At 73.0% G+C, this 55,644-nt stretch carries 53 protein-coding genes and 1 tRNA gene (1 of these 54 only partly in view); 33 read left to right on the plus strand and 21 right to left on the minus strand.

Features of this window, described 5'->3' with window-relative positions; translation table 11 throughout:
- Positions 1-444: 444 nt before the first annotated feature.
- Positions 445-1,047: a DUF4291 domain-containing protein gene (locus RBH18_RS00925; RefSeq protein WP_306203867.1), complete on the plus strand. Its 603-nt coding sequence runs from the start codon at positions 445-447 to the stop codon at positions 1,045-1,047.
- Here the strand turns inward: RBH18_RS00925 and RBH18_RS00930 are convergent.
- Positions 1,044-1,946 carry an HhH-GPD family protein gene (locus tag RBH18_RS00930; RefSeq protein WP_306203868.1) on the minus strand — a complete coding sequence of 301 codons (903 nt, stop codon included), beginning with the start codon at positions 1,944-1,946 and terminating at the stop codon, positions 1,044-1,046. The two genes, RBH18_RS00925 and RBH18_RS00930, sit on opposite strands and share 4 nt — an antisense overlap.
- A gap of 40 nt (positions 1,947-1,986) precedes the next feature.
- Here RBH18_RS00930 and RBH18_RS00935 point away from each other — a divergent pair, with 40 nt between their 5' ends.
- The 3 genes from RBH18_RS00935 to RBH18_RS00945 all read left to right on the plus strand — a co-directional run bounded on the left by RBH18_RS00935 (position 1,987) and on the right by RBH18_RS00945 (position 3,872).
- The gene (locus tag RBH18_RS00935; RefSeq protein WP_306203869.1) at positions 1,987-2,487 is read left to right on the plus strand and encodes a glycine cleavage system protein R; all 501 of its coding nucleotides are present in this window, start codon (positions 1,987-1,989) and stop codon (positions 2,485-2,487) included.
- Positions 2,484-2,996 carry a peptide deformylase gene (locus RBH18_RS00940; protein WP_306203870.1) on the plus strand — a complete coding sequence of 171 codons (513 nt, stop codon included), beginning with the start codon at positions 2,484-2,486 and terminating at the stop codon, positions 2,994-2,996. The genes RBH18_RS00935 and RBH18_RS00940 overlap by 4 nt, the downstream gene beginning before the upstream one ends.
- A 90-nt stretch (positions 2,997-3,086) precedes the next feature.
- Positions 3,087-3,872 (plus strand): adhesin, encoded by a 786-nt coding sequence (locus RBH18_RS00945; RefSeq protein WP_306203871.1) that lies wholly within the window; start codon positions 3,087-3,089, stop codon positions 3,870-3,872.
- A 431-nt stretch (positions 3,873-4,303) separates the two neighbouring features.
- Here the strand turns inward: RBH18_RS00945 and disA are convergent, their stop codons facing one another.
- The 4 genes from disA to RBH18_RS00965 form a co-directional block, all read right to left on the minus strand.
- Positions 4,304-5,494: a DNA integrity scanning diadenylate cyclase DisA gene (disA, locus tag RBH18_RS00950; RefSeq protein WP_372338820.1), complete on the minus strand. Its 1,191-nt coding sequence runs from the start codon at positions 5,492-5,494 to the stop codon at positions 4,304-4,306.
- 337 nt (positions 5,495-5,831) lie between these two features.
- On the minus strand, positions 5,832-7,241 hold the full coding sequence (radA, locus tag RBH18_RS00955) for a DNA repair protein RadA (protein WP_306203872.1): 1,410 nt from the start codon (positions 7,239-7,241) through the stop codon (positions 5,832-5,834).
- A 120-nt stretch (positions 7,242-7,361) separates the two neighbouring features.
- Positions 7,362-8,144: a hypothetical protein gene (locus RBH18_RS00960; protein ID WP_306203873.1), complete on the minus strand. Its 783-nt coding sequence runs from the start codon at positions 8,142-8,144 to the stop codon at positions 7,362-7,364.
- A gap of 84 nt (positions 8,145-8,228) precedes the next feature.
- Positions 8,229-9,107, minus strand: coding sequence for a UbiA family prenyltransferase (locus RBH18_RS00965; protein ID WP_372338821.1), 879 nt, complete (start codon positions 9,105-9,107; stop codon positions 8,229-8,231).
- Here RBH18_RS00965 and RBH18_RS00970 point away from each other — a divergent pair.
- Genes RBH18_RS00970 through RBH18_RS00985 form a run of 4 tightly spaced genes read left to right on the plus strand, consistent with a single transcriptional unit; the run spans position 9,058 to position 12,576 of the window.
- Entirely contained in the window at positions 9,058-9,831 is a 774-nt protein-coding gene (locus RBH18_RS00970) for a methyltransferase domain-containing protein (protein ID WP_306203875.1), read from the plus strand. The two genes, RBH18_RS00965 and RBH18_RS00970, sit on opposite strands and share 50 nt — an antisense overlap.
- Positions 9,828-10,985, plus strand: a complete 1,158-nt coding sequence (locus RBH18_RS00975) for an acyl-CoA dehydrogenase family protein (protein ID WP_306203876.1) — start codon at positions 9,828-9,830, stop codon at positions 10,983-10,985. Before RBH18_RS00970 ends, RBH18_RS00975 begins: the two co-directional genes overlap by 4 nt.
- A gap of 23 nt (positions 10,986-11,008) precedes the next feature.
- A complete protein-coding gene (locus tag RBH18_RS00980) occupies positions 11,009-12,076 on the plus strand; it encodes a type III polyketide synthase (RefSeq protein ID WP_306203877.1) in 1,068 nt (355 codons plus the stop codon).
- A gap of 5 nt (positions 12,077-12,081) precedes the next feature.
- Positions 12,082-12,576 carry a DUF6023 family protein gene (locus tag RBH18_RS00985; protein WP_306203878.1) on the plus strand — a complete coding sequence of 165 codons (495 nt, stop codon included), beginning with the start codon at positions 12,082-12,084 and terminating at the stop codon, positions 12,574-12,576.
- Positions 12,577-12,733: 157 nt separating this feature from the next.
- Here RBH18_RS00985 and RBH18_RS00990 read toward each other — a convergent pair whose 3' ends face one another.
- Positions 12,734-13,495: a hypothetical protein gene (locus RBH18_RS00990; RefSeq protein ID WP_306203879.1), complete on the minus strand. Its 762-nt coding sequence runs from the start codon at positions 13,493-13,495 to the stop codon at positions 12,734-12,736.
- Positions 13,496-13,830: 335 nt separating this feature from the next.
- On the opposite strand from RBH18_RS00990, the gene RBH18_RS00995 reads away from it, so the two are divergent.
- The 4 genes from RBH18_RS00995 to RBH18_RS01010 all read left to right on the plus strand — a co-directional run bounded on the left by RBH18_RS00995 (position 13,831) and on the right by RBH18_RS01010 (position 17,147).
- Positions 13,831-14,316 carry a CarD family transcriptional regulator gene (locus tag RBH18_RS00995; protein WP_041832964.1) on the plus strand — a complete coding sequence of 162 codons (486 nt, stop codon included), beginning with the start codon at positions 13,831-13,833 and terminating at the stop codon, positions 14,314-14,316.
- Positions 14,317-14,443: 127 nt separating this feature from the next.
- Entirely contained in the window at positions 14,444-15,157 is a 714-nt protein-coding gene (ispD, locus tag RBH18_RS01000) for a 2-C-methyl-D-erythritol 4-phosphate cytidylyltransferase (protein ID WP_306204030.1), read from the plus strand.
- A 149-nt stretch (positions 15,158-15,306) separates the two neighbouring features.
- Positions 15,307-15,777 (plus strand): 2-C-methyl-D-erythritol 2,4-cyclodiphosphate synthase, encoded by a 471-nt coding sequence (ispF, locus tag RBH18_RS01005; protein ID WP_306203882.1) that lies wholly within the window; start codon positions 15,307-15,309, stop codon positions 15,775-15,777.
- 206 nt (positions 15,778-15,983) lie between these two features.
- Entirely contained in the window at positions 15,984-17,147 is a 1,164-nt protein-coding gene (locus tag RBH18_RS01010; protein ID WP_306203883.1) for a tetratricopeptide repeat protein, read from the plus strand.
- Here the strand turns inward: RBH18_RS01010 and RBH18_RS01015 are convergent.
- Genes RBH18_RS01015 through RBH18_RS01025 form a run of 3 tightly spaced genes read right to left on the minus strand, consistent with a single transcriptional unit; the run spans position 17,131 to position 20,539 of the window.
- Positions 17,131-18,108, minus strand: coding sequence for an N-acetylglucosamine kinase (locus RBH18_RS01015; protein WP_306203884.1), 978 nt, complete (start codon positions 18,106-18,108; stop codon positions 17,131-17,133). The two genes, RBH18_RS01010 and RBH18_RS01015, sit on opposite strands and share 17 nt — an antisense overlap.
- The gene (locus RBH18_RS01020) at positions 18,105-19,370 is read right to left on the minus strand and encodes a 6-phospho-beta-glucosidase (protein WP_306203886.1); all 1,266 of its coding nucleotides are present in this window, start codon (positions 19,368-19,370) and stop codon (positions 18,105-18,107) included. Before RBH18_RS01020 ends, RBH18_RS01015 begins: the two co-directional genes overlap by 4 nt.
- Positions 19,367-20,539 carry an ROK family transcriptional regulator gene (locus RBH18_RS01025; protein WP_306203887.1) on the minus strand — a complete coding sequence of 391 codons (1,173 nt, stop codon included), beginning with the start codon at positions 20,537-20,539 and terminating at the stop codon, positions 19,367-19,369. The genes RBH18_RS01020 and RBH18_RS01025 overlap by 4 nt, the downstream gene beginning before the upstream one ends.
- Positions 20,540-20,774: 235 nt before the next feature.
- Between RBH18_RS01025 and RBH18_RS01030 the strand changes: the two genes are divergently transcribed.
- From RBH18_RS01030 to RBH18_RS01045, 4 genes are all read left to right on the plus strand, one after another.
- Positions 20,775-21,569 (plus strand): chitosanase, encoded by a 795-nt coding sequence (locus RBH18_RS01030; protein WP_306203889.1) that lies wholly within the window; start codon positions 20,775-20,777, stop codon positions 21,567-21,569.
- Positions 21,570-21,678: 109 nt separating this feature from the next.
- Positions 21,679-22,791, plus strand: a complete 1,113-nt coding sequence (locus RBH18_RS01035; protein WP_306203890.1) for an ROK family transcriptional regulator — start codon at positions 21,679-21,681, stop codon at positions 22,789-22,791.
- Positions 22,792-22,836: 45 nt separating this feature from the next.
- Entirely contained in the window at positions 22,837-23,124 is a 288-nt protein-coding gene (locus tag RBH18_RS01040) for a type II toxin-antitoxin system Phd/YefM family antitoxin (RefSeq protein ID WP_306203891.1), read from the plus strand.
- Positions 23,121-23,393, plus strand: coding sequence for a Txe/YoeB family addiction module toxin (locus tag RBH18_RS01045; RefSeq protein ID WP_306203892.1), 273 nt, complete (start codon positions 23,121-23,123; stop codon positions 23,391-23,393). Before RBH18_RS01040 ends, RBH18_RS01045 begins: the two co-directional genes overlap by 4 nt.
- A gap of 13 nt (positions 23,394-23,406) precedes the next feature.
- On the opposite strand, the gene RBH18_RS01050 is transcribed toward RBH18_RS01045, so the two are convergent.
- From RBH18_RS01050 to RBH18_RS01065, 4 genes are read right to left on the minus strand one after another with little or no spacing between them, the layout of a single operon-like run.
- Positions 23,407-24,531, minus strand: a complete 1,125-nt coding sequence (locus RBH18_RS01050) for an outer membrane protein assembly factor BamB family protein (RefSeq protein WP_306203893.1) — start codon at positions 24,529-24,531, stop codon at positions 23,407-23,409.
- Positions 24,532-24,546: 15 nt separating this feature from the next.
- Positions 24,547-25,005, minus strand: a complete 459-nt coding sequence (locus RBH18_RS01055; protein WP_306203895.1) for an SRPBCC family protein — start codon at positions 25,003-25,005, stop codon at positions 24,547-24,549.
- Positions 25,006-25,031: 26 nt separating this feature from the next.
- The gene (locus tag RBH18_RS01060) at positions 25,032-26,111 is read right to left on the minus strand and encodes a fumarylacetoacetate hydrolase family protein (protein WP_306203896.1); all 1,080 of its coding nucleotides are present in this window, start codon (positions 26,109-26,111) and stop codon (positions 25,032-25,034) included.
- Positions 26,108-26,953, minus strand: a complete 846-nt coding sequence (locus RBH18_RS01065; protein ID WP_306203897.1) for a hypothetical protein — start codon at positions 26,951-26,953, stop codon at positions 26,108-26,110. The genes RBH18_RS01060 and RBH18_RS01065 overlap by 4 nt, the downstream gene beginning before the upstream one ends.
- Before the next feature lie 72 nt (positions 26,954-27,025).
- Here RBH18_RS01065 and RBH18_RS01070 point away from each other — a divergent pair, with 72 nt between their 5' ends.
- On the plus strand, positions 27,026-28,189 hold the full coding sequence (locus RBH18_RS01070; protein WP_306203898.1) for a homogentisate 1,2-dioxygenase: 1,164 nt from the start codon (positions 27,026-27,028) through the stop codon (positions 28,187-28,189).
- Between the two features lie 157 nt (positions 28,190-28,346).
- On the opposite strand, the gene RBH18_RS01075 is transcribed toward RBH18_RS01070, so the two are convergent.
- The 3 genes from RBH18_RS01075 to RBH18_RS01085 form a co-directional block, all read right to left on the minus strand.
- The gene (locus RBH18_RS01075; protein WP_306203899.1) at positions 28,347-30,005 is read right to left on the minus strand and encodes a fumarate hydratase; all 1,659 of its coding nucleotides are present in this window, start codon (positions 30,003-30,005) and stop codon (positions 28,347-28,349) included.
- Positions 30,006-30,088: 83 nt separating this feature from the next.
- Positions 30,089-31,390, minus strand: a complete 1,302-nt coding sequence (locus RBH18_RS01080; protein ID WP_306203900.1) for a hypothetical protein — start codon at positions 31,388-31,390, stop codon at positions 30,089-30,091.
- 63 nt (positions 31,391-31,453) lie between these two features.
- Positions 31,454-31,939 (minus strand): Lrp/AsnC family transcriptional regulator, encoded by a 486-nt coding sequence (locus tag RBH18_RS01085; RefSeq protein WP_306203901.1) that lies wholly within the window; start codon positions 31,937-31,939, stop codon positions 31,454-31,456.
- An 88-nt stretch (positions 31,940-32,027) separates the two neighbouring features.
- Between RBH18_RS01085 and hppD the strand changes: the two genes are divergently transcribed.
- The 8 genes from hppD to RBH18_RS01125 all read left to right on the plus strand — a co-directional run bounded on the left by hppD (position 32,028) and on the right by RBH18_RS01125 (position 40,182).
- On the plus strand, positions 32,028-33,182 hold the full coding sequence (gene hppD, locus RBH18_RS01090; RefSeq protein ID WP_306203902.1) for a 4-hydroxyphenylpyruvate dioxygenase: 1,155 nt from the start codon (positions 32,028-32,030) through the stop codon (positions 33,180-33,182).
- Positions 33,183-33,312: 130 nt separating this feature from the next.
- A complete protein-coding gene (locus RBH18_RS01095) occupies positions 33,313-34,497 on the plus strand; it encodes an RDD family protein (RefSeq protein ID WP_306203903.1) in 1,185 nt (394 codons plus the stop codon).
- Entirely contained in the window at positions 34,494-35,570 is a 1,077-nt protein-coding gene (hisC, locus tag RBH18_RS01100) for a histidinol-phosphate transaminase (protein ID WP_306203904.1), read from the plus strand. The genes RBH18_RS01095 and hisC overlap by 4 nt, the downstream gene beginning before the upstream one ends.
- A gap of 71 nt (positions 35,571-35,641) precedes the next feature.
- Positions 35,642-36,106 carry a hypothetical protein gene (locus tag RBH18_RS01105; protein ID WP_306203905.1) on the plus strand — a complete coding sequence of 155 codons (465 nt, stop codon included), beginning with the start codon at positions 35,642-35,644 and terminating at the stop codon, positions 36,104-36,106.
- Positions 36,107-36,165: 59 nt separating this feature from the next.
- Entirely contained in the window at positions 36,166-36,894 is a 729-nt protein-coding gene (locus tag RBH18_RS01110; RefSeq protein ID WP_306203906.1) for a glycoside hydrolase family 16 protein, read from the plus strand.
- 151 nt (positions 36,895-37,045) lie between these two features.
- On the plus strand, positions 37,046-37,627 hold the full coding sequence (locus RBH18_RS01115; protein WP_306203907.1) for a DUF4956 domain-containing protein: 582 nt from the start codon (positions 37,046-37,048) through the stop codon (positions 37,625-37,627).
- The gene (locus tag RBH18_RS01120; RefSeq protein ID WP_306203908.1) at positions 37,624-38,418 is read left to right on the plus strand and encodes a polyphosphate polymerase domain-containing protein; all 795 of its coding nucleotides are present in this window, start codon (positions 37,624-37,626) and stop codon (positions 38,416-38,418) included. Before RBH18_RS01115 ends, RBH18_RS01120 begins: the two co-directional genes overlap by 4 nt.
- Before the next feature lie 3 nt (positions 38,419-38,421).
- Positions 38,422-40,182, plus strand: a complete 1,761-nt coding sequence (locus RBH18_RS01125) for a carbohydrate-binding domain-containing protein (RefSeq protein WP_306203909.1) — start codon at positions 38,422-38,424, stop codon at positions 40,180-40,182.
- Positions 40,183-40,352: 170 nt separating this feature from the next.
- On the opposite strand, the gene RBH18_RS01130 is transcribed toward RBH18_RS01125, so the two are convergent.
- Positions 40,353-40,868: a hypothetical protein gene (locus tag RBH18_RS01130; RefSeq protein ID WP_306203910.1), complete on the minus strand. Its 516-nt coding sequence runs from the start codon at positions 40,866-40,868 to the stop codon at positions 40,353-40,355.
- Between the two features lie 304 nt (positions 40,869-41,172).
- Here RBH18_RS01130 and RBH18_RS01135 point away from each other — a divergent pair, with 304 nt between their 5' ends.
- From RBH18_RS01135 to rlmB, 5 genes are all read left to right on the plus strand, one after another.
- Positions 41,173-44,112 (plus strand): AfsR/SARP family transcriptional regulator, encoded by a 2,940-nt coding sequence (locus tag RBH18_RS01135; RefSeq protein WP_306203911.1) that lies wholly within the window; start codon positions 41,173-41,175, stop codon positions 44,110-44,112.
- Between the two features lie 98 nt (positions 44,113-44,210).
- Positions 44,211-45,566, plus strand: a complete 1,356-nt coding sequence (locus RBH18_RS01140) for a class II fumarate hydratase (protein ID WP_372338832.1) — start codon at positions 44,211-44,213, stop codon at positions 45,564-45,566.
- 68 nt (positions 45,567-45,634) lie between these two features.
- Positions 45,635-47,278, plus strand: a complete 1,644-nt coding sequence (locus RBH18_RS01145) for a S8 family serine peptidase (protein WP_306203913.1) — start codon at positions 45,635-45,637, stop codon at positions 47,276-47,278.
- 91 nt (positions 47,279-47,369) lie between these two features.
- Positions 47,370-48,785, plus strand: a complete 1,416-nt coding sequence (gene cysS, locus RBH18_RS01150; RefSeq protein WP_306203914.1) for a cysteine--tRNA ligase — start codon at positions 47,370-47,372, stop codon at positions 48,783-48,785.
- Positions 48,785-49,906, plus strand: coding sequence for a 23S rRNA (guanosine(2251)-2'-O)-methyltransferase RlmB (gene rlmB / locus RBH18_RS01155; protein ID WP_306203915.1), 1,122 nt, complete (start codon positions 48,785-48,787; stop codon positions 49,904-49,906). Before cysS ends, rlmB begins: the two co-directional genes overlap by 1 nt.
- A gap of 354 nt (positions 49,907-50,260) precedes the next feature.
- On the opposite strand, the gene RBH18_RS01160 is transcribed toward rlmB, so the two are convergent.
- Positions 50,261-51,346: an ABC transporter ATP-binding protein gene (locus tag RBH18_RS01160; protein WP_306203916.1), complete on the minus strand. Its 1,086-nt coding sequence runs from the start codon at positions 51,344-51,346 to the stop codon at positions 50,261-50,263.
- 179 nt (positions 51,347-51,525) lie between these two features.
- On the opposite strand from RBH18_RS01160, the gene RBH18_RS01165 reads away from it, so the two are divergent.
- Together RBH18_RS01165 and RBH18_RS01170 are read left to right on the plus strand one after the other, a co-directional pair.
- Positions 51,526-51,602: transfer RNA gene (locus RBH18_RS01165), tRNA-Thr, on the plus strand.
- 27 nt (positions 51,603-51,629) lie between these two features.
- Positions 51,630-52,085, plus strand: coding sequence for a GNAT family N-acetyltransferase (locus tag RBH18_RS01170; RefSeq protein ID WP_306203917.1), 456 nt, complete (start codon positions 51,630-51,632; stop codon positions 52,083-52,085).
- On the opposite strand, the gene RBH18_RS01175 is transcribed toward RBH18_RS01170, so the two are convergent.
- Positions 52,075-52,551, minus strand: a complete 477-nt coding sequence (locus RBH18_RS01175; RefSeq protein WP_306203918.1) for an MSMEG_6728 family protein — start codon at positions 52,549-52,551, stop codon at positions 52,075-52,077. The genes RBH18_RS01170 and RBH18_RS01175 overlap by 11 nt on opposite strands.
- A 10-nt stretch (positions 52,552-52,561) precedes the next feature.
- Positions 52,562-52,843, minus strand: a complete 282-nt coding sequence (locus RBH18_RS01180) for a hypothetical protein (RefSeq protein ID WP_306203919.1) — start codon at positions 52,841-52,843, stop codon at positions 52,562-52,564.
- 64 nt (positions 52,844-52,907) lie between these two features.
- Between RBH18_RS01180 and RBH18_RS01185 the strand changes: the two genes are divergently transcribed.
- Positions 52,908-54,641: a potassium channel family protein gene (locus RBH18_RS01185; protein ID WP_306203920.1), complete on the plus strand. Its 1,734-nt coding sequence runs from the start codon at positions 52,908-52,910 to the stop codon at positions 54,639-54,641.
- Here RBH18_RS01185 and RBH18_RS01190 read toward each other — a convergent pair.
- Positions 54,638-55,644, minus strand: the 3' portion of a protein-coding gene (locus tag RBH18_RS01190; RefSeq protein WP_306203921.1) for a DUF4032 domain-containing protein. It continues 205 nt past the right edge of the window; 1,007 of the gene's 1,212 nt are visible here — the last part of the coding sequence; the start codon falls outside the window, past its right edge; it ends in the stop codon at positions 54,638-54,640. The two genes, RBH18_RS01185 and RBH18_RS01190, sit on opposite strands and share 4 nt — an antisense overlap.

Here is a 55,644-nt window from a genome sequence, read left to right on the forward strand (position 1 = left end):
TCCAAGCTCGTGTTCAAGGGCGCCGACCGGGGCTCCGTGGTCCCGGACGCCGTGCCCGCCGACCTCGGGGCGGCCGCCACCGAGGAGTGATCCTCCGGCTGACGGGCGCCGCCTGGCCCCGGCAGATGTGACCACGGAACGGCCCGGTGCCTCGCGCACCGGGCCGTTTCCGTGTGTGCGAGGTGGGCGGTTCGGGGATCGACGCCGGGGCGCGCTTTCGTCCGTTGCCGTCCAGCGCCCATCGCGCCATAACCCCGCTCTTGCCGCCGTTACCGCCGCGCAGCCACCCTGTGCCGCGCCTCCGCACCGCCACCGCGATCGACAGCCGGCCGCCGCGCTGCCGTCGGCCGCCACGCTGCCGGCTGCGTTGGTGGGGCGCGGCCCGAACGGCTCGACTTCGCCGGTTCTGCCGCGCGGCGCACGGCGAGGCGTGATCATCGCTCTGTGGAGCAGGTTCCCGTCCGGCAGGTGCGCGCCGTTTACACGCCCGAGACGATCACGGTCTATCAGGCGTACCCGGTGCCGATCGCGCTTGCCGCGGCGCGGGCGGGACGGTTTGTGCCGCCGTTCAAGCGGGACAGGATCAGCTGGCTGCGGCCGTCGTTCCGGTGGATGATGTACCGCTGCCGGTGGGCCTCCGCCGACGGGCAGGACCGGGTGCTGGCCGTGGAGATGAGCCGGGAGGGCTTCGAGTGGGCCCTCGGCCACTCCTGCCTCGCCCAGTACGACCACACCTTCCACGCCGACCGCGAGCAGTGGACGAACGCCCTCAAGGAGAGCCCGGTCCGGATCCAGTGGGAACCGGAGCGTTCGCTCGCGCTGACCCCGCTGCCGTACAGGGCGCTGCAGGTCGGCCTCGGCGTCGACGTGATCGACAGGTACGTGCAGGAGTGGACGGTCGGCATCACCGACGTCACGCACCTGGCCCGGCGCATCGGCGAGCAGGTCCGCCGCGGTGACGAGCACCGGGCGCAGGCGATGCTGCCGGACGAGATGCCGTACCCGCTGCCTCCCGCCCTGGCCAAGTCCCTGCACGTCACCGTCTAGAGCTGCTGCACGTCCCCCCGGGGCGCGTCGCCGGCCAGCACGAAGCGGTCGGCGTCGAGACCCAGCGCCTCGACCAGGCCGTCCTCGACGAGGCCCGCGAGCGCCCGGGCGCGCTGCACCTCGTCGTCCCAGACCACGTCCAGCCGCTGGCGGGGGACGGGACCGGTCGACATGCGCAGCACCTCGAGGAGCAGGCCGCGCACCTGGCGGTCCGTGCCCGCGTACCGCTGCGGTTTGCGGCTCGGCCCGGCGGGGACCACGGCGCCGGACTGGCGGAACAGGCAGACCTGCTCGAACGGGCACTCCGGGCAACGCGGCGCGCGGGCCGTGCAGACGATCGCCCCGAGCTCCATGAACGCGATGCTCGCCTTGGCGGCGCGCGCCGGCGCCTCGGGCAGCAGTGCCTCGGTGGCGGTGAGGTCGGCGGCCGTGGTGTTCGGGCCGGCGTCCGGCTTGCCCTCGACCGCGCGGCACACGACGCGGCGGACGTTGGTGTCCACGACGGGGTGACGCTGCCCGTACGCGAAGGTGGCCACCGCCCGCGCCGTGTAGGTGCCCACGCCCGGCAGCGCCAGCAGCTGCTCGAGGTCGTCGGGGACCTGGCCGCCGTGCCGCTCCACGATGGCGACCGCGCACGCGTGCAGGCGCATGGCCCGGCGCGGGTAGCCCAGGCGCCCCCACATGCGGATCGCCTCGGACGGGGGATCCTGGGCCAGGTCGGCGGGGGTGGGCCAGCGGGTCATCCACGAACGCCAGGCGGGTTCCACGCGGACGACCGGCGTCTGCTGGAGCATCACCTCGCTCACCAGGACCGCCCAGGCGCTGGTCCCGGGCACCCGCCAGGGGAGATCGCGGGCGTTCTCCTCGTACCACCGGATGGCCGCGTCGGCGAGAGTCATGTCGGCGAGAGTCATAGGGCGCCAAGCCTAAGATATGCCGATGACCGAGCTCGCCGTCACCGTCATCGGCCCGGATCGGACCGGCATCGTCGCGGAGGTCTCGGCGGCCCTGGCGGGGGTGGGCGCCAACCTGTCCGACTCCACGATGACGCGGCTGCGCGGGCACTTCACGATGACGCTGATCTGCACGGGGGCGGATGCCGCCGCGGCGTCGGCGGCGCTCTCCCCGCTCGCAGGAGTGCTGGCCACGGTGCGGGCGGTCGAGCCGTCGCCGGCGGCTTCGGGCGGGGAGCCGTACCTCCTGAGTGTGCACGGCGCCGACCGCCTGGGCATCGTCGCGGCGGTCACCCGGGAGGTCGCCACCGCCGGCGGGAACATCACCGACCTGACGACCCGGCTCACCGGGCCGCTCTACGTGCTGGTCGCGGAGGTCGACCTGCCGCCGGGCGCCGCCGAGGACCTGTCCGTACGCCTGGAGCACGCCGCCGGCGACCTCGGCGTCGAGGTGACCCTGCGCCGGGCCGAGCCGGACGTCCTGTGACCACCGGCTTCGTGCTGCCGGTGGTGACGGCGCCCGCCGGTGTCCTCAGCCGTCCCGGCGCCCCGGTGGACCCCGCCGACCCGGCGATCGTGCAGCTCGCCGCCGACCTCGTCGCCACGATGCGGGTGTCACCCGGCTGTGTCGGGCTGGCCGCGCCGCAGGTCGGCGTGAGCGCGCAGGTGTTCTGCGTGGACGTCACCGGTCATCCCAAGACGGCGACGTCGCACGGCACCCTCGTGCTGTGCAACGCCCGGCTGGTCGAGGCGAGCCGGTGGCGGCCCGGGCGGGAGGGCTGCATGTCCGTTCCTGATCTCACCGGCGACGTCAAGCGCGCGGGCCGCGTCGTGGTCGAGGCGGAGCTTCCGGGTACGGGGGAAGTGGTGCGGATGACCACCGACGCCTTCGAGGCGCGGGCGCTCCAACACGAGATCGACCACTGCGCCGGGAAACTTTTTCTGGACCGGGTCGCCGGGGCGCACGCCGTCCACCAGCGCAAAACTTACCTTTGAAGATCAGTTCGCGAGCCCCTGGCCCGTAACCGGCGCGTCGTTGCGTCGTTGGTGGCGCCACGGGGATACGGTGCTCCCATCATGCGTACGATGGTTGGTCCCCTTCCCTCCGCCGTGTACTGGCGGCGCCGCGCGGTCGTGCTGGGCGCAGTCCTGCTCGGCGTCATCGTGCTGTTCGTCTCCTGTGGCGGCAACGGCGACGATGACAAGCGGGGCTCCGGCGCGTCGTCGCAGGCCCCGGTCGCCCCCTCGACGAGCGCGTCACCCGAGGACGAGCCGTCCTTCGGCGACCCGCCGCCCGGCGCGGGCAACCCGTCGCTCCCGGCGCCCGAGGACCTCCAGTCCGGCGGCGCCACGGCCGGCGGTGCCGACCCGTCCGGGGGCCCGGGCACGGTTCCGGGCGCCAGCACGGGCACCAACGGCGGCACGGGCACGGGCACCGGCACGGGTTCGGACACGAACGTCAACGTTCCGGTCGGCAGCATCTGCACCAACGCCGAGATGTCGGTGACCCCGGTCCCGGCCACGACCTCGCTGCGCAGCGGCTCCCCGGTCGACATCCAGATCAAGATAAAGAACGTCTCGACCCGGCAGTGCAGCCGCGACATCGGCGCCGACCTGCAGGAGCTCTACATCGAGTCGGGCGCCGAGAAGATCTGGTCCTCGGACACGTGCGGCACGAACAGCGGCACCGACCTGTTCACCTTCGTGGCCGGCGGCGAGAAGCAGTTCCAGGTGCGCTGGAACGGCAACGAGGCCACCAAGTGCGACAGCGGCCAGGCTGCGGGCCCGGCCCCGGGCGCGGGGCAGTACCAGGTGCGCGCCCGCCTCGGCGACAAGGTGAGTGACCCGGTCGCCCTGACGATCACCGGCTGACCTCCGCCGCTCCACCAGCATCGGCCGGCCGCCCTCTCCACGTGGGCGCCGGCCGTTTCGCTGCGCCACGCAAGGCCGGCGCCCCGGTCGGCCCGTCGCCGCGGGGTCGTCGGTGGAGGCTCCACGCGGGCAGCGGGGAGTGTCCAGCGCGGGGAGTGTCCAGCGCGGGGACGGTCAGCGCGTGGAGTGGCCGGCGCGGGAACGGTCAGCGCGGGGGCGGCCGGCGCCCGGCGATGGGCTCGGGGAAGGAACCGCAGGCGCGTGCCGGCGATGGGCTCGCGGAAAGGACCGCGGAGAGGCGGCAGGACCGCGGCGAGGCGGCAGGTCCCGCGGCGAGGCGGCAGGTCCCGCGGCGAGGCAGCAGGACCGCGGCGAGGCGGCAGGACCGCGGGCGAGGCGACAGGCTCGCGGGCGGGTGGTCGGGCGGCGGGTCAGACGTAGCGTTCGAGGATCGAGGCCTCGGCGAGGCGGGACAGGCCCTCGCGTACCCCGCGGGCCCGGGCGTCGCCCACGCCGTCGACGGCCTGCAGGTCCTCGACCGTCGCGCCGAGCAGCCGCTGGAGGCTGCCGAAGTGGCCGACCAGGCGCTCGACGATCGGGGCGGGCAGGCGCGGCACCTTGGCGAGCAGCCGGTAGCCCCGCGGGCTGACGGCGGCGTCGAGCGCGTCCGAGGCGCCCGCGTAGCCGATGGCCTTGGCGACCGCGACGAGGTCGATCATCTCGGTGGCGCTGAGCAGGTCGAGCTCGACCAGGCCCTCGTCGAGGGTGCGGGCCTTGCGGCCGGTCGGCAGGTAGTCGCGGATGACCAGCGTGCGGTCGGAGTCGACGCCGGCCATGAGCTCGTCGAGCTGGAGGGCGAGGAGGCGGCCGTCGGTGCCCAGCTCGACCACGTAGCCCGAGATCTCGTCGGCGATGCGGCGGACCATCTCGAGGCGCTGGACCACGGCGACGGCGTCGCGGACGGTGACCAGGTCCTCGATCTCCAGCGCCGACAGGGTGCCGGAGACCTCGTCGAGGCGCAGCTTGTAGCGCTCGAGGGTGGCGAGGGCCTGGTTGGCGCGGGACAGGATGGCCGCGGAGTCGTCGAGGACGTGGCGCTGACCGTTGACGTAGAGCCCGATGATGCGCATCGACTGGCTGACCGAGATCACCGGGAAGCCGGACTGCTTGGCGACGCGCTCCGCGGTGCGGTGCCGGGTGCCGGACTCCTCGGAGGGGATGCTCGGGTCGGGCATCAGGTGCACGGCGGCCCGGACGATGCGGGTGCCGTCGCTGGAGAGCACCACGGCGCCGTCCATCTTGCACAGCTCGCGGAGGCGGGTCGCGGAGAACTCGACGTCGAGCGGGAAGCCGCCCGTGCAGATCTGCTCCACGACGTCGTCATGGCCGAGAACGATCAGCGCGCCGGTGCGCCCGCGCAGGATCCGCTCGAGCCCGTCGCGCAGGGCCGTGCCGGGGGCCATCAGGGCGAGGTTGGCGCGCAGCGGGTCGCCGCTGACTCCTCCGCCGGACAGGCCGGGGCCGGGCGTCGGCGGCGTCACCGGACGCGCTGCCGATCCGTTGATGCCGGGGGCAACGCCGTCGGCATGATGATTGATCGAGGCATCACGGTCGAGCGGCACCTGGACATTCTACGGACTGTCATCCAGCTCCCCGAGCCGCGGTGCGCCGACCGCTCCACAGCGTGATGATCAATCACCCACGGTGATCGACAAGCGCCCCCCGCCGATCCCCTGGGAAGCGGTCCCCCAGCAGCCCGACCGGCGCCCAGGCCCGCTCGAAGCGGCCCGACGGCCGAGCGTGCGGCGCCCGCTCGAAAGGGTCCGATGCCCGAGCGTGCGGCGCCCGCTCGAAAGGGTCCGATGCCCGAGCGTGCGCCGCCCGGGCCCGCTCGAAAGGGTCCGACGGCGGAGCGTGCGGCGCTCGCCCGCCCAGCCGGTGACGGCACCACCCGGCGGCTCATTCCGCCGACACCCGGGCGGCCCACTGCACGGCCGACTGCAGGTCGCCCACCTCGACGACGCGCATGCCCTTGGGCGGCGAGTCGCCCTCGGCCGGCCCGCAGCCCGGCGGCACCAGCGCGACCTTGAAGCCCAGCCGCGCCGCCTCGGCGAGCCGCCGCCCGACCGCCCCGACCCGGCGCACCTCGCCGGTGAGCCCGACCTCGCCGATGGCGACCAGGTGCGGCGCCATCGCCAGGTTGAGCGCGCCCGAGGCCACCGCCAGTGCCATGGCCAGGTCGGCGGACGGCTCGGTGATCTTGATGCCGCCCACGGTGGCGGCGAAGACCTCGCGGTCGTGCAGCTTGATCTTCTCCATGCGGCGCTGGAGGACGGCCAGGACCATGGCGAGGCGGGCGCTGTCGAGGCCGGAGACGGTGCGTCGCGGGGAGCCCTGCACCTGGGCCCCGATCAGCGCCTGCACCTCGGTCACCATGGCCCGGCGGCCCTCCATCGCCACGGTGACGCAGGTGCCGGGGACGGGCTCGTTGTAACGGGTCAGGAACAGCCCGGACGGGTCGGCCAGGCTGACGATGCCGCTCTCGTGCATCTCGAAGCAGCCCACCTCGTCGGCGGCGCCGAAGCGGTTCTTCACGCCGCGGACCAGCCGCAGCGACGAGTGCTTGTCGCCCTCGAAGTGCAGGACCACGTCGACCAGGTGCTCGAGGACGCGGGGGCCCGCGACGTTGCCGTCCTTGGTGACGTGGCCCACGAGGACGGTGGCCACGCCGCGCTCCTTGGCGATGCCCACCAGCGCCGCGGTGACCGCCCGGACCTGGGTGACGCCGCCCGGCACGCCCTCGGTGCCGGGAGCGGAGATGGTCTGCACCGAGTCGACGATCAGCAGGCCCGGCTTGACGGCGTCGAGGTGGCCGATCACCGTGCCGAGGTCGCTCTCGGACGCCAGATAGAGCTGGTCGTGGAGGGCGCCGAGGCGCTCGGCCCGCAGCCGCACCTGGCTCACCGACTCCTCGCCGCTGACCACGAGCGACGGGGTGCCCGCGCCGACCGCCCACTGCTGGGCGACGTCGAGGAGCAGGGTGGACTTGCCCACGCCGGGCTCGCCGGCCAGCAGGACCACCGCGCCGGGCACCAGGCCGCCGCCGAGGACCCGGTCGAGCTCGCTGACGCCGGTCGGGACGGCCCGGGCCGGGGCCGCGCTGATCGTCTTGATGGGACGGGCGGGCTGACTGGGCAGTCGCGAGGCCACCACCCGGCCGGCCACCACCGGACTGGTCGTCGTGGACTCGATGATCGAGCCCCACTCGTTGCACTCCGGGCAGCGCCCCAGCCACTTGGGCGGCTGGTGACCGCACGCGTCGCACTGATAGGCGGGGCGCGGCTCGCTCCGGGTCCGGGAAGTCGTCACCCCGCAACGCTATCCGGAGGGTACGACAAACCGCCGCCGGACGGCCGGAGATCACAGAAGAGCGGGGACGAACGAAACAGGACCCCGGGAAGCCCGGGGTCCTGTGCGAAGCGGGGAGGCTTACTCCTCGGAGAGCTCGTCCGTCTCACCGGGCTCGCGCGACGCCGGGGCGAGCGGGGTGCTGACCGGGGCCTTCACCACGAGCGGCTCGGCGCCGTTGCTGAACTCGAAGACCAGGTTGAGCGCGTTGCCCGGGACCAGGTTGCCGGTGAGGTCGAGCGCGGTCAGCTCGGTGGGGTCGCCCGGCAGGAAGGTCGCGGAGCCCAGCGGGGCGAGCTCGATGCGGGCCGGGGAGACGGCGCGCCGGCTGCCGGAGGCCGAGGTGGACGGCGACGCGGAGACGCCGCGCTCCGGCTGGGTGCTCTGCATGCTCGCGTCCGGCGTGGGGACCTCGTCGTCATCGTCCTGGTCGTCATAGCCGCCGGAGTTGCGGCTGCCGGACGGCTCGGGCGCGGGGGAGACGGTCACCTCGGCGCCACCGGAGGCCGGGGTGCCGCCGACGATGCCGATCTGGCGGGCCGCGACCACGCCGTCCGCCTCGGCGCTGCCCTCGACCGGCTGGCTGCTGATCACCACGGTGATCGCGGAGCGCGTCTGGTTGTAGATGCCGAACTCCAGCGGCGCGTCGGCGCCGGCCTCGTAGCCCTCCGACCCCGGGTACTGCACCGAGAGGTTGCGGATGAACACCGTGCGGTTGGAGTTGTCGACGTTCACGCCCGGGGCCGACGGCCGCTTGACGGCGGTCTCAGCGACCTGACCGGAACCGCATGCGGCCAGCGCGAGCGCGGTCGCCGCGGCTACACCCGTGGTCAGTACGACGCGGCGGGTTGCCAGCGAGCGCATCACAGTCCTCCAGACGACAAGACGAGAAACCTCCGCCGATCAGACTAGTGGGCGGAGATCCGGCGTGTACGGCGACCCGTCCATTCACGTCACCGGCCCGCTGAGAACCAGCAGCACCACGTCGATCAGCGCCACCACGATGACCGCCCGGAACATGGCCACCGGGCGCTTGCCCGCCGAGCGGGCGGCGGCGTACCACCCGAGGGGGAGGACCACGACGGCGGCCGCGGCCGCGGACAGGCCGGGCCAGGAAGGCGGCCCCGGCGGGCCGAGGACCAGCGTGAGGGTTGCGGCCAGCAACAACGCGCCCGCGGCGAGCCGGGAGCCGGTGGCGCCGAGCCGGTGCGGCAGCCCGACCACGCCCGTCGCCGCGTCGTCGTCGAGGTCGGGCAGCACGTTGGCGAAGTGGGCGCCCCCGCCGAGCAGCGCGCCCGCCGCGACCAGCCAGGCGGGCGGCCAGGGGTGGCCGGGCAGGGCGAGCACCACGAAGGCCGGCATCAGCCCGAAGGCCACCAGATAGGGCACCACCGACAGCGGCGTCGACTTCAGCGGCCAGTCGTAGAGCAGCGCGAAGATCGTGATGAGCGTGACACAGATCGTCGCGGCCGGCCCGAAGGGGAGACCCAGGAGCGGCGCCGCCAGCGAGGCGATCAGTCCCGCGATGCCCACGGTACGCCGGGAGACCGCGCCCGCCGCGACGGGTTTGTCGGTCCGTCCCGTGACCCGGTCCCGGTCGGCGTCGAGCCAGTCGTTGACCCACCCCACGGAGAGTTGCGTGGCGCCGATCGCGGCGGCCACCCCGAGCACCCCCCACTCGCTGTGCCCGGCCCCGACGGCGAGCAGCGCCATGGCGAGGGTCACGGCGCCGCCGGGCTCGGGGTGCGACGCCTTGAGCAGTGCGAGGGGATCGGGCATGCCAGCAGTGTGGCGGGTGGACCGGGTCCATGCCACGCTCGATCCCATGCGACCGCTGGAGCGGAACGACCCTCGGCAGTACGACGACCTGGCCGCCGAGTGGTGGCGCCCCGGCGGCGGTTTCGAGCTGCTGCACTGGCTGGCGGCCGCCCGGGGCGCGCTGGTGCCGCGGGCGTCCCGGCCGGGTGCCGTACTCGTGGATGCGGGCTGTGGCGGCGGCCTGCTGGCGCCGCACGTCGCGCCGCTCGGATATGTCCACATCGGGGTCGATCTCGGCCGGACCGGGCTGGCGACGGCGGCCGGGCACGGCGTGCGTCCCGTCGCGGGCAGCGTGGCAGCGCTTCCGCTGGCCGATGCGTCCGCGGATGTGGTCGTGGCCGGGGAGATCCTCGAGCACGTGACCGACCTGCCGGGCACGGTCGCCGAGCTGTGCCGGGTGCTGCGGCCGGGCGGCCTGTTCGTGCTCGACACCGTCAATGCGACCCGGCTCGGTCGTGTTGTGTCGATCACGCTGGGCGAGAGGTTTGGCGCGGCACCCGTGGGCATCCATGATCCGGAGTTGTTCGTCGATCCCCGGGACCTCACGACGTTGTGCGCCAAGCATGGCGTACGCCTGGAGGTCCGCGGGATCAGGCCGAGCGTGACCGGGCTCGTCCGGTGGCTGGTGCTGCCGGGTGCCAAGCGCACGCCGCTGGGCCGGATGGTGCCGACCCGCTCCACGCAGGTGCTCTATCAAGGCAGAGGGCGCAAGGGAGAGGACGGCACCGGATGAGCGTGGCAGAGGCCCGGCGGCTGGCGCCCCGGTTCGCGGCTCGCGCGGCGGAGTACGACCGCAGCGGCGCCTTTCCTGTCGACGACTTCGCCGATCTGCGCCGCTCCGGGCTCTTCGGGCTCATGGCACCCGCCCGGCTCGGCGGTGCGGGCGCCGGCTTCGCGGACTACGCGGCGGTCGCCTACGAGCTGGCCCGCGGCAACGGCGCCACCGCGCTCGTCTTCAACATGCACGCCTCCGTCACGGGAGCCCTCGCCGGTGTCACGGACGAGCTGGGCGACGCCCTCGGACTGCCACCCAGCGCGCTCGAGGCCCGGGACAGGCTGCTGCGCGCCGCGGCCGACGGCAGCTGGTACGCCGTCGCGATGAGCGAGCGCGGCACCGGCTCCCGACTGTCCAAGATGGCCACCACGTACGAGAAGGTCGACGGCGGCTGGCACATCAAGGGCGCGAAGACGTTCTGCTCGGGGGCGGGACACGCGGACGCGTACCTCGTGGCGGCGCGCAGCGCGGCGGATCCCTCGCAGGTCTCCCAGTTCGTGGTGCCCGCGGGGGAGGGACTGAGCGTCGAGCCGACCTGGGACGCGCTGGGCATGCGCGCGACCGGGTCGCACGACCTGCACGTGGACGTGGTGGTGCCGGAGGAGGCGCTGCTCGGCGGCGTCGAGGGGCTGGCGCTGGTGGTCGCGCAGCTGGCTCCGCACTGGATGGTCGCGAGTTACGCCGCGGTCTACGTGGGCGTCGCCCGGGCCGCCGTGGACGCGGCCGTCGAGCACGTGCAGGCCCGCGAGCTCGGCCACCTGCCGGCCGTACGCGCCCGGATCGGCCGGGCGGACGCCGCCGTGGCCGCCGCCCACCTGGCCGTCATGGAGGCCGCGCGCCGCGTCGACCAGGAGCCCGGGGACGCCGAGACCAACCGCTGGGTGTGGCGGGCGAAGCTGCTGGCCGGGACGACCGCCGCCGAGGTCGCCGCCTCGATGCTGGAGGCCGCAGGCACCAGTGCGATGCGCCGCGGCCACCCCCTCGAACGTCTTTACCGCGACGCCCGCGCCGGCTCGTTGCAGCCGGCCACCTCCGACGTGTGTGCCGACTGGCTCGGCGTCGAGGCGCTCGGCGGCGACCCGGACAGCGAAGGCGTCGGGCCGAGGTGGTGAAGGCCGGACAAGAGGAGGCACGCATGCGGGCAGACGGTCGGGCGGTGATAGCCGGGCTCGGTGTCGCGCTGCCGCCCTCGGCGGTTCAGCAGGAGTTGTGGGACGGCTACTTCGCCGGGTACTACGCGGCGGGCGGCCGGCGCGGGCTGGCGAAGCGCATCTTCGCGAACTCGGGCGTCACGACCCGCCAGGCGGCGGTCAGCCCGCTGATCGAGGACATCTCGGACTGGTCGACCGAGCGGCGGATGCGGCGCTACCAGGTCGAGGCCGTGCCGCTCGGCAAGGAGGCGGTCGGCCGCGCGCTCACCGCCGCCGGGATCGCGGCGGACGAGCTGGGGTTGCTCGCCGTCTGCTCCTGCACCGGGTACGCGACCCCGGGGCTCGACATCACGCTCGCCCGCGACATGGGCATGTCCCCGAGCGTCCAGCGCCTCTTCATCGGGCACATGGGCTGCTATGCCGCGCTGCCCGGGCTCGGCACGATCTCGGACTTCGCCGTCGCGCGCGGCCGCCCCGCGCTGCTGCTCTGCGCCGAGCTGACCAGCCTGCACCTCCAGCCCCCGGACGCCCGGGCGGACATCCAGCAGATCGTCTCCCACGCGCTCTTCTCGGACGCCGCGGCCGCCGTCGTGGTCACGCCGGGCGAGCGGCCGGGGTACGCCGTACGCGACGTCGCCGCCCTCACGGACAGCACCACGGCCGGCCACATGACCTGGGACGTCACGGACCTCGGCTTCCGCATGGGGCTCTCGCCGCAGGTGCCCGACGTGTTGTCGGTGCACGTCCGCTCCTTCGCCGGAGACCTGCTCGGCCGCAACGGGCTGACCGTGGGCGACGTGGACGGCTGGGCGGTGCACCCCGGCGGCCCGAAGATCCTCGACGTGGTGCAGGAGCAGCTCGGCCTGACCGACGCCGACCTGGCGCCGTCGCGGCACGTGCTGGACGTCTACGGCAACTGCTCGTCGCCGACCGTCCTGCTGGTCCTGGAGGAGCTGCGCCGGCTTCCGGAGCCGCCGGAGCGGGTGGCGCTGCTGGCCTTCGGCCCCGGCCTCACGCTCTACGGCGTCCTGCTGGAAAGGGTCCTACCCTAGGGCCCATGCCGAACTGGGGGCCGGTGACGCCCCGCACGCGCGATCCGGAGCAGGTGCGCGGAATCACGCTCTACGCCCTGACGGCCGTCCTGGCGGTCGCCGGCGCGGCGTGGTTCCTCGCGTCCGCGCCGCGCACGGGCGAGGACCCGCGAACCGTGGCGGGGCGCCAGGCCCTGGCCCGGCTCGTGCCCGACGTGCCGGGGCAGATCCAGGCCGAGACCGTCGTCGTGGCCACCGGCAGCACGGTCGAGCGCAATGTCCCGGCGCCCGGCGGCTCGTACGTGCTCGTGGTCGCCTGCGCCGGCGCCGGCGAGGACCGGGTGCGCGTCCGGCTCAGCTCGACGACCGTGGACTCGGGCCGGGTCGTGCCGTGCGTCGAGGACCCGCCGCTGGTGGAGCTGAACACGGCGCTGGGCAGCATGTTCTTCATGTCGGTGACGTCCGAGGCCGCCGGGGAGACGGTCTTCCGGTGGCGCCTGGTCCGCGCCGGCACCCTCTGACCGCCGCGGCTCTCCCGGCCATCGCTCGAGTGCCGGGCGTCCGCCGGCCCTTCCTGCGACGCCGTCACCGCGGTGGCCGGTCCCGGGCGGCGTGCCGGCCCCGCGCGACCGGGCCGCGCGGCGTGCCGGCCCCGCGCGGCCGGGCCGTCGTGGCGGGTCAGAGGCGGGCGAGGTCGGGCTGGTAGTCCTCGACCGAGGCGGTGCGGGGGATGCGGCGGACCACGGCGCCGTCGCGGTTGACGAGGAGGACGGCGGCCGTGCCGTCGGGGGCGCCCAGCTCGAGGCTGGAGCGCAGCTCGCCCGTCGGGTCGCGCAGGGCGCGGACCGTCTTGCCCTGGGCCTGCGGCGTGTTGCTGGTGGGCGGGGTCTGGGCGGTCGGCGACGGCAGCTCGGTGGTGACCGTGATGACGGCGATCTCGGGGCGGACGGCGGCGACGGTGTCGGCGACCAGCGTCTCGCAGTCGCAGCGGTCCGTGAGGAGGACCACAGCCGGCAGCTGCCCGCGGAGGGCGGTCGTTCCCCCGTCCGGGGAGATCAGCTCCAGGGCGGGGAGCGTGCCCTGCCCCTCGTCGCTGACGTTGGCGGTGCGCTCGGTGGCCGGATTGCGAGCCGGGCCGGGCCAGGCGGAGGCGAAGAGGCTGGCCACCGTGACGAGCACGGCCATCGAGATGATGAGCATGGGGGCGCGCACGCCCGCGGCGCTCAGCCGGCGCAGGAGGCGCAGCCCGGGGCGGCGCTCCCAGCGGGTGCGCTGGGCCTCCCGGCGCAGCTCGGCGCGGACCTCGTCGACCTCGTCGCCGAGCTCGGACAGGTCGTCGGGGACGACGATGACGCCCCACTCCGCGGGAAGGTCGGGCAGGCCCTCCGGGGAACCGCTGTCACCCGGCAGGCCGTTGCCGTTGTCGCTCCGGTTGCCCATGCTCCACCCTCCCCTCTGCCGCAGAGTCTCACGTGCTGCGGGGACCTTGGTTCACAGCCTCCCTCAAGCAGGCCACCGGCCGCCAGTGGTGGGCCGTTCCGGTCACTAGCGATAAGCTTGACCTCACAAAGCCACCGCGTCCGGAATTTCCGACTCGCTGGGTCGAGTGGTCACGGCCTCATCACTCTCAGTTACTGAGGCAGTTTCCGGCCCGCATGTCAAGCGGTAGAAAGACGCCTCACATGGCCCCTGAGCTGCACTAACAGTCACGGGCAGGGTGGGACATCGCTGCCTGAGCGTGTTACCCTAGACACAGCGAAAGGGGTTTCGAACCTATGGTTTTCAGTGTCGGCGAGACCGTTGTTTACCCCCACCACGGGGCCGCACTCATCGAGGCAATCGAGACTAGAACTATCAAGGGCGTGGAGAAGCAGTACCTCGTCCTTCGGGTCGCCCAGGGCGACCTGACGGTCCGCGTGCCCGCTGAGAACGCCGAGATCGTCGGCGTGCGCGAGGTGGTCGGCGAGGAAGGCCTGGGCAAGGTCTTCGACGTCCTCCGCGCTCCGCACACCGAGGAGCCGACCAACTGGTCGCGGCGTTACAAGGCCAATCTCGAGAAGCTCGCCTCCGGCAACCCGCTCAAGGTCGCCGAGGTCGTTCGTGACCTGTGGCGTCGCGAGCGCGAGCGTGGTCTCTCGGCCGGGGAGAAGCGCATGCTCGCCAAGGCCCGTGACATCCTCGTCGGCGAGGTGGCCCTCGCCGAGAAGAGCACCAAGGACGAGGCCGAGGTTCTCCTCGACAAGGTGCTCACCGAGGCCTGACGTTCCCACCACCTCTCAGCACCGATGAGAATCGTTCACGACAGCGACGATCGACTGCCTCACCCGCGCGGCGCGCGTTGCGAGGCCGGTCGTGAATGACCCTCATCACCTGGTCGAGGACCGCGACGTGACCGCGCAGCTTCATGCTCGCGGTGACGTCGCGGTCCTTGTTCCGGCCGCCGGCTCCGGGGTCCGCCTCGGCCCGGGCGTGCCCAAGGCCCTGCGCCTCCTCGCCGGCGAGCCCCTGCTGGTCCACGCGGTCCGCCGCGTCGCCGCCGCCCCCTCGGTCCGCCTCATCGTGGTGGCCGCGCCGGCCGCCGAGGTGACGGCCGTTCGCGAGCTGCTCGCCCCCGTCGCCCCGGTGATCGTGGTCCCCGGCGGCGCCGAGCGGCAGGACTCCGTCGCCGCCGCCCTCGCCGCCGTCCCGGACGACGTCGACATCGTGCTGGTCCACGACGCCGCCCGCGCGCTGACCCCGCCCGGCCTGGTCGAGTCCGTCGCCGCCGCGGTGCGCTCGGGCCACCCCGCCGTCATCCCCGCCCAGCCCGTGGTCGACACGATCAAGGAAGTCGGCACGCAGGAGCGGGTCCTCGGCACGGTCGACCGCTCGGTGCTCCGCAGCGTGCAGACCCCCCAGGGCTTCCGCCGCGACGTGCTGGCCGCCGTCCACGAGGCGGCGTCGGCCGCGCACACCGACGACGCCGGCATGGTGGAGAAGGCGGGACTGCCGGTCGTCTGCATCCCGGGCTCCGACCTCGCCCTGAAGATCACCCGTCCCCTGGACCTGGTGCTCGCCGAGGCGCTGCTCGCCCACGCCGACCCGCAGCCACCGGCCCGCTGAGCCGGCAGGCCCGGGCCGTGCCCGAGCCGGGCCGTGCCCGGGCCCGCGCGGTGGCGTGACGCCGTCCGAGATCAAGTCGCGTTTCCCGAGGTGGTGGCCCACCAGCCGGGCGGAGCGCGCGCGGATCATGGGCACGCTAGCCTGGCGCCGTGGAGCAGCGGATCGGGATCGGTACTGATGTGCACGCCTTCGACCCCGAGCGGGTGTGCTGGGTCGCGGGGCTGATGTGGCCGGGCGAGGCGGGGCTGGCCGGGCACTCCGACGCCGACGTGGCCGCGCACGCCGCCTGCGACGCCCTCTTCAGCGCCGCCGGGCTCGGGGACCTGGGCAGCAATTTCGGCACCGCCGAGCCCGAGTGGTCCGGGGCGGCCGGCGTGGCGCTGCTGGCCGAGACCGTGCGGCGGGTGCGGGCGGACGGCTGGGCCGTCGGCAATGTCGCCATCCAGGTCATCGGCAACCGGCCCAAGATCGGCAAGCGGCGGGACGAGGCGCAGCGGGTGCTCTCCGAGGCGGTGGGCGCGCCCGTCACGGTGTCCGGGACGACCACGGACGGGCTGGGGCTGACCGGGCGGGGGGAAGGTCTCGCCGCCATCGCGACGGCCTTGATCACCCGGTCGTGAAGCGGACATAAGGGCCGTGATCCACGGTTGGTGACGGCGGCCCCGATCACTGCGCGTGCAGGACAGGGGCGTCCGAAGAGGCGACATCCGGGCAACGTGGCGTTTCGGGTCAGTCGCCCATAGTGGTGCTTCGGGCTTCAACTCGGGCGTGACCCGCTGTGCCCGCCGGTGGGGTGGAAGTGGCTCCCAGCGCCTACTCTCGATGGGTGTCGAGCGAGCCCACGTCCCAGTTCGAACCCGAGACCACCCCCGAGGAGTATCGGCAGCGTGCCCTGCTCCTGGCCGACCTCGGCCGTTACGACGAGGCCGCGGGGGAGATAGCGGCCGGGCTCGCCGCGGCGCCGACCGATTCCGCCCTGCTCACGACGCTGGCCCGGCTGCACGTCGCCGCCGCCCAGCCGCGTGCCGCCCTGGCCGCCGCGGACAGTGCCGTGGCCTCGGCGCCCGGCACGGTCGAGCCGCTGGTGGCGCGGGCGATGGCGCTCGTCGACGAGCGGCGTTACGGCGATGCGGCCCAGGTGGCGGGCGAGATCCTGACCCGGTGGCCGCAGGACGCGGTAGCCCAGCGTACGGGGGCGGCCCTGCTCAGCGAGTCGCGTAACGGACAGGAGGCCCTCAACGCCGCCTGGAACGGGGTGCGGATGGCGCCCCGCGACGCCGAGGCGCATCTCGTGCTCGCCGTGGTCTCGGCGCGGCTGCGGCTGTTCGACCTGGCGCAGCGGGCCTACAGCGAGGCCCTCGACCTGGAGCCCACGATCGCGGACGCGCAGCTCGACGTCGGCGTCGTCCGGCTGGAGCGCCGGCGCTGGGCCCAGGCGCTCGAAGCGCTGGCGGACGAGGCGACCTGGGAGGCCGGCCAGAACACCCCGGCGGAGGATCCGGGGAAGGAGAGCGAGGAGCCGGAGGCGCGGGCGGCGACGGCGGAGCCCACCGCCACCGAGCCGGTGCCCCCGGCGTTCGGCGTCGTGCGTCCGAGCGTTCCGGTGCTGGACACGTCGGCGGCGGTCGGGGCGGCGCTCAGGCAGGCCGTTCTCTACGGGACGAACGGCGTGATGATCGCCGCGGTCCTCAGCGCCGTGATGACGCTCTCCAGCTCGGGCATCGCCCGCACGTGGGCCGGCACGATCGGCGTCGTGGTGCTGGTGGCGCTCGTGGCCTGGACCAGCCGGCAGGTGCGCCCCGAGCCGCTGGGCGCCGTGCTGGGACGGGCGCGGGGCAGTCTGCCACGGCTGGTGCCGGCCTTCGGCGCGACCCTGCTCGCCCCCGTGCTGCTCGTTGTCTTCGCCGCCGTCGGCGGGGTGGTGCCGCTGATCATCGCCATGGTCCTGGCCGCCGTCGCCGAGCTTCTGGTCCTCACCCAGCGGTCCTGACGGGAGTGGGTGCGGCGGCAGTGAGCCGGGTCCGTACCAGAGTCTCGGCGGAGGAGTCGGCACCCAGCGCGTCCATCGCCAGGAGGGCCGCGCCCACGACGGGCGGGGTGTCCAGGACGGTGATCTCCACCGCGGGCGCCTGGGCGACGGCACCCGCCACGATCAGCTCGTGCAGCACAGGGTGCCGCGCGTGCAGCACGCCGCCGCCCAGCACGAGGGCGTGCGGGCGGGAGAGCAGCCCGAGCCGCCCCGCCGCGACCCGGTGCTGGGCGAGGATCTCGTCGGCCTGGCGGCGTACCAGGGACAGCGCCGCCTCGTCTCCGGCCGTCGCCGTGGCGAACAACACCGGCGTCAGGGAGAAAAGCAGGTCCGCCGGGATGTCGCCGAGGTGCAGCCCGATGCTGACCTCCTCGACCGTCGCCCGGCCGAAGTGCGCGGCGACCGCGGCGGTGAGCGCGGTCGGCGCGTCCCGGCCGTCCTCACCGCGGGCCGCCAGCCGCAGGGTGTGATCGGCGAGGTCGTGGCCGCCGCCCCAGTCGCCGGAGATCGGGCCGAGAGCCAGGAAGCGCGCGGTCTGCCCGTCGGCCCGCCGGCCCACGCAGTTGGTGCCCGCCCCGCAGACCACGGCGACGGCGTCGGGGCTGGCGGTGCCCGCGCGGAGCAGGGCGAAGCAGTCGTTGTCGACGATCGTTTTGCGGCCCCAGCCCTGGGCGCCGAGGGCGGCCTGGAGCTGGTCGACCTCCGCGGGCAGGTCGGCGCCGGCGAGGGCGAAGGCGGCGACGTCGACGGGACCCGGGCCGGCCGCGGCGATCAGCTCACCCAGCACGCGCACTGTGCCGTCGAGACCGATGACGTGCGGCGACACGGTCGGGCCGCGGAGGTATCCCGAGACGTGGCCGTCGGCCGTACCGAAGACGAGGTCGGTCTTGGAATTGCCCCCGTCGACGGCGAGCCAGCTCATCGGGCCCATGCGAGGTGCTGCGCTCCCGTGGCGAGCAGCTTGCCGGTGAGCTGCTCCGCGAGGTCGTACTGGCCGACCAGGGGGTGGGCGAGCAGCGCGCGGAAGACCCGCTGCCGCCCGCCCCGCACGGCGGCCTCCAGAGCCAGCTCCTCGTACGCCGACACGTGCGCGACCAGCCCCGCCAGCTCGGGTGCCAGCGGCGCGACCGGCCGCAGCACCGGCCCGTCCCCGCCGACCCGGGTCGACACCTCGATCACGGCCTGGTCGCTCAGGAACGGCAGCGTGCCGTAGTTGCGGACGTTGACCGAGTGCGACCCGTCGGGATCGAGCCCGTGCAGCGCCGCGATGAGCCCGACTGCGGCCTCGGAGTAGAACGCCCCGCCGCGCTCCCCGAGCAGCGCCGGCTTCTCGTCCAGCGTGGGGTCGCGGTACATGTCCAGCAGCGTCGCCTCGATCTCGGCCACCCGCCGGCCGCGCGGCGGGTTCGTGAGCGCGGCACGGACGTGCTCGTCGTGGGCGTAGAAGTAGCTCAGGTAGTAGGAGGGGACGTTGCCCAGGGCCGTCAGCACCTCGGGCGCCAGCTCCACCTCGCCGGCCAGCTCCGCCAGGTGGGCGCCGAGCAGCTCGGGCAGCCGGTCCACCCCGTCGACGAACGCGGCGCGCTCCCACGTCAGGTGGTTGAGCCCGACGTGGTCCAGCAGCACCGCGGCGGGGTCCACGCCGAGCATCCGGGCGAAGCGCCGCTGGAAGCCGATGGCCACGTTGCACAGCCCCACGGCCCGGTGCCCGGCGTCGAGCAGGGCGCGGGTGACGATCCCGACCGGGTTCGTGAAGTCGACGATCCACGCGTCCGGCTTGGCCCGGCGGCGGATGCGCTCGGCGACGTCGAGGACCACGGGGACCGTACGCAGCGCCTTGGCCAGCCCGCCCGCCCCGGTGGTCTCCTGTCCCACGCAGCCGCAGTCCAGCGGGAACGTCTCGTCCCCGATCCGCGCGGCCTGCCCGCCCACCCGCAGCTGGATCACGGCGACGTCGGCGTCGGTCACCCCGGCGTCCAGGTCGGTCGTCCAGGTGACCCGCCCGGGGTGGCCGTGGCGGGCGAAGATGCGCGCGGCGAACGCCCCGACGATCTCCAGCCGCTCGGCGGCCGGGTCGATGAGGACCAGCTCGTCGATCCGCAGCCCGGAGTCGCGCAGCCGGGCGAAGCCGTCCACCAGCTCGGGCGTGTACGTCGACCCGCCGCCGACCACTGCGATCTTCACTGGCTCTCCCGGATGGTGGCGATCAATGTCTCGCGGACGGCGTGGAGGCCCGCGTCGAGCGCCCCCAGCAGCACCGCGTCGTCTTCGAGCGTGGTGAGCGCGACCGTGCTCTCCAGCGGGGCGGCGCGGCCCAGTGCCGTGGCGACGGCGTCGAGCAGGGGGCGGCCGGCGGCCTGTGCGACCGGCCCCGCGAGCACCACGAGGGACGGGTCGAGCACGGCGATCACGGCCGCCAGGCCCACGGAGATCCGGTCGGCCAGCTCGCTCAGGAACTCCGCGGACTCGGCCCCGGCCGTGGCCACCTCGACCGGTGTGGCACCGGGCACGCCGTGCTCGCGGCCGAGGGCGAGAACCGCCGCGCCGCCGATGAGGTCCTGCAGGTCGGTCTTGTGCTGGGGGGAGCCGGGCGCGAAGAGCGGCATGTAACCGATCTCGCCGGCGCCGCCGCGGGCCCCGCGCAGCAGTGTGCCGCCCAGGTCGATGGCGAGGCCGAGGCCGTCCGCCCCTAGCCACAGCAGCGCGAAGCCGTCCGCCTCCCGGCCGGCGCCCCGGCGCCGCTCGGCGACCGCGGCGAGGTTCACGTCGTTGTCGACGCCGACCCGGGTGCCCAGCCGGGCGGCGATCCCGGGGACCAGGCCGGGGCGGGCAAACCCGGGGATGTCGACGTGCCGGATCGTCTCGGCCCGGGTGTCGTACGAGCCCGCGACGCCCAGCTGCACGTGCCGCACCGCCTCGGGAGCCACGCCGGCCCGGGCCACGAGCCCGGCGACCGCGTCGATCACGGCCGTCCCGGGATCCGTCACGAGGAAGTCGACGGGCGTCTGGAGCCGGGCGCGCACCGAGCCGGTCAGGTCGCAGAGGGCGGCGGTGACCGCGGGCGCCCGGCTGGCGCCGATGTCGCGGATCGAGACGGCGGCCGCGTACGCCGCGTCGGGGTTGGCCGCGTAGATCTCCGCGTTCGGCCCCGGGCGCCCGCTGTTGTGCCCGATCACGGAGACCAGCCCGGCCCCGGTGAGCCGGCGCAGCACCTCGGAGATGGTCGGCGTGGAGAGCTCGGTGAGCCTGCGCAGATCGGCGCGGGTGAGGCCGCCGGGCTCCAGCAGATGGGCCAGGGCGGCGCTCTCGTTCATGGCCCGCAGCAGCTTGGACGACCCCGCCAGGCGAGTCACCGGGCCCCCTCGGTGATAGGCAAAGTGGTTAACAGTCGCCTCGACGCTAGGCGCCCGGCGCAACCCCGTCAAGGGCAAGGGCATCTATTGATTAAGTACCTTAACTGATCTATCGTCTCCATTCGCTTCCTTCAATCCCCGAAGGAAGCTCCCGCGAACCCCCTCGCGGGCGGGGTCCGCCATCCCCCGGCGGACCCGGCGCCATCCCCACCTCTCACCCCTCGCGAGGAGCGCCATGAGACGCAAGACAAGGCTGTTCTGTGCCCTGGGCACGGTCCTGGTCGCCACCGCCGCCGCGGTCTACGGCGTGCTGCCGGCTGGCGCCGCCGTCGCCACGAACCTCGACGACCCGGTCAAGAAGGACGTGGCGATGCAGATCGTCTCGGCCGCCGAGAACTCGTCGCTCGACTGGCGGGCGCAGTTCAGGTACATCGAGGACATCGAGGACGGGCGCGGCTACACGGCGGGCATCATCGGCTTCTGCTCGGGCACCGGCGACATGCTGGAGCTGGTCGAGGCGTACACGGCGGCCGAGCCCGGCAACGTGCTCGCCAAGTACCTGCCCGCGCTGCGCTCGGTCGACGGCACCGATTCGCACGCCGGGCTCGACCCCGGCTTCCCGGCGGACTGGCGTACGGCCGCGGCCGACCCGGTCTTCCAGGCCGCGCAGGAGTCCGAGCGCGACCGGGTCTACTTCAACCCGTCCGTACGCGACGGCAAGAGCGACGGCGTGCGCGCGCTCGGCCAGTTCATCTACTACGACGCCGCGGTCATGCACGGGTACGAGGGCATGCGCTCGATCCGCAGCCGCGCCCTGCGCAAGGCCAAGCCGCCGGCCCAGGGCGGCACGGAGACCGCCTGGCTGAACGCCTTCCTCGACGAGCGGGTCGCCGAGATGAAGAAGGAGGAGGCCCACTCCGACACCACCCGGGTCGACACCGCCCAGCGCGTCTTCCTGCGCAACGGCAACCTCGACCTGAACACCCCGCTCGACTTCGCCGTCTACGGGGACGACTTCCACATCGGATGACCACCACGGAGAGGTAGTCGATCAAAACACGCCGTGAGGCAGCGCGCGGATCGGGCGGGTCGGGGGCGAGGATAGGCGAAAGCCCGCAACCCGGTTGAAGGAGAACGGTGTGACGACGCGCGCGACCGAGCTGCTGCGGGTGGTGCACGCTCGCCCCGGGGTGACCCGCGCCGACGCCGCCCGGCTGATCGGGGTCGGCACCGGCGCCACCACTGAGCTGGTCGGCCGGCTCGGGCAGGCCGGGCTGCTGGCCGAGGAGCCCGCGGCGCCCAGCGGGGCCCGCGGGCGGCCGACCACCGCCCTCATCCCGCATCCGCGCGGCCCCCTGATCGCGGCCGCGTCGATCACCCACGAGCAGTGGCGAGTCGACGTGGTCGAGCTCGGCGGCGGCATGCTCGCCTCGGTCCGCGAGGAGCTGAGCGGCCGCGGCGGCGACGAGGTGGTCGCGGCGGTCGGTGCGGCGGTGGCCGGGCTGCGCCGCCAGTACGGGGACCGGATCCGCGGCATCGGCGTCGCCGCCCCGGGCATCGTCTCGCCCGACCTCCTGCTCGACGCCAGCAACCTCGGCTGGCGCGACGTCGACCTGGCCGCGGTGTGGCCCAAGGCGGAGATCTTCGTGGCGGGCAACGACGCCACCCTCGCGGCCAGCGCCGAGTCCCACCGGGGCGTGGCCGTCGGCGCCTCGGTCGCCCTCCACCTGCGCGTGGAGGCGGGGCTGGGCGGCGCCGTGGTCGACGGGGGCAAGGTGCTGGTCGGTGCCGTGGGCGCGGCGGGCGAGTTCGGGCACATGCCGTTCGGGGACCCGGCGGTGGCGTGTCCATGCGGGGCGTACGGATGCTGGGGAACCGCGGTCGACGGCTCGGCGCTCGCCCGCCTGCTCGGCCACGAACCGCCCCGCGACCCGATCTCCTACGCCCGCCGCGTGATCGCCTCCGGGGAGCCCGAGCCGGCGGCCGCGACGGCGACCGTGGCGACCGCGCTCGGCCGGGGCATCGCGGGCCTGGTCAACGGGCTCGACCCCGATCTGGTCACGCTCGGCGGCCTCGGGCTGGACCTGCTGCTGGCCGCGCCGGGGGAGATCGAGGCGGCCTACCGGGCGGGCCTGATGGGCTTCCGCCGCGAGAACCCGCCGCCGGTCCTCGCCGCCGCCCTGGGCGACGACGGCCCACTCGCCGGCGCCGCCGAGGAGGCCTGGACCGCCCTGCTGACCACGCTGGTGTGACCCACCTCCTGTACGTACAATTTTCTGTACGTACAGGGAGGGCTCATGAAGGTCGTCAGCTTCACCGAGGCCCGCCAGAACTTCGCTCGGACTCTCGACGCTGTCATCGATGATGCCGAGGAGACGGTGATCCATCGCTCGGGTCACGAGCCGGTGGTCATCATCTCGCTGGCGGAGTGGAATTCGATCAAGGAGACCGAATACCTGCTGTCCAATCCGGCCAATGCCGCTCGCCTACGCGAGGCCCTGGCTCAGGCGGAGCGCGGTGATCTGGTCGAACACGGCTTGGACGACCTCGACGAGGCGGGTGCCGACACGCGGGAATCGGCGTGAGCGTCAAACGCATCTCATGGACGGTTGTTGCCGGGAACGAGTACCTCGGCTGGGCTTCCGACGACAAGCAGATGGTCAAGCGCATCAACACGCTGGTTCGCGACATCGTGCGGGACGACAGTGAGCCTGGACTCGGCAAGCCGGAGATGCTGCGCGGTGATCTGGCGGGATGGTCCTCGCGGCGGATCAACCGGGAGCATCGGCTGGTGTACCGCGTCGCCGACGACGAGCTGATCATCCTCTCCTGCCGCTTCCACTACACCAGGTGAGCGCGGCCGGCCGTCAGAGGGCGGCGGCGATGACGGGGTCGATGCCGTAGTAGTGGTTCACCTCGTCCGGATCGTCCGTGGCGTCCGGCCACAGGCGCTCGATCGCGACGAAGGTGTCGGTGACCTGCCAGAGGTGGGGCTTCCACGGTTCCTTGCGCTCGTTGCGGACGTAGAGTCGGAAGGCCTTGAGCTGCGTGCCCGTCGCCGCGTCGAGGGTGACGAGCCGCTGGTCGGCGGTGAGCAGGACGACCTTGCCCGCGCGGACGCCGAGCACCTGTGCCGTGCCGGTCCAGCGCCATGTCGCGGCCCCGGAGGCGGTCACGGCGTCGTCGGCGGTGTCCAGGACGAGGTCGCCGCCGGCCGTCGCGGTGGGGGAGTCCAGGGCCGGGGCGCGGACCGGTTCGGCCGCGGTGGCCAGCCAGCCCCGCCCCGCGCTGTCCCGCAGGCCCGCGCAGCCCGAGCGGGCCACGTCGCAGCCGAGTGCCGCATAGGGCCCTGCGGGCCAGCCGCTCAGCGCAGCTCCGGTGGTCACGTCCCACGCCCCGGCGCCGCAGACGACGGCTCCACCCGCGGTGACGAAAGCATCGGCGCAGTCGGCACTCCACCGCACCGTGCCGGCGGAGACCGCGGTTGCCCGGCTGCCGTCGGTCACGATCACCGTGGTTCCGTGCGTAAGCAGACCGGCCGGGGCCCAGACCGCGTCAGCCCCGGTCCGCCCCTCGACCGGCGACGCGGCCGGCCCGTCGAACCGCCAGGCCACCTTCCCGGTACGCCCGTCGAGCGCCACCAGCTTCCCGTCCGACCACCGGCTCACGACCGTCGTCCCGGCGGCGACGACCCCGGTCAGCTGCTCGGGCCACCGCCGGTAGGACCAGCGCGGCGTGTACATCGTCTTCGCCCCGACCGGCGCGTCGGCCTTCACCAGGCGCGGGCCGGCGTACACGCGGATGGTGTCGTCGACGATCAGGGGAGCCTGGGTCAGCTTGCCGGTCACGCCCGGGCGGCGGATCTGCGCGACCGGGTACGCGGTCGTGGCTGGCTCGGACACCTCGGCGGGGCGGAGCACCCGCCACCCGGTCAGGCCGGCCGCGGCGAGCACGACGGCCGCGGCGAGCGCGAGCAGCAGTTTCCGGGTCACGCCCGCGACAGTAGTTCAGGCTGCCGAGGCCAGATCGTCCAGGTCACGACGGAGGGCACCCTCGACCGTACGCGCGGCGAGCCCGCCGAACACGAGCGCCAGCAGCCGCCCGGACGGTGCCGTGGGGCTGCCGTCCTGGACGACGGTCACCATCGTCCCGCCCCGGTGCCGCCCCTCGATCACGGGCACGAACGTGTACGTCATCCGGTAGTCGGCGCCGATCCCGGGCGAGGCCACGACGAACTTCTCGGGGACGGCGCATTCGCGTACCCGGAACTCCTCGGTGATCTCCCCGCCGTCGGCCATCACACGGGTCTCGCGCCAGACAGTGCCCTTGCCGAAGGGGCCGCGGGTGAGCATGTCGACGCGCGTGACGGTCGACAGCCAGTCCCGTCGGCGGGGCAGATCGGTGAAGACCCGCCAGACCTCGACGACCGGCGCTTCGACCAGCCGGGTGACCGCGACCGTGGACATGCCCTCACCGTACGGAAAGTCGCGCCTCAGGGACAGACAGTTCCCGACACCGGTCCCAAGCCGATCGTGCCGCCCTCCGCCCCCGCGGCCGTGGCACTGATCGTCACCCGGTCGCCGTCCCGCAGGAACCCGCGCTCCTTGCCGTCGCCCAGCCGCACCGGCCGGGTGCCGTTCTCCGTGAGCTCGAGGAAGGAGCCGGTCTCCGTGGGCCCGGACACCGTCCCGGAGGCGAAGAGATCGCCGGTACGCACGGCAGCCCCGTTGACCGTGAGATGCGCGAGCTGCTGGGCGGCGGTCCAGTACATGTGCGTGTACGAGGGCCTGCTCACCTCGGTGCCGTTCCACTCGACCCGCAGCGTGATGTCCAGGCCGGGGCCGGACGGGAGCAGGTAGGGCACCGGCCGCGGGTCCTGCTCGGGCGGCTTCCCGTCGGCCAGCGCCTCCAGAGGGGTGACCCAGGGCGAGATCGAGGTGGCGAACGACTTGGCGAGGAACGGGCCGAGCGGCCGGTACTCGAACGCCTGGATGTCGCGTGCCGACCAGTCGTTGACGAGGACCACGCCGAACACGTGGTCCCGGAAGCGCCCGGTGGGGATCCGGCGGCCCGGCACCCCCACGACGAAGCCGACCTCCGCCTCGATGTCGAGCCGCTGCGCCGGGCCGAAGACGCCGGGACCCAGCTGCCCGTACGGGCGGAGGACGGGCGTCCCGGAGACGACGACCGTCCCCGCGCGGCCGTGATAGCCGATCGGCAGGTGCTTCCACTGCGGCGGCAGGCCGGGCTCGCCGGGGCGCAGGATCCGGCTGACGTTCACGGCGTGGTGCTCGGACGAGTAGAAGTCCGTGTAGTCGGCCACCTCGAACGGCAGATGCAGCTCGACCTCGTCGATCGCTGTCGCCGTCAACCGGGGCAGGGCGTCCCTGATCCGCGCGCGCCGCTCGGTCCACTCCGGACGTCCCAGGGCGAGGAACGGGGTGAGCGACGGCCACGGCAGGAACTCGGCGACGTCCACCACGCTGTCGCCCAGGCGCACCCCGATGCGGCGCTCGTGGCCGGGCGTGGAGAAGACGCCGTACGGGAGGTTGTCCGGCCCGAACAGGCTCACTCGTAGCCGCCGTTCACCAGGCCGAGGCGGACGAGCTCGGTGAGGGGCTCGAGGACGTTGGCCGTGCCGAAGCCGACCCAGAGCGGCCGCGGCTCGTCCCGGCGCTCGCGGGCCGGCTCGACCAGCGGCACCGGATGCGTCGCCGCCAGCACCTCCGCGACCTCGGCCACCTCGCCGCCCTCCGCCGCCAGCGCCGACGCGACCAGCACGTTGAGGAAGCCGTGATGCGTGAAGCCGGTCTCCGGATCGGTGTGCCGCAGCGCGTGGCGGAGCCCGGCGGCCAGCTTGAACGGCAGGCCCCGGTCGCGGCAGGCGCAGATCACGGCGGCCAGCTCGACGGGCGTCGGGAACAGCTCCGAGGCGAGCCCGCCCACCCGGAACTTCGGGCGCAGCGCGGGACCCGCACCCGAGTGCGTCGCGGCCACGGAGTCGAGGGCGGCGAGCAGGCCCCAGCTGAGCGGGATCTCGGCGTACACCTGCAGGTCGGGGAAGCCGGCGGCGAACTCGCGCAGGGCCCGCACGCCGGGCTGGGGATCCTCGCCGCGCCGCGCGACCAGCGCCTCCACCTGGGTCACCCGGGAGCCGGTGGCCCGCAGCTTCGTGACCGTCGCCGGCAGAGCGGCGATGCCGGTGTCGCTCACCACGCCGACCTTCAGGCCGTGCGGGGAGATGTCGAAGGCCGCGACCGACGAGGGTACGAGCAGCGCGCCGAGCAGGGGCGCGTACCAGCCCTCGCGGTGCCTGCGGTGGGAGTCGACCGCATCGGCGCCCGGCACGCCCGGCGGCAGCACGGACGCGTCGTCCACGAGGCCGCGGAAGATCGGGGGCACCAGCGTTGACACGCCACCGAACCTAATGGACGCTGCGAGAGCTGGACAACACCGACCGTGATGTCTTGTTAGGTGGTGGCGACGATGCCGTACTACCGCACTGCCGGGGAGATCCCCCGCAAGCGGCACACCCAGTTCCGCCGGCCCGACGGCGGGCTCTACGCCGAGGAGCTGATGGGCCAGGAGGGCTTCTCCTCCGACTCGTCCCTGCTCTATCACCGATATCCGCCGACGGCCATCTCCGACGCCTCCCGCTACGAGCCGCCGGCGTTCGCGCGGACGCCGAACCTGCCGCTCAAGCCTCGCCACCTGCGCACCCACAAGCTCGCAGCCGGCCCGGCCGATGCGGTGACGGGTCGTCAGCCGTTGCTGGCCAACGATGACGTTCGCATCGGCTATGTCGTGGCGGACCGGCCGTCCCCGCTCTATCGGGACGCCGTGGGCGACGAGTGCCTCTACGTGGAGGAGGGGTCGGCGACCGTCGAGACGACCTTCGGTCATCTGCCGGTCTCGGCGGGCGACTATGTCATCATCCCGACCTCTGTCGTGCATCGCATCGTGCCGACCGGCGGCCCGGTGCGGCTGCTGACGATCGAGGCGACCGGCCACATCGGACCGCCCAAGCGCTATCTCTCGGTGCGCGGCCAGTTCCTGGAGCACGCGCCCTACTGCGAGCGGGACGTGCGCGGACCGGGCATTCCGGTCGTCGTGGAGGAGACGGATGTCGAGGTCTACGTCAAGCACCGCGCCGGCTGGACCAGGCACGTCTACGCCCACCACCCCTTCGACGTGGCCGGCTGGGACGGCTGCCTCTACCCGTGGGCGTTCTCGATCCACGACTTCGAGCCCATCACCGGCCGCGTCCACCAGCCGCCGCCCGTCCACCAGACCTTCGAGGGGCCGAACTTCGTCGTCTGCTCCTTCGTCCCGCGCAAGGTCGACTACCACCCGCTCGCCGTCCCGGTTCCGTACAATCACCACAACGTGGACAGCGACGAGCTGATGTTCTACACGGGCGGCAACTACGAGGCCCGCCGCGGCTCCGGCATCGAGCAGGGCTCGATGTCGCTGCACCCGTCCGGCTTCACCCACGGCCCCCAGCCCGGCGCCGTCGAACGCAGCCTGGGCGCCGAAGCCTTCGACGAACTCGCCGTGATGGTCGACACGTTCCGGCCCCTCGACCTGTGCGACGCGGGCCTGTCGGTCGAGGACACGGGCTACGCCTGGACCTGGAACCGCACCCCGTAGCGCCCGGCCGTGCGCAGCGTGCCCTTCGGTCGTGACGCACGATCCTCGTCGCTATGAGCGCTTGGTGGTGGCTGTCCGACGGGTCTGAGCGTTGCTCCTGGTCAATCAGCGGATGCGAAGGCGAGGGCCGCGGCGCTGCTGGCGGCTGCTCCCACGCTCAGCGGCGGCCGATGCTCAGCACCGGCTTGGTGACGTCGGCGAAGAAGTCGTTGCCCTTGTCGTCGACGACGATGAAGGCCGGGAAGTCCTCGACCTCGATCCGCCACACGGCCTCCATGCCGAGCTCCGGATATTCGAGCACCTCGACGTGCCGGATGCAGTCCTGGGCGAGCCGGGCCGCGGGGCCGCCGATCGAGCCCAGGTAGAAGCCGCCGTACGACTGGCACGCGCGCGTCACCTGGCCGGAGCGGTTGCCCTTGGCCAGCATGACGAGCGAGCCGCCCGCCGCCTGGAACTTCTCGACGTACGCGTCCATGCGGCCAGCCGTGGTCGGGCCGAAGGAGCCGGACGCGTAGCCCTCGGGGGTCTTGGCCGGGCCGGCGTAGTAGACCGCGTGGTCGCGCAGGTACGCCGGCATCGGCTCGCCGGCGTCGAGGCGTTCGGCGATCTTGGCGTGGGCGATGTCGCGGGCGACGACGAGGGGGCCGGTCAGCGAGAGGCGGGTCTTGACCGGGTACTTCGAGAGCTCGGCGCGGATCTCCGCCATCGGGCGGTTGAGGTCGACCTGGACGACCTCCTCCGAGCCGAGGTCGACGTCGGGCAGGAAGCGGGCCGGGTCGGGCTCGAGGCGCTCGAGCCAGACGCCCGACGGGGTGATCTTGGCGAGGGCCTGGCGGTCGGCGGAGCAGGAGACGGCGATGGCGACCGGGCAGGAGGCGCCGTGCCTCGGGAGCCGGATCACGCGGACGTCGTGGCAGAAGTAGCGCCCGCCGAACTGGGCGCCGATGCCGAAGTCGCGGGTCAGCTCGAGGACCGCGGCCTCCAGCTCGACGTCGCGGAAGCCGTGGCCGGTTGTCGAGCCGGCGCGCGGGAGGTTGTCGAGGTATTTCGCGCTGGCCAGCTTGGCGGTCTTGAGGGCGTGCTCGGCGCTCGTGCCGCCGATGACCACGGCGAGGTGGTACGGCGGGCAGGCGGACGTGCCGATGAGCCGGAGCTTCTCGTCCAGGAACTCCATCATGCGCGCCGGGTTCAGCAGCGCCTTGGTCTCCTGGTAGAGGTAGGACTTGTTGGCCGAGCCGCCGCCCTTGGCCATGAAGAGGAACTTGTACGCGTCCGGGGCCCCGCCCGGGTCCTCCGCGTAGAGCTCGATCTGCGCCGGGAGGTTGGACCCCGTGTTGCGCTCGTCCCACATGGTCAGCGGGGCGAGCTGCGAGTAGCGCAGGTTCAGCCGGGTGTACGCCTCGTAGACGCCCCGGGCGATGGCCTCCTCGTCGGTGCCGTCGGTCAGGACGTGGCGGCCGCGCTTGCCCATGACGATCGCCGTGCCGGTGTCCTGGCACATCGGCAGCACGCCGCCGGCCGCGATGTTGGCGTTGCGCAGCAGGTCGAGGGCGACGAAGCGGTCGTTCGGCGAGGCCCTGGGGTCGTCGATGATCGCGCGCAGCTGGGCGAGGTGGGCCGGGCGCAGGAAGTGCGCGATGTCGTGCATCGCCTCGGCCGTGAGCAGGGTGAGCAGCTCCGGCTCGACGGTCAGGAAGCGCCGGCCGCCGGGGCCGTGCACCACGTCGACACCCTCGTCCGCGAGCAGGCGGTACTCGGTGGTGTCCTCGCCGGTCGGCAACAACGGCGAGTACGAGAAAGCGGCGGCTCTGCTCATGACGGGCAACTTTAGGCCAGCGACATCCACGGGTGCGAACCAGCGTGGTCACGCCATGGTGACAGTCACGTCACCATGATCGATCACGCGGCGTAGGGGACGTAGGCGAGGTCCCGGCCGTCGACCAGGATCAACCCCGCCGGACCGGCCGCGAAGACGTTCGCCGCGGTCTTCACGTCGACCAGGACCTTGCCGGTACGCGGGCTCACCGCGACGATGCGGCCGGGTTCCGGGTCGGCGATGATTCCCGCGTACGGGGTCAGCGCCGCCGACGTGTCCCGTCCGATCGACCGCCGCCACGCCGTCGCGCCCCGGCTGAACGAGCGGGCACTGAGAGTTGCCCCGTCGGCGCTGCGGATCAGCGCGTACGCGTTGTTGACCGCCAGCACGCTCTGCCCCTTGTCGCCGTGCCAGAGCGTCCGGCCGTCGTGGGCGGCGATCAGTTCCTGCCGGCCGTACGGGTCGACGCCGAGCACCACGTCGGAGCCGCCGGCGGGATCCCTGTCCTGCGCGCAGTCGTTGCCGTTGTCCGCCGTGCGCAGGTTGAGCCCGTCACGCTGCCACGCGGCCTGGGTGTGCGGCGGATCGTGCGCGGTGACGCCGTAGTAACAGGTGCCGTCGCGGGCCTCGCCGGTAACGGTCAGCACGCGGCTGCCGACCACGGCGACCCGTTCGTCGGCCTCCGGCTTGCGGGTCTCCACCGCACGCCCCTGCGCCGTGTCGACGATCTGGATCTTGCCGTCGCCGGGCAGGCCGATGAGGTCCGGCAGCCGCACGGGTCCCGCGGCCCGCGCATCGACCCGCGGCGAGCTGATCGGCTGGGTGTCGGGCAGGTCCGGGTTCGCCGCGTCGAGCACGAACCCGATGCCCTGGGTCTCGACCGTCCACATCGGTTTCGTGCCGCGCGGGTCCCAGGCGCTCAGCCGGCACGAGCTCGCCTTGGCGCACCGCAGGTCGAGGATCGCATCGGCGTACGTCCACACCGCCGTGGCGCCGTCGTCCTTGCGCCGCACGGCTCCGGTGGCCGGGTCGAGCACCTCGTAGCCCTTGGTGAGCAGGCGCCCCACGACCACGACCGCGTCCGCGTCCTGGCCGGCCACCCCGGCCCAGTCGGCGTCGGACTTCCAGAGCCGCACGCCGGCGGTCAGCCCGTACGCCTCGACGGACGTCCTGTACTCCACGACCGCCGAGCCGCCCGTGATCGTGACGCTCTCCGGGGAGCCGCCCGCGGCGGTCTGCCAGGTGGCCACGCCCTCGGCGATCGGGTCGCTCGCGCTGATCCAGGACCAGAGTTGGGGGAACGGGTTCCACACCCCGGTGGAGGCGAGCACGATGACGGTCACGAGGCCGGCGAGAGCCGTACCCGTCGCCGCCTTCGATGCCACGGTGATCACCGTATCGACGCCGGACCGTCCCGATGATCAGCCCGATTAGTCCGTGTCGATCTCTTATGTACCGCTCACCGCCCTGACCAACGGCATGGTGCGGTACGGGATCTGCTCGGCCAGGGCGATGATGGTCGACGCGCGCAGGATCCCCTCGTACGCGAGCACCTGGTCGATCACCCGCTGCAGGTCGGCGTTGGACCGGGCCACGATGCGGCACATCAGGTCGCCGGTGCCCGTGATCGTGTGCGCCTCCAGCACCTCGGGGATCTCCGCGAGATGCGCGGTGACGGCGGTGTGCCCGTAGCGCTGGGAGATCTCCAGGGTCACGAAGCTGGTGACTGTGAACCCGATCGCGGCCGGCACGACGTCGGGCCCGAAGCCCCGGATCGCGCCGCGAGCGGTCAGCTTGTCGAGCCGGGCCTGGACCGTGCCGCGCGCCACGGCGAGGCGCCGGCTCAACTCGAGCACCCCGATGCGGGGCTCCTCGGCGAGCAGGGCGATCAGGCGGCCGTCGAGCGCGTCCAGGTATGCATCTTGTCCAGCCATAGTGCCTACGGACTCTACCGAATGCACAGAGTGCCCAGCTGAAATTCGGACTGTTGCCCAGCGGTGTGACGTAGGTCAACGTCAGCGCATGACGCAGACGATGGCACAAGCGACGGCGACCCGGGACGTCTTCCCCGTCAAGGGCGTCGACCACCTCCGCTTCCTCGTGGGCAACGCCAAGCAGGCCGCCCACTACTACTCCACCGCGTTCGGCATGACCTGCGTGGCCTACCGCGGGCCCGAGCAGGGCTTCCGCGACCACGCCGAGTACGTGCTGGTCAGCGGCTCGGCCCGGTTCGTGCTCGTGGGCGCGGTGCACGCCGGCGCCCCGGGCAGCGACCACGTCACCAGGCACAGTGACGGCATCTCCGACATCGCGCTCGAGGTGCCGGACGTCGACAAGGCCTTCGCGCACGCCGTCGCCGCGGGCGCTCGCGCGGTCACCGAGCCCTACGACGTCAAGGACGAGCACGGCATCGTCCGGATCGCGACGATCGGGGCGTACGGGGACACCCTGCACTCGCTCGTCGACCGCTCGCGCTACGACGGACCGTTCCTGCCCGGCTTCGTCACCCGCGGCCCGATCGTCGACCGCAGCTCCGCGATCGAGGCCGGCCTGCAGCCCAAGCGCTACTTCCAGGCGGTCGACCACGTCGTCGGCAACGTCGAGCTGGGCCGCATGGACGAGTGGGTCGAGTTCTACCGCCGCGTCATGGGCTTCACCAACATGGCCGAGTTCATCGGCGACGACATCGCCACCGACTACTCGGCGCTGATGAGCAAGGTCGTGGCGGACGGCACCCGCAAGGTCAAGTTCCCGCTCAACGAGCCGGCCGTCTCGCAGCGCAAGTCGCAGATCGACGAGTACCTCGAGTTCTACGGCGGCCCGGGCGCCCAGCACGTGGCCGTGGCGACCAACGACATCATCGCGTCGGTCGACGCCATGCGCGCCGCGGGCCTGGAGTTCCTCACCACCCCGGACTCGTACTACGACGACCCCGAGCTGCGGGCGCGCATCGGCACCGTCCGGGCGCCGATCGAGGAGCTCAAGAAGCGCGGCATCCTGGTCGACCGGGACGAGGACGGCTACCTGCTGCAGATCTTCACCAAGCCCGTGCAGGACCGGCCGACGGTCTTCTTCGAGCTGATCGAGCGGCACGGGTCGCTCGGTTTCGGCAAGGGCAACTTCAAGGCGCTCTTCGAAGCCATCGAGCGGGAGCAGGAGGCGCGCGGGAACCTGTAAGACTGTTCCCGTGACCCCGGCGGGCGATGCCGTGGCAATCGTGCCCCTCCGGCCCGGTTGCTGCGGTTTCGTCCCGCCGCCCGCCCGTGCCTGAGAAGGGCACGCAGCCTGCCGTGATAAAGGTTTCGCCATGAGTTCGCTACCCGCCGGTTGGTACAAGGACCCGGCCGACCCGTCGACCCAGCGCTGGTGGGACGGCGAGGGCTGGCTGGGCAAGGCTCTTCCGGCGGACCAGACGCCGCCCGACGGGCCGCCGCCGGCCGAGGAGCCCACGCCTTCGCCGCCGCCCGCCTCGACGGCCTCGCCCGTCTCGCCGGCCGCAACTGCCTCGCCGGCCGCTCCTGCCTCCCCGGCCGCGACTGCCTCGCCGGCTCCGGTGACGCCTGCCACGCCGCCGGCATCGAGTGCGCCGCCCGCGCCGCCCCTCTCCGGCCCGCCTCCCGGCTGGGGCGCGCCGCCGCCCGGTTGGCAGGCGCCTCCGCAGGGCTGGCAGGGCCCGCCGCAAGGGCCGCCGCCCGGTTGGCAAGGCCCGCCGCAAGGGCCGCCGCCCGGTTGGCAAGGCCCGCCGCAAGGCCCGCCGCCCGGTTGGCAAGGCGCCCCGCAGGGCCTGCCGCCGGGGTGGCAGGGGCCGCCGCCGGGCCTGCCGCCGCAGGGGTGGCAAGCGCCGCCACCCGGCTGGGGCGCGCCGCCGCCCGGCTACCCGCCGCTGCCGTTCGCCTACCCGGTGCAGGCCCGCCCGCACGGCCTCGCGCTCGCCGGGCTCGGCCGCCGCCTGGTCGCCCGGCTGATCGACATCGTCGTGGTGTTCCTGCTCAACGTCGTGGTCAACGGCTGGCTCGCGTACCAGCTGTGGCTCGAGATCGAGCCCACCTACCGCGCGATCATGGCCGACCCGCTGACCGCCGAGACCGACGCCGCGTCGCCCCGGGCCAGCTGGATCTACCTGACGATGCTGGTCGTGGCCACGGCGCTGTGGTGTGCGTACGAGGTGCCGGCGCTCGCCAACAGCGGCCAGACCCTCGGCAAGCGGCTCATGGGCATCAAGGTCATGAAGCTGGACGACACCGCCCCGCTCGGCGGCGGCCGCGCGTTCGCCCGGTGGAGCCGGCTGGGCATGTGGACGCCCCTCTGGAGCTGCTACGTCGGCTTCCTCGCCCAGCTGATCTACGCCGGCTCGGTGCTCTTCGAGCCGAAGCTGCACCAGGCCCTGCACGACAAGTCCGCGCGCACCGTCGTGGTCGCGGTGCCGCCCCGGCAATTCCAGCAGGCGGAGACCTCCGCCGAAGAGAACGACACCTCAGGAGGACGACGATGACCAGGCTGACGCGCGCGGACCTGGACGCGCTGCCCGCGTACGTGCCCGGTCGCAACGTCGCCGACCTGGCCCGCGAGCTCGGCATCGCCGAGGCGGTCAAGCTGGCCAGCAACGAGGTGCCCTTCGGGCCGCTGCCCGGCGTGGCCGAGGCGATCGCGGAGGCGGTCACCCAGTCGCACCGCTACCCCGACATGGGCGTGCTGGCCCTGCGCGCCAAGCTCGCCGAGCGCCTCGGCGTCGACCCCGGCCGCATCGTGACCGGCGGCGGCTCGGTCGCGCTCGCCGAGCACCTGGCCAAGGCGACCTGCCTGCCGGGCGACGAGATCCTCTACTCGTGGCGCTCCTTCGAGGCGTACCCGATCATCGCCACCGGCGTCGGGGCCACGAGCATCCGGGTCCCCAACACCCCCGGGCACGGTCACGACCTGCGCGCCATGGCCGACGCGGTGACGGACCGCACCCGGCTGGCCATCGTCTGCAACCCCAACAACCCCACGGGTACGAGCGTCCGCCGCGACGACCTCGACCGCTTCCTCGACGCCGTGCCGAACGACACGCTCGTGGTGCTCGACGAGGCGTACCGGGAGTTCGTGACGGACGACGAGGTGCCGGACGGCCTGGCCACGTACGGTGATCGGCCCAACGTCGTCATCCTGCGCACCCTCAGCAAGGCCTGGGGCCTCGCCGGCCTGCGCGTCGGCTACCTGGTCGCCCAGCCCGCCGTCGCCGCCGCCATCCGCAAGGTCCTCACGCCCTTCTCGACCAGCATGGTCGCCCAGGCCGCCGCGCTGGCCGCCCTGGACGCCGAGCCCGAGGTCGTCCGCCGCTGCGCCATCGTCATCGCCGAGCGCGACCGGGTCACCGCCGAGCTGCGCAAACTGGGCGCCGACGTGCCCACCAGCCAGGCCAACTTCGTGTGGCTGCCGCTCGGCGACCACGCCGCCGCCTTCGCCGCCGCGTGCGAGAAGAGCGGCGTCATCGTCCGCCCCTTCCAGGGCGACGGCGTCCGCGTCACCATCGGCACCCCCGAGGAGAACGACGCCTTCCTCAAGGTCGCCGGGGAGGCCCTCTGACCGCCCCGCCCCGCTTCGGCACGGCAGCGGACGTCGCCTGGATCGCCGCCGGGACGCGGGCGAGCCTCTCGGTGACGTCCGCGATCCCGCCGGTCTTCCCGGCGTACGCGACCCTGCACTGGGACGAGTCCGTGCCCATCGACGTCCACGAGCGCGCAGTCATCGACACCCTGACGCGCCACACCGCGGACCAGCCGTGGTGGCTCGGCTACCTGGAGACCGGCGCCCACGACGTCGTCTTCGACCGGGCCCCGCGCGTCCCCCTGTACGCGGACTGGCCCTACGTCCTCGTGCAAGCCGGCCCCGCCCAGACCCTCACCTGGCGCCGCGGCCACATGCGCGGCGACGGCGCCCTCCCGGACCTGTTCTTCCCGCAGGACCGCACCTGGCTCGTCTCGGCCCTGTGGGACGACGTCTGGACCTGCGTCGGCGGCCCGGAGGACCTGATCGCTGCCCTGTGCCGTGAGCCGCACCTCAACGCCCGCCGGGTGACGACCGACGAGGACGCCCTCCCGCCCGGCCTGGCCCGCGACTGACCAGGGCGCCCCGCTGATCCGGCGTGACGCTCGGCTCGTCGGCCACTAGCGTTCCCGGCATGGAGGAGACGTTCGCCGGGGACGCGCTGAACACCGATCTGTGGCTGCCGCACTACCTGCCGCACTGGAGTTCCCGTGCGGCCACCACGGCGACCTACGTCGTCTCGGGCGGGGAGCTGCGGCTCAGCATCCCGCCCGAGCAGGGGCTCTGGTGCGAGGAGCTGCATCCCGAGCCGCTGCGCGTGTCCGGCGTGCAGAGCGCGTGTGTGTCCGGGCCGGTGGGCAGCCCGATCGGCGGGCAGCCGTTCCGGGAGGGGCTGCTCGTCGCCGAGGAGTGCGGCTTCTGGGGGCACACGCCGCTCTACGGGCGGATCGAGGCGCGGCTGCGGGCGGTGCTGTCGCCCCGGTCCATGGCGGCCTTCTGGCTGGCGGGGGTGGAGGACAAACCCCAGCATTCCGGCGAGCTGTGCGTGATGGAGGTCTTCGGTTCGTCCGTACGGCCGGACGGCTGCGAGGTCGGTGTCGGCCTGCACAAGTTCCGCGACCCGGGGCTCACCGAGGACTGGTCCGCCGAGCGGCAGCCGCTGGACCCGGGCGACTTCCACGTCTATGCCGTCGACTGGCGGCCGGGCGCCGCGACGTTCTCGATCGACGGGCGGACCGTCAAGCGGATCGACCGGTCGCCGAACTATCCGATGCAGCTCATGCTCGCCGTCTTCGACTTCCCGGGGCGCGGCGCGGCCGGGCACACCCCCGAGCTGATCGTCGACTACGTACGGGCCATCTAATCGACAAACGTCGATTCACAGCGAACTTTGAGGTTGAGTTCAGCCGGTGGGCCCTAGGGTCGGAAATCGACGTTAATCGATTAGACACCGCCGGGCCCACTTCCGTTCACGGACTGTTCGCCCGGCGGGGAGGCTGGGAGGTCCGTACGTCATGGCGCGGCTCGTGTTGTTCGGTGCGGATCTGCTGGCGGCCGGGATCCTGGTCTTCGGCCTCTACTTCCCGCGCCACCGGCGCCGGGACCTGGTGGCGGCCTATCTGGGCGTCAACGTCGGGGTGCTGGCGGTCACCTGGTCGCTGAGCAGCGCCACGGTCGGCGCCGGGCTGGGGCTCGGGCTCTTCGGCGTGCTGTCGATCATCCGGCTGCGGTCGACGGAGCTGGGCCAGCACGAGGTCGCGTACTACTTCTCGGCGCTCGCCCTCGGCATCCTCGGCCCGCTGAGCGAGTCGGTCCTGTGGCTCGGCCCGAGCCTGATGGCACTGATCCTGCTCGTCGTCTACGCGGGCGATCATCCGCGGCTGTTCCGCGACTACCAGCACCAGGTCGTCGTGCTGGACCGGGCCTTCACCGACCAGGTGGCGCTCGTGGCGTACCTCGAAGGGGTCCTCGGCGCCCGGGTGCACCAGGCCGCGATCGAGCGCCTCGATCTCGCGAACGACACCACCGTGGTGGACGTGCGCTTCGCGCGCCGCGCGGGTGTCCGCGAGCCGGAGCCGGCCGGTGTGCGGCGATGATGCCGGCGATCGGGCTGGCCGAGCTGATCGAGCTCGCCGAGCTGCAGACCCGGATGGACCGCAAGTACGCCGTCCCGCGCGCCACCGTCGACGTCCTGCTCGGCGAGCTCGATGGCGCCGCGCGGGTGCTGGAGATCGACGGGCTGCGGTCGTTCCGCTACCACTCGGTGTACTTCGACACCGACGACCTGACGAGCTACCGGCTGGCGGCCTATCAGCGGCGGCGCCGGTTCAAGATCCGGACGCGGACGTACCTCGACTCGGCCTCGTGCTGGCTCGAGGTGAAGACGGAGGGCGCCCGCGGCGGCACGGTGAAGGACCGGCGGCCGTACCGGACGGACCACCACGCCACCGTCACGCCCGGGCGGTCCTTCGTGGACGACCGGCTCGAGCCGCTGGCGATTCCCGGGCACACCGAGCTGGCGTTCGCTCCGACGCTGGTCACGCGCTACCGGCGGACCACGCTCTATCTGCCGGCCTCGGGCAGCCGCGTCACCGTCGACGTCGATCTCGCCTGGGAGTCCGGGGGTCACCGCCTCGGCACGCCGCACCTGGCCGTGATCGAGACCAAGACCGGATCGGTGCCGTCCCCGGCGGACCGCCTGCTGTGGGCGCTCGGGCACCGCCCGGTCCGCATCTCCAAGTACGCCACCGGGCTGGCCGCCCTGCGCCCGGACCTGCCGAGTACGCCGTGGCGCCGCACGTTGCGCCGCCACTTCACCGCCGCCGGGGCGCCGATCGCCCCGGCCGGATCCAGCTGGCTGACCCTCGCACACGACAGACAGGACTGACCGATGCGCCGAATCCTCGTCCTCCCCGCCGTCCTGGCGCTGACAGCGGCCGCCCCTCCGGCCGCCGCGCTGGCCGCGGGCTCTTCGGCTGCCGCCCTTGCCGCGGGCCCGTTGGCTGCCTCTTCCGCCGCGAGCCCGGCGGCTGCCCCCCTCGTCGCGGGCCCGGCCGCTGCTCAGGCGTTGGCTGCCAACGCGCCCGATCACGACGACGCGGCCGACTACGTGTGGAGCAGCGCCGACGTACGGCCTGTCACCCTCACCGGGTCGACCGCCACGACCACCGCTCCGGGCGTCACCGTGGCGGGCAGCACGGTGACCGTCGCGGCGGCCGGCACGTACTCCTTCAGCGGCTCGCTCACCAATGGCCGGATCGTCGTGAACAGTACCGGCAGCGGCATCGTGCGGCTGATCCTCAACGGCGTGACCCTGGCGAACTCGACCGCGGCGCCGCTCGACGTGGTCGCCGCGCCCGAGGTGATGATCGTGCTGGCCGACGGCACCACCAACCGGATCAGCGACGCGGCCACGCACGCGAGCACCGATCCGGCCAACGCCGCCCTCTACAGCGCGAGCAACCTGACCATCACGGGCAACGGGACGCTCGCCGTGACGGGGAACGCGTACGACGGGATCGCCAGCGCGGACGGGCTCGTCGTCAACGGCGGCACTCTCCAGGTGACGGCCGTCGACGACGGCATCCGGGGCAAGGACTACCTCGTCGTGCAGGGCGGCAGCACCACGGTGACCGCGGGCGGGGACGGCCTCAAATCGGACAACGACGAGGACGCCACCCGCGGCTACGTCTCGGTCGCCGCAGGCACGGCCTCCGCCACGGCCACCGGCGACGCGGTCACCGCCGAGACAGACGTGATCGTCTCCGGCGGCACCCTGACCGCGAAGTCGGGCGGCGGCAGTACGGTCACCCCGGGCGACGCCTCCGCCAAGGGCCTCAAGGCCGGGGTCAGCGTGGTGATCAGCGACGGGCGGACCACGGTGGACGCCTCCGACGACGGCGTCCACTCCGACGCCGCCCTGACCGTGGACGGCGGCACGACGACGGTCGCCACCGGGGACGACGGTGTGCACGCCGAGGGCACGCTGGCGATCTCGGCGGGCACGGTCAGCGTCACCCGGTCGTACGAGGGGCTGGAGGGGCTCAAGGTCCTGATCAGCGGCGGCACGGTCAACGCCACCGCCACGGATGACGCCGTCAACGCGTCGGAGGAGGGGGTGCCGGAGATGCAGACCGCCCCGAACGCCACGATCGCGGTCTCGGGCGGCACGGTGGTGGTCAGCGGCGGCACCGACGGGCTCGACTCGAACGGCACGCTGGCCCTCTCCGGCGGCACGGTCGTGGTGGCCGGCTCTCCGACGCGGGGCGGGGGCGAGGGCGGTCTCGACTCCAACGGCGCCCTGACCATCACGGGCGGCACGGTCCTGTCCACGGGGCTGAGCGCCACCACCAGCCAGCTGCCGGCGTCGGGTCAGGGCTGGATCTCGTACGCGTTCACCGCCAACCAGCCGGCCGGCACGGTGGTCCACCTCGCCACCAGCGCGGGCACCCAGATCGCGTCGTTCCAGCCCACCAAGGTCTTCAAGGGCGTGGTCTTCTCCGGCACCGGCATCACCCGGGGCACGACCTACGTGATCTACACGGGCGGCACCGTCTCGGGCACCGCCGTGGGCGGCGGCCTCTACACCGGCGGCACCCTCTCGGGCACGCGCGTCGGCACCGTCACTGCCGGCACCGCCACCCGCGGCTGACCGGCATCCGGGCCCGGCCGCCGCGTGGCAGCCGGGCCCGCGAGGTCACGCGCTTGCCGGGCCCGCGAGGTCACGAGCTCGCCGGGCCCGCGAGGTCACGTGGTCGCCCGGCCCGCGAGGTCACGTGGTCGCCCGGCCCTGGTCGTCGTGGGGCAGCCCGGCCCGCGAGGTCACGCGCAGAGGCCGACGACCGGGTTGAGCCAGTCCGCCATCTGGTTGTTGAGGACCGTGTTGAGGTCCTTCATCGTCTTGATCTTGTTGAAGAAGGCCTCGTCGCCGGCGCTCTCGGTGAACTTGCTCGCCGACTGCGCCGCCGCCTGCTTGATGTCCGGGTCCTGCGCCGCCGCGGACTCCTTGCGCACCTGGGCGCCGATGTCCTTCAGCTGCTTGGCCGCGGCCTTGCGAGCGGTCTCGACGTTGTCGTCCTGATCCGCCTCCTTGTAGGCGATCATCTTCCCGAGCTCGCTGCCCAGCGACTTGATCTCGGTGTCGAAGATCTTGTCGAGCTTCGTGCAGACGGATTTTGTGTTCGCCGAGTAGTCCGGCGGCGGGCTGGTGGTCGTGACCGCCGTCGTGGGCGTGTCCAACGGGGCCTCGCTCGCGGTGTCCGGCTCATCGCCGCCGGAGCAGCCCGCGCCGAGCAGGAGCAGGCCACCGAGAGTGGCGGCAACCAGGGCACGTCGCATGACAAAGATCCTGTTCGTCGGGGACGTCCAAACCCCGCGACGATACGTCCGCAGCCGCACAGCGTCCAACCGCCATGCCCCGGCCGGGTGGCGGCCGGGGCCTTTCGCGGACAGCCCGCTCACCACGTGGTGAAGGGCTGCGCACCCCCGTTGCAGCCGTTCCGCCTCCGCTGGGGGCGTGAGGGTTCAGCCGAGGCGGAACGACCTGAGGGTTCATGGTGCGGGACACCACTCTCGTCCCGCTGTCGTTCCGCTCTCACAGGTTTATCGTCGAGGCCGAACGGCGGCTGGGACGGGAGATGCGATGCGGTACGGCGTCCTGGGGCCGCTGCGCGTGAGCGGCACGGTCGGTGAGGTGCCGATCACGGCCGGGCGCGATCGCATCGTGCTGGCGATGCTCCTGCTGCGGGCCGGCCGGATCGTCGGACGCGACGAGCTGATCGACGCGGTGTGGGGAGCCGGCGCCCCCGCGACCGCGCGGGGGCAGTTGCAGACCTGCGTGTCCCGGCTCCGGCGGGTGCTGCCGGAGGGCGCGATCCGCACCGACCCCGCGGGATACGCCATCGAGGCCGGCGTCGACGAGCTGGACCTGACCGAGTTTCTCCGGCTCGTCGCCCGCGCCCGCAGCGGTGGGGCGGAGCAGGGCGCGAAGCTGCTCCGGGAGGCGCTGCAGCTGTGGCGCGGGCCCGCCCTCGCCGGGCTGGACGCTCCGGCCGTGCGTCAGCAGGCCGCGGTGCTCGACGAGCAGCACGCCACGGCGGCCGAGGAGTGGGTCGAGCTGGAGCTGGCCGCCGGGCACGAGCGGGAGATCGTGGCGGAGCTGACCGGGCTGGCCGAGCGTTATCCGCTGCGCGAGCGGCTCCGCGGTCAGCTGATGCTGGCGCTGCACCGGCTCGGGCGGCAGGCCGACGCGCTGGCCGAGTTCCGCCGGGCCCGGCAGCTGCTGCGCGACGAGCTCGGCATCGAGCCCGGCCGGCCCCTGCAGGAGCTGCACCGGCTGATCCTGACCGGGGAGGCGGCGGCCGCGGCCCGGGAGTGGGCACCCGCGGGCCCGGTGCGCACGCTGCCGCGTACGGTCGGCGATTTCACCGGCCGTGCGGAGGTCCTGGCGCGACTCGTGCGCGGGGCCGGGCACCGGTCCGTGCTGACGATCGACGGGATGGCGGGCAGCGGCAAGACGACGCTCGCCCTGCGGGTCGCGGAGCTGGTCGGCGACGCCTATCCCGAGGTCCAGCTCTTCCTGGACCTGCACGGGCACAGCGACCATGCCCCGGTCGAGCCCGCGGCGGCGCTGTTGCTGCTGCTGGGACAGCTGGGCGTGCCGCCGGGCCGGATCCCGCCGGACGAGGACGGCCGGGCCGCGCTGTGGCGCTCCGAGCTGGCCGGCCGCCGGGCCCTGATCGTCCTCGACAACGCGGCGTCCAGCGACCAGGTCATCCGCCTGCTGCCCGGCTCGCCCACCAGCCTCTGCCTGGTGACCAGCCGACGCCGGCTCACCGGGCTGGACGATGCCCACCCCGAGGTGCTGGAGGTGCTCGACGAGCCGGAGGCGGTCGCGCTGCTCGGCCGCATCGTCGGCGAGCGCGTCGCCATGGAGCCGGCGGCCGCGCTGGAGCTGGTGCGGCTCTGCGGTTGCCTGCCGCTGGCGATCCGCCTGGCGGGCTCGCGCCTGGCCCACCGCCGGCGCTGGGCGGTGGCCGACCTCGTCCGGCGGCTGGGGGACTCGCTGCTGCCGGAGCTGGCCGCGGAGACCCGCACGGTCGCCGGTGCCTTCGGACTGTCCTTCCAGCAGCTGCCGGCCGCGGGGCAGCGAGTGTTCCGGCTGCTCGGCCTGCATCCCGCCCACGGGTTCCGTGCCGTCTCCGTCGCGGCGCTCGCGGGCCTCCCGCTGCGCACGGCCGAGGACCTCCTGGACGATCTGGTCGATGTCCACCTCATCGAGGAGGTCGAGCCGGGGCGCTACCGGCTGCACGACCTGATCCGGCACTACGCGGCGACCCTGGCGGAGGCGCTGCCGTCCGAGGAGCGCGACAGTGCCCTGACAGCCCTCGTCGACCTGCACCTGTACGCCTCCGCGGAGCTGAGCCGCGCGCAGGACCCGATGGCGGCGCGCGACTTTCCCCGCGGCGCCCCGGCCCGGCCCGACCTGGTGGCCGCGGCGGTCGCCGAGCCGCGCTGGCGCCCGGAGCAACAGCCCGCCCTGACCACGTTGATCCAGACGGCGGCAGCCCTGGGCGAGGCGGAGCAGGCGTGGCGGCTCGCCCGGGTCAACTGGCACTTCCTGTTCTACGGCGGCCACCTCGACGAGACGATCGCCACGCAGTCCGCCGCCCTGGCCGCGGCCCGTGCGGCAGGCGACGGCCCCGGCGTCTCCTCGGCGAGCAACTATCTGGCCTCGGGCCTGGTGCGGGCCGGACGGTTCACCGAGGCGCTGCAGCTGATCCGGGCGGTGGTCGACTACGAGCAGGAGAACGGCAGCCCGGAGATGGCGGCCCGGGCCCGCGGCAACATGGGTGAGGTGCTGTCCCGGCTCGGCCGGACCGCCGACGCGCTCCGGGAGATCGAGGTGGCCTACCGGGCGGAGCAGCGCTTCGCGCCGAACTGGGTCGTGGCCATGCGCAACCTGGCGCGCGGCTCGTACCTGCGGACCCTGGGGCGCTACGAGGAGTCGATACGCTCCACGCGGTTGACGCTGCAGGCCGCCGTCGAGCAGCGCCTCGAGTCTCTGGCCGCGTCCGCCCTCGCGCAGATCGCGGAGGCCCGGATCGGTCTCGGGCAGCTGGAGGTCGCCGAGCGCCTGCTGCGCAGCGCCCTTCCGCTGCTGCGCGCTCACCAGGTGACGGGCGGCGAGTGCGACACCTACTACATCCTCGGACTGCTCGACCAGCGCCGCGGGCGGTACGAGAGCGCCGTCGAATGGTTCCTGAAGGGCCTGGGAGTGGCCCAGCGGGCGGGGATGTGGCCGATGATCGCGTCGGGCTCCAACGGGCTCGGCGCCGTCCTGCACGCGATGGGGGACGTGACCGGCGCCGCCGAGCTGCACACCCGGGCCCTGACGATCGCGCGTCAGACGGAGTTCGCCCCGGAGGAGGCGCGGGCCCTGCGCGGCCTGGGTGACTGCGTGTCCGCCGAGGATCCCGGTGCGGCCCGCCGGTACTGGCGGCGGGCCCTGGAGATCTTCGAGCGCATGGGCTCGCCCGAGCACGCCGAGCTGGCCGCGCGGCTGGCCGCCCTGGACGGCTGAGCAGTGGCACGGATCAACTGCACGCCCGCCCGCGCCGGGGGCAGGATGGAGGCGTGACGACGACTGACGAGAGTGGCTTCCGGATCGAGCGCGACACGATGGGCGAGGTGCGGGTCCCCGCCGACGCCCTCTGGCGTGCGCAGACGCAACGCGCCGTGGAGAATTTCCCGATCTCGGGGCGGGGCCTCGAGTCCGCCCACATCCGGGCGCTGGCCCGGATCAAGGGCGCCGCGGCCCAGGTCAACGCGACGCTCGGGGTGCTGGACGACGATCTGGCCAAGGCGATCGCGACGGCCGCAGCGCACGTGGCCGACGGCGGCTACGACGACCAGTTCCCCATCGACGTCTTCCAGACCGGCTCGGGCACCTCGTCCAACATGAACGCCAACGAGGTCATCGCCACCCTGGCGGCGCGCGAGCTGGGCCGGCCGGTGCACCCCAACGACCACGTGAACGCGTCGCAGTCCAGCAACGACGTCTTCCCGTCCTCGATCCACCTCGCGGCGACCGAGGCCGTGTCCGCCGACCTGGTCCCGGCCCTCGACCACCTCGCCCGGGCGCTCGAGGCCAAGGCGGAGGCGTGGGCCGAGGTCGTGAAGTCCGGCCGCACGCACCTCATGGACGCGACGCCCGTGACGCTGGGCCAGGAGTTCTCGGGCTACGCGGCTCAGATCCGCTACGGCATCGACCGGGTGACCGCCGCGATCCCGCGCCTGGCCGAGCTGCCCCTCGGCGGCACGGCGGTGGGCACGGGCGTCAACACGCCGCCCGGGTTCGCCCCGGCGGTGATCGAGCGGCTGCGCGAGATGACCGGCCTGCCGCTGACCGAGGCGCGCAACCACTTCGAGGCGCAGGGCGCGCGGGACGGCCTGGTCGAGGCGTCCGGCCAGCTGCGTGTCGTCGCGGTCAGCCTCTACAAGATCGTCAACGACATCCGCTGGATGGGCTCCGGTCCCCGGGCCGGCCTGCGCGAGCTGCGCCTGCCCGACCTGCAGCCGGGCTCGTCGATCATGCCGGGCAAGGTGAACCCGGTCGTGCCCGAGTCGGTGCGTCAGGTCGCCGCGCAGGTGATCGGCAACGACGCGGCCGTCGCCTTCGCCGGCACCCAGGGCGACTTCGAGCTCAACGTCATGCTGCCGGTGCTGGCCCGCAACCTGCTCGAGTCGATCAAGCTCGTGGCCGCCGCGGCGCGCATGCTCGCCGACCGGTGCATCGACGGGCTGGAGGTCAACGAGGAGGTCGCCCGGGGCTATGCGGAGGGGTCGCCGTCCATTGTCACGCCGCTCAACCGCCACCTCGGCTACGACGAGGCCGCGGCGATCGCCAAGCAGGCGCTCAAGGAAGACAAGACCATCCGGGCGGTAGTCATCGAACGCGGACATGTCGCCAACGGCACTTTGACCGAAGAGCAACTCGATGCGGCACTTGATGTCCTTCGGATGACCCGCCCCTGAACGATTGCTCCGCGCGATGTCTTGATCACCTCTTGTCAATGATCACGATGTTCGATGGAATGCGGAGCATGAGAAGACGCCTCACGGCGGGGGCCGTCGCCACAGCGACGTGTCTCGCGCTTTTGACCGGCCTGCCGACCACCTCGGCCGGCGCGGCCCCCGCCACGTCCACCTCCGAATACACAGTGGTCGCCGCCGACGGCGTGTCCGATGCCGACGCCGTCGCCGCGATCAAGGCCGCCGGCGGCACGGTGATCAGTCGCAACACCGCCGTCGGTACATATCGGGTGTCCTCGGCCGCCGCGGACTTCAAGCTCAAGGCCGCGAAGTCCGGCACGCTCGTGGGCGCCGCCTCCCGCAAGCCGGTCGGCCAGGCGCCCAAGGCGGAGCCGGTGGCCGAGGGCCTGCAGGGCGCGTCCGTCAAGCACGGCGCGGTCAAGGCCGACCCCCTCGACGACAAGCTCTGGGGCCTGGCCATGGTCAAGGCCGACAAGGCGCACAAGATCGAGAAGGGCGAGAAGGGCGTCACCGTCGGCGTCCTCGACACCGGCCTCGACGCGTCGAACCCCGACCTCGCGCCCAACTTCAGCACCAAGCTGTCCCGCAACTTCGCCCCGGACCTGGTCGACGTCGACGGCCCGTGCGAGGTCGCGAGCTGCGTCGACCCGGTCGGCACGGACGACGGCGGCCACGGCACGCACGTGGCGGGCACGATCGCCGCGTCGGTCAACGGCGCCGGCGTCACGGGCGTCGCGCCGAACGTGACCCTGGTGGAGCTCAAGGGCGGCCAGGACTCCGGCTACTTCTTCCTCGACCCGGTGGTCAACGCGCTCACGTACGCGGGTGACGTGGGCCTCGACGTGGTGAACATGTCGTTCTACGTCGACCCGTGGCTCTACAACTGCACCGCGAACCCGGCCGACGCCCCCGAGGCCCAGGCGGAGCAGCGGGCGATCATCACGGGCATGAAGCGGGCGCTCAACTACGCGTACCACCGTGGGGTGACGCTAGTCGGCGCCTTGGGCAATCAGTACGACAACCTGAACGACCCGCAGGAGGACACCACCAGCCCGGACTACGGGTCGGACCCGTACACCCGGCCGATCGACAACGACACCTGCTTCTCGCTGCCGGTCGAGGGCCCGCACGTCATCGGCGTCTCGTCGGTGGGCCCGTCGACGGCCAAGGCTGTCTACTCCAACTACGGCACTGAGCAGGTCAGCGTGGCGGCGCCGGGCGGCTTCACCCGGGACCTCTTCGGCACCCCGCAGTACAACCAGACGGCCAACAACATCCTCTCGACCTACCCGCTCAAGGTGCTGCAGGAGCAGGGCCGGGTGGACGCGGACGGCAACGTGACCGCGGCCAACGTGTTCAAGAGCTGCACGGCAGCCGGCAAGTGCGGCTACTACGTGTACCTCGCCGGCACGTCGATGGCCTCGCCCCACGCGGCGGGTGTCGCGGCCCTGATCATCAGCAAGTACGGCTGGCGCGACTGGTGGCGCGGCGGCCTGACGATGACCCCGGCGCTGGTCGAGGCGCAGCTCTACCGGACCGCGGCGGAGACGGCGTGCCCGGAGCCGCGGCTGCGCAGCTACGCCCAGGAGGGCTACGGGCCGCAGTACGACGCGTACTGCGCCGGCCCGAAGTCGTTCAACGGCTTCTACGGCCACGGCATCGTCGACGCGTACAAGGCGGTCGGCGGGCGCTGATCCGGCCTGTGGACAAGTCTGTGGACAACCGCCTCACCCGGTCGTACGGGCGGGGCGGTTTTCCGCTTCCCGGGGTCGGTACCCTTGTACGGTGACCCTGAGGCTGCATGACACCGCGACCCGAACCGTCCGGGACTTCGTCCCGAAGACGCCCGGTCAGGTCGGTATCTACCTCTGTGGGCTCACCGTGCAGTCCGTGCCCCACATCGGCCACCTGCGCAGCTCGGTCAACTACGACGTGCTGCGCCGCTGGCTGACCCACACGGGCCACGAGGTGACCTTCGTCCGCAACGTCACCGACGTCGACGACAAGCTGCTGGTCAAGTCGCTCGAGCAGAAGCGGCCGTTCTGGGCCATCGCGTACGAGAACAAGCTCGCCCTCGACGCCGACTACCGGGCGCTCAACGTGCTGCCCCCGACCTACGAGCCGCTGGCGACCGGGCACGTCCCCGAGATGCACGAGCTGATCCAGGCGCTGATCGAGGGCAACCACGCCTATCCGGCCGCCGACGGCAGCGGCGACGTCTACTTCGACGTGCCCTCCTACCCGGAGTACGGCGCTCTGTCCGGTCAGGACCCGGCGGACATGCGCGCGCCCGAGGGCGGCGGGGAGAAGGACAAGCGCGACTTCCGCGACTTCGCCCTGTGGAAGGGGCTCAAGGCCACCGAGCCCGCGGAGGCCTCGTGGCCGTCGCCGTGGGGCCGCGGCCGCCCCGGCTGGCACATCGAGTGCTCCGCCATGTCCCGGCGCTACCTCGGCGACGAGTTCGACATCCACGGCGGCGGGCTCGACCTCACATTCCCGCACCACGAGAACGAGATCGCCCAGTCCCGCGCGTCCGGCCTGCCATTCGCCCGCTACTGGGTGCACAACGCGCTGCTCAACCTCGGCGAGGCCAAGATGAGCAAGTCGCTGGGCAACGTGATCGACATCGAGGCCGTCCGCGGGATGGGCATCCGCCCGGTGGAGCTGCGCTATTACCTGGGCGTGCCGCACTACCGCTCCCGGATCGACTATTCCGACGAGGCGCTGCGCGAGGCCGCCACGGCGTACAGGCGGATCGAGGGGTTCGTGCAGCGGGCCGTCGAGGTCGTCGGCTCCGGCCGGCCCAAGGACGTGCCGCCCGCCTTCGCGAACGCGCTCAACGACGACCTCAACACGTCGGCCGCGCTGGCCGTCGTGCACGACACGATCCGCGAGGGCAACACGGCGCTCGCGGCGAACGACGAGACGGGCGTGCGCGCCGCGCTGACCGCGGTGCGGGCCATGCTCGGCGTGCTCGGGCTCGACCCGCTGGACCCGGCCTGGGGCGCCGGCGAGCCCGGCGGCGACCTCAAGCCCGTCGTCGACTCCCTGGTCAAGCTCGCGCTCGAGCAGCGCGCGCAGGCCCGGGCACGCAAGGACTGGGCGGCCGCCGACTCGGTGCGCGACCAGCTCAAGAACGCGGGAGTGCAGGTGGAGGACACTCCGGCCGGGCCGCGCTGGACGGTAGGAGAGCAGAACTGATGCCGGGCAATTCACGCAACGCGAGCAAGCGCGTCACTTCGAAGAAGGGGGCCGTGGCGGGCTCCGGCGGCAAGAACCGCGCCGGGCTCAAGGGCCGGGGCAAGACCCTGCCCGCCGACGAGCGGCCCTGGCACAAGGGCTACTCCGGCACCGAGAAGCTCCCCGAGAAGACGGCCCGCAAGCAGGAGAAGGAGCGGCGCGCGGCGGCCGCCGAGGGGCGCGCCCCCAAGGTCGGCATCCCCGGCTCCAAGGACACCACCTGGGGCAAGGGCGGCGGCCGGGGCACGTCGGCCACCCGCACGGCCCAGCAGCGTGGCACCCGCATGTCGAGCCGGGGCCCGCGCGTGGCCCCCGGCCGCCGGTCAAACCCCACCAAGGAAGGCCCCGAGCTGCTGCTCGGCCGCAACCCGGTGGTGGAGGCGCTGCGCGCGTCGATCCCGTCCACCGCGCTCTACGTGGCGCAGGGCATCGACATCGACGACCGGGTCACCGAGATCGTCCGCACGGCCGGCGACCGCGGCATCCCGATCCTGGAGATCGGCCGCAACGAGCTCGACCGGATGACCGGCGGGGTGCTGCACCAGGGCGTCGGGCTGCAGGTGCCGCCGTTCGCGTACGAGAACTTCGACGACCTGGTGGCGGCGGCGCTCGAGCAGACCGCGCCGCTGCTGGTCGCCCTCGACGGCGTGACCGACCCGCGCAACCTGGGTGCCGTCATCCGGTCGGTGGCCGCGTTCGGGGCCCACGGCGTCTTCATGCCCGAGCGGCGCGCGGCCGGCATCACCGCCACCGCCTGGCGCACCAGCGCCGGTGCGGCCGCCCGCGTCCCGGTCTCCCAGGTCGTCAACCTGACCCGGGCCATCAAGACCGCGCAGCAGGCCGGCTTCACCGTCATCGGGCTCGACGCCGACGGCGAGACCGACCTCTACCAGCTGGAGGCCGCGGTCGGGCCGCTGCTCGTCGTGGTCGGCTCCGAGGGGCGCGGCCTGTCCCGCCTGGTCGGGGAGACGTGCGACCTGCGGGTGAGCATCCCGATGTCGTCGGATGTGGAGTCCCTCAACGCGTCGGTCGCCGCCGCGGTGACCCTCGCCGAGGTGACCCGCCGCCGCATCTACGGCTGACGCCCACAACGACGCCGCGGCGTCGCCTTCGCGGCTGATCCTCGCGGACCGGCCCGGCGGGTTACGTGTCCCGCCGGGCGGCCGTCGGCGTGGAGGGCAGCGGATGCTCCGGGTTGACCTGGAAAGTTCCCTCACGGTGGCGAAGCTGCGGCGGCCGGTGCGTCCGTGCTCGCCTGCGCCTCACCCGCGCAGGTGACGCCCGCTCGGGGCGCTCTCGGACGTCCGGTCCGGGACGTGTGCGTGGGACACCGCCCACCTGGCCTGCGCCGCCGAGGACTTCGTGATCCCGAGGTTCGCGCAACAGGAAACGGCGGCTCCCCTGGGAGGGGGAACCGCCGTTTCCGTCGTTCAGTGTCAGATGCGCTCGCCCGAGGCGGCGTTGAACACGTGCAGCGCGCCGGTCTGCGGCTTGATGTAGACCGTCTCGCCCATGTTCGGCATGCCGCGCCGGTCGGTGCGGACGACGAACCGCTCCGAGCCGCCGTCGAGGGCCGCGTGGCCGTAGACGTTGGCGTCCGAGCCGAGGTCCTCGACCAGGTCGACGACGATCGGCAGGCCGCCGTCGGAGGCACCGACCAGGTCGGTGGACTCGGGGCGGAAGCCGACGGTGACCTTGCCGGCGCCGGACTGGGCGGCCGTGGCCTGCTCGCGGGTCAGCGGCACGGTCAGCGGGCCGAAGGCGGCGCCCGCCTCGCTCAGCGGCACGGTCTTGAGGTTCATCGCGGGCGAGCCGATGAAGCCGGCGACGAAGACGTTGCCGGGGGTGTCGTAGAGCGCGCGCGGGGTGTCGCACTGCTGCAGCACACCGTCGAGCATGACCGCCACGCGGTGGCCCATCGTCATGGCCTCGACCTGGTCGTGGGTGACGTAGACCGTGGTGATGCCGAGCTTGGCCTGCAGGGTGGCGATCTGCGAGCGGGTCTGGACGCGGAGCTTGGCGTCGAGGTTCGACAGCGGCTCGTCCATGAGGAAGACCTGCGGCTCGCGGACGATCGCGCGGCCCATGGCGACGCGCTGACGCTGACCGCCGGAGAGCGCCTTCGGCTTGCGGCTGAGGTACTCGTCGAGCTGGAGCAGCGCGGCGGCCTCCTTGACCCGGCGGTCGATCTCCGACTTCGGGGTCTTGCGCAGCTTGAGCGCGAACGCCATGTTCTCGTACACCGACATGTGCGGGTAGAGCGCGTAGTTCTGGAAGACCATCGCGATGTCGCGCGACTTCGGGGGCAGGTTGGTGACGTCCTTGCCCTCGATGAGGATGCGGCCGCGGTCGACGTCCTCGAGGCCCGCGAGCATGCGCAGGCTGGTCGACTTGCCACAACCGGAGGGGCCGACCAGGACGAGGAACTCGCCGTCGCCGATCTCGAGGTTCAGCTCGTTGACGGCGGGGCGCTCGGCACCCGGGTAGATCCGGGTCGCCTTGTCATAGGAGACGGTAGCCATGCAGGCTCAACTTCCTTTCCACCGGCAGGAACGTGCCGGACGATCCGAGTGGAGGAATCACGTGTGGCGTACCACACGTAGGGCCACCGTAAGTCTTTTTTCACGTTCTGCCAAGGTCAAGTTTCCTGCGTGTGGCCGTTTGGCCTCGATCGACGCGCGGCCGGTAGTATGTGTGCCGCGCCCCTGTAGCTCAGTTGGCCAGAGCACCTGTCTTGTAAACAGGATGTCGTCGGTTCGATTCCGACCGGGGGCTCCATCAGTCCCGGGCCCTTAGGCTGGGGCCATGCGCATCGAGCGGATCTCGGACGCTGCAGCCGTGCACGCGGCGGCCGATCTCTTCGACAGCCCGCCGCTGCCGGACGCCACGAAAAAATTTCTTGCCCTGCCCGGCCACCACCTGCTGCTCGCCTATACCGGCGGTGAGGCCGGTGGCGAGGCCGGCGGTGAGGCCGGCGGCGGCGACCGGGCGGTCGGCATGATCACCGGCGTCGAGCTGACCCATCCCGACAAGGGCACCGAGATGTTCGTCTACGAGCTGGGCGTCGTCGCGGACGCACGGCGCCGCGGGGTCGGGTCGGCCCTGGTCGCGGCGCTCGCGGAGCTGGCCCGCGAGCGCGGCTGCTACGGCATGTGGGTGAGCACCGAGCGGGACAACGTGGCGGCCCACCGGACGTACAGGAGGGCCGGCGCCGACGAGGAGGAGCCGTTCCTGATGCTCTCCTGGGACGTCACCCGGTGATCCGCACCCGGTCCGACGGCGGCCACACGTACGGGAGATCGTTCGGAATCGTGCCGAAGAGCGGCCCGTAGAAGTCGGGGTCCTTGCGCACCAGCGCCGAGCGGTGACTCAGGTGCAGCGCCTCGTCACCGAGCCACGGCGGCAGCTCGCCCGCCGCAGCGAGGTCCTCCTGCGAGCGGATCTCCGTCAGTCCGCGAGCCGCGGCGACGTCGCTGAGCAGGGTCGCCGCCGTGGTGTCGGCGCGGCCCGTGGCGACCCAGACCCCGGCGAAGTCCAGGCCGTAGCGGACCAGGGCCTCCTCGTAGCCGATCCACATCTTCACGGCCGGGTGGTGCCGCCACCCGTACGTGGGGACGGTCAACCCCCGCAGCACCTGCACCGTCTCGACGCGCTGCTTGCCGAGCCGCTTCTGGTCCAGGGCCTGGGCGCTGGCGACGAAGTCCGGGTACGGGAGGAAGGTCTGCATGACTCAATGATCAGCGGAAGTCGTCGTCCTCACCCGCCACCGGACGCATCCCGCCGCGGAACGGCCGCTCGGACGGCACAGCGCTCGGCGTGGCCGCCGGGGAGCCGAGGTTGCCGAGCACCTGGTTGAAGACGGGCAGCTCGGGCACCAGCGGGCCGTCGCCTTCGCCGGACTGCAGCGGCGTCACCACGTCGGCGTCCGGCAGCTGCGGCCGGTCGTCCGCCTGCGCGGGTGCCATGCCGAACAGCAGGAACGCGCCGAGCACCGCGGAACCGTACAACCACTTGCGCATGGTGTCTCCCAGGGTCGAAGGGTTTACGCAGGGCCAACGAATCTCGGGTGACTACGATGCGGCAATGGCCGTCGATCCCGCGCACGCAGCGAACCGGCGGTCGCTGGTCACGCGTCTGCGCCAGCAGCTGCCCCGCCCCGACGACACGCGCCCGCACTTCGTGGTGTGCGGGGCGGATCCGCTGGTGTTCACCGTCGCGGAGGAGCTGGCCAACGCCGGTCACCGGGTCCGGCTCACCGTGATCGTGCCGCCCGAGCTGCGGCCGGACGTGCCGGATCTCACCGCGCTGCGGGGCGTCCGCGTCATCCGCTCCGAGCGCCTCGACGAGCGCGCCTTCCGGGCGGCGGGCCTTGCCGGCGCCACGGCCCTGGCCCTCGTCATGCCGGACGACGTGGTCAACCTGCACGCCGCGCTGTGCGCCCAGGCGGTCGAGCCGGACCTGCGGCTGGTCATCCGGATGTTCAACTCGGGGCTGGGCTACGGCGTGCGCCGCCTCTTCGCCGACTGTGCGGTGCTGTCGGACGCCGCGATGGCCGCCCCGGCGTTCGTCGCGGCGTCGCTGGGCGAGGAGGTGCCCACCCACGTACGCCTGCCGGGCCGCACTGTCCACGTCGCCCAGCGCGCGGACGTTCCCGCGGATCGCGTGATCTGCACGCTGAGCACGTCGGGTGACGTGGTGCCCCCGGAGCCGGACGCCCCGCTGCCGGACGACCTGGTGCTGGCCGAGGCGAGCGGCCCGGCCCCGGAGCCGCGCCGGCGCCGGCGACGTCCGATGACCGTCTTCGCCCGGGCCCTGCGCGCCGCGCTCAACCGCAAGCTGGGCATGGCGGTGCTGGTCACGCTCGGCATCCTGGCCGTCTCCGGCACCGTGCTGGCGCAGAACGACCACATCCACGGCTTCTGGAAGTCCCTGTACGTGACCCTGGCCACCGCCATCGGCTCGGCCGACGTGGAGGAGGACCGCGGCGCGATCGCCCAGGCGGCGCAGCTGGTGCTCACGATCTCCGGCCTGGCCCTGTTGCCCCTGATCACGGCCGCCGTCGTCGAGGGCATGGTCAGCGCCCGGCTGGCCCTGGCCGGCGGCCGCGCGACCCTGCGCCGCGACGATCACGTCGTGGTGGTGGGCCTCGGCAACGTCGGCACGCGGGTGCTCCGCCAGCTCGTCGACCTGGGCATCGATGTGGTCGCGATCGACCGCAGCGCCGGGGCGCGCGGGGTCAAGACCGCCCAGCAGCTCGGCGTGCCGCTGATCATCGGCGACGCCGCGGCCGAGGAGACGCTGCGGCAGGCCTCCGTGGACACCAGCCGCGCCCTGGTCGTGGTGTCCACCGACGACGTCACCAACCTGCAGGCGGCTCTGAACGCCCGGGCCGCCCGGCCGGACCTGCGGGTGGTGCTGCGGCTCTTCGACGACGACTTCGCGAAGCGGGTGGAGACGGCCTTCGGCATCGGCATCTCCCGCAGCGTGTCCCGGCTGGTCGCGCCATCCTTCGCGGCGGCGATGCTGGAACGCGACGTGATCGCGACGATCCCGGTCGACCGGCACGCGGTGCTCATCGCCAACGTCAGGATCGCCGACCACTCGCCCCTGGACGGCGCGACGCTGGGCGAGGCGGAGCTGCCGCCGGCCGTCCGGGTGATCGGCCTGGCTGCCGCCGGGCAGGAGTGGGTCGACTACGCCCCCGACCCGCGCCGCGTCCTCGTCCCCGGCGACCGCGTCATGATCGTCGCCCGCCGCGCCGGCCTGCGCGCCCTCGCCGAGCAGGCCAGCCCGCCCGCGCTCGAAGAGGCCTTCTAGGGGAGCGCCCCGACCTCGACACCCAGGACGGCCTGCTCGTCGGGCTTGTGGACGAGCACGTCGGTCAGATAGGACTGCACCGCCGGGCCCATGCCCACGTCGCGGCCCGCCCGCTCGGAGAGCAGCCACTTGTGCTGGATGATCTGCGAGAAGATCTCCTGCGGCTCGAGCTTGCGGCGCATCGCGGCCGGCACCGCCCGCACCACCGGCTCGAAGACCTCGGTCAGCCAGCGGTGCGCGGCCTGCTGCTCGTCGGTGAGATCGCTCTCCGCCCTGTACGTGTCCAGGTCGTTGAGCAGCTGCCGAGCCTGGTTCTCCTCCGCGTCGAGGCCGGTCAGGCGGAGCAGCCGGCGGGTGTGGTAGCCCGCGTCGACGACCTTCGGCCGCACCCGGTAGCCGCCGTCGACCGTGGACATGTCGACCTCGGCCACGTCGAAGCCGAGCTCGTTGAGCCGGCGGATCCGGCCCTCGATGTCGTGGCGGGCGTCGCGGCGGCCGATCTCCTGCTCGTAGGTGACCTCGTGCCACAGCCGCTCGTAACGCGCGACGATGTCGTCGACCACGGCCTCCGGGTCGATCGACTCGTGCAGCAGCTCGGCGGCCTCGAGGTCGAGGCACTCGCCGAAGATGTTGAGCCGCAGGATCTCGATGTCCTCGCTGCGCTGGCCCTCCGACAGCTTCGGGTAGAGGTTGCCCGTCTCCGCGTCGACCAGGTAGGCCGCGAAGGCTCCCGCGTCGCGCCGGAACAGCGTGTTGGACAGCGAGCAGTCGCCCCACGAGAAGCCGGTGAGGTGCATCCGGACGATCAGCGCCGCCAGCGCGTCGAGCAGCCTGTTCATCGTCTCGGGGCGCAGCACGTGCGAGAAGAGCGCGCGGTAGGGCAGGGAGAACTGGAGGTGCCGGGTGATCAGCACGCTCTCCAGCGGCTCGCCCTGCTCGTCGGTGCGGTCGGTGACGATGCCCACCGCCTCGACGGCCGGGAAGTCGATGCGCTCCAGGGCAC

The sequence above is a fragment of the Actinoplanes oryzae genome (assembly GCF_030757795.1).
Classification (GTDB): domain Bacteria; phylum Actinomycetota; class Actinomycetes; order Mycobacteriales; family Micromonosporaceae; genus Actinoplanes.

Excerpts from the sequence above, each read along its gene's own strand:
- RBH18_RS00970 (WP_306203875.1), top strand. The coding sequence starts at position 9,058 with ATGCCAGCAGTGTGGCGGGTGGACCGGGTCCATGCCACGCTCGATCCC.
- RBH18_RS00965 (WP_372338821.1), bottom strand. The coding sequence starts at position 9,107 with ATGGGATCGAGCGTGGCATGGACCCGGTCCACCCGCCACACTGCTGGC.
- RBH18_RS01030 (WP_306203889.1), top strand. The coding sequence starts at position 20,775 with ATGAGACGCAAGACAAGGCTGTTCTGTGCCCTGGGCACGGTCCTGGTC.
- RBH18_RS01145 (WP_306203913.1), top strand. The coding sequence starts at position 45,635 with ATGAGAAGACGCCTCACGGCGGGGGCCGTCGCCACAGCGACGTGTCTC.
- hppD (WP_306203902.1), top strand. The coding sequence starts at position 32,028 with ATGACGCAGACGATGGCACAAGCGACGGCGACCCGGGACGTCTTCCCC.
- RBH18_RS01015 (WP_306203884.1), bottom strand. The coding sequence starts at position 18,108 with ATGAGCTGGCTCGCCGTCGACGGGGGCAATTCCAAGACCGACCTCGTC.
- RBH18_RS01135 (WP_306203911.1), top strand. The coding sequence starts at position 41,173 with ATGCGGTACGGCGTCCTGGGGCCGCTGCGCGTGAGCGGCACGGTCGGT.
- RBH18_RS01160 (WP_306203916.1), bottom strand. The coding sequence starts at position 51,346 with ATGGCTACCGTCTCCTATGACAAGGCGACCCGGATCTACCCGGGTGCC.
- RBH18_RS00930 (WP_306203868.1), bottom strand. The coding sequence starts at position 1,946 with ATGACTCTCGCCGACGCGGCCATCCGGTGGTACGAGGAGAACGCCCGC.
- RBH18_RS01125 (WP_306203909.1), top strand. The coding sequence starts at position 38,422 with ATGCGCCGAATCCTCGTCCTCCCCGCCGTCCTGGCGCTGACAGCGGCC.
- RBH18_RS00960 (WP_306203873.1), bottom strand. The coding sequence starts at position 8,144 with ATGCGCTCGCTGGCAACCCGCCGCGTCGTACTGACCACGGGTGTAGCC.
- RBH18_RS01110 (WP_306203906.1), top strand. The coding sequence starts at position 36,166 with ATGGAGGAGACGTTCGCCGGGGACGCGCTGAACACCGATCTGTGGCTG.
- RBH18_RS00980 (WP_306203877.1), top strand. The coding sequence starts at position 11,009 with ATGCGGGCAGACGGTCGGGCGGTGATAGCCGGGCTCGGTGTCGCGCTG.
- RBH18_RS01170 (WP_306203917.1), top strand. The coding sequence starts at position 51,630 with ATGCGCATCGAGCGGATCTCGGACGCTGCAGCCGTGCACGCGGCGGCC.
- RBH18_RS01175 (WP_306203918.1), bottom strand. The coding sequence starts at position 52,551 with ATGCAGACCTTCCTCCCGTACCCGGACTTCGTCGCCAGCGCCCAGGCC.
- RBH18_RS01180 (WP_306203919.1), bottom strand. The coding sequence starts at position 52,843 with ATGCGCAAGTGGTTGTACGGTTCCGCGGTGCTCGGCGCGTTCCTGCTG.
- RBH18_RS00945 (WP_306203871.1), top strand. The coding sequence starts at position 3,087 with ATGGTTGGTCCCCTTCCCTCCGCCGTGTACTGGCGGCGCCGCGCGGTC.
- RBH18_RS00935 (WP_306203869.1), top strand. The coding sequence starts at position 1,987 with ATGACCGAGCTCGCCGTCACCGTCATCGGCCCGGATCGGACCGGCATC.
- RBH18_RS01140 (WP_372338832.1), top strand. The coding sequence starts at position 44,211 with ATGGGCGAGGTGCGGGTCCCCGCCGACGCCCTCTGGCGTGCGCAGACG.
- RBH18_RS00985 (WP_306203878.1), top strand. The coding sequence starts at position 12,082 with ATGCCGAACTGGGGGCCGGTGACGCCCCGCACGCGCGATCCGGAGCAG.
- RBH18_RS01075 (WP_306203899.1), bottom strand. The coding sequence starts at position 30,005 with ATGAGCAGAGCCGCCGCTTTCTCGTACTCGCCGTTGTTGCCGACCGGC.
- RBH18_RS00990 (WP_306203879.1), bottom strand. The coding sequence starts at position 13,495 with ATGGGCAACCGGAGCGACAACGGCAACGGCCTGCCGGGTGACAGCGGT.
- hisC (WP_306203904.1), top strand. The coding sequence starts at position 34,494 with ATGACCAGGCTGACGCGCGCGGACCTGGACGCGCTGCCCGCGTACGTG.
- rlmB (WP_306203915.1), top strand. The coding sequence starts at position 48,785 with ATGCCGGGCAATTCACGCAACGCGAGCAAGCGCGTCACTTCGAAGAAG.
- RBH18_RS01095 (WP_306203903.1), top strand. The coding sequence starts at position 33,313 with ATGAGTTCGCTACCCGCCGGTTGGTACAAGGACCCGGCCGACCCGTCG.
- RBH18_RS01055 (WP_306203895.1), bottom strand. The coding sequence starts at position 25,005 with ATGTCCACGGTCGCGGTCACCCGGCTGGTCGAAGCGCCGGTCGTCGAG.
- RBH18_RS01185 (WP_306203920.1), top strand. The coding sequence starts at position 52,908 with ATGGCCGTCGATCCCGCGCACGCAGCGAACCGGCGGTCGCTGGTCACG.
- RBH18_RS01130 (WP_306203910.1), bottom strand. The coding sequence starts at position 40,868 with ATGCGACGTGCCCTGGTTGCCGCCACTCTCGGTGGCCTGCTCCTGCTC.
- RBH18_RS00975 (WP_306203876.1), top strand. The coding sequence starts at position 9,828 with ATGAGCGTGGCAGAGGCCCGGCGGCTGGCGCCCCGGTTCGCGGCTCGC.
- RBH18_RS01040 (WP_306203891.1), top strand. The coding sequence starts at position 22,837 with ATGAAGGTCGTCAGCTTCACCGAGGCCCGCCAGAACTTCGCTCGGACT.
- RBH18_RS01070 (WP_306203898.1), top strand. The coding sequence starts at position 27,026 with ATGCCGTACTACCGCACTGCCGGGGAGATCCCCCGCAAGCGGCACACC.
- RBH18_RS01115 (WP_306203907.1), top strand. The coding sequence starts at position 37,046 with ATGGCGCGGCTCGTGTTGTTCGGTGCGGATCTGCTGGCGGCCGGGATC.
- RBH18_RS01085 (WP_306203901.1), bottom strand. The coding sequence starts at position 31,939 with ATGGCTGGACAAGATGCATACCTGGACGCGCTCGACGGCCGCCTGATC.
- RBH18_RS01120 (WP_306203908.1), top strand. The coding sequence starts at position 37,624 with ATGATGCCGGCGATCGGGCTGGCCGAGCTGATCGAGCTCGCCGAGCTG.
- RBH18_RS00995 (WP_041832964.1), top strand. The coding sequence starts at position 13,831 with ATGGTTTTCAGTGTCGGCGAGACCGTTGTTTACCCCCACCACGGGGCC.